General features: G+C 71.3%; 56 protein-coding genes (1 of these 56 only partly in view). 24 read left to right on the top strand and 32 right to left on the bottom strand.

Annotated elements, in window-relative coordinates:
* Window positions 1-253 carry the start of an AMP-dependent synthetase/ligase gene (locus tag AC0680_RS13405; protein WP_478628062.1) on the bottom strand. It extends 1652 nt beyond the left edge of the window, so 253 of the gene's 1905 nt are visible here — the first part of the coding sequence; it begins with the start codon at window positions 251-253; the stop codon falls past the left edge of the window.
* Window positions 254-737: 484 nt separating this feature from the next.
* Here AC0680_RS13405 and AC0680_RS13400 point away from each other — a divergent pair, with 484 nt between their 5' ends.
* Window positions 738-1274: a hypothetical protein gene (locus AC0680_RS13400; RefSeq protein WP_478627779.1), complete on the top strand. Its 537-nt coding sequence runs from the start codon at window positions 738-740 to the stop codon at window positions 1272-1274.
* On the opposite strand, the gene AC0680_RS13395 is transcribed toward AC0680_RS13400, so the two are convergent.
* Window positions 1271-2011 carry a TetR/AcrR family transcriptional regulator gene (locus tag AC0680_RS13395; RefSeq protein ID WP_478627777.1) on the bottom strand — a complete coding sequence of 247 codons (741 nt, stop codon included), beginning with the start codon at window positions 2009-2011 and terminating at the stop codon, window positions 1271-1273. The genes AC0680_RS13400 and AC0680_RS13395 overlap by 4 nt on opposite strands.
* A 142-nt stretch (window positions 2012-2153) precedes the next feature.
* Here AC0680_RS13395 and AC0680_RS13390 point away from each other — a divergent pair, with 142 nt between their 5' ends.
* Window positions 2154-3029 carry an alpha/beta fold hydrolase gene (locus AC0680_RS13390; RefSeq protein ID WP_478627774.1) on the top strand — a complete coding sequence of 292 codons (876 nt, stop codon included), beginning with the start codon at window positions 2154-2156 and terminating at the stop codon, window positions 3027-3029.
* A 91-nt stretch (window positions 3030-3120) separates the two neighbouring features.
* Here the strand turns inward: AC0680_RS13390 and AC0680_RS13385 are convergent, their stop codons facing one another.
* The 5 genes from AC0680_RS13385 to AC0680_RS13365 all read right to left on the bottom strand — a co-directional run bounded on the left by AC0680_RS13385 (window position 3121) and on the right by AC0680_RS13365 (window position 7776).
* Entirely contained in the window at window positions 3121-4497 is a 1377-nt protein-coding gene (locus AC0680_RS13385; protein WP_478627772.1) for a dicarboxylate/amino acid:cation symporter, read from the bottom strand.
* A 515-nt stretch (window positions 4498-5012) separates the two neighbouring features.
* A complete protein-coding gene (locus AC0680_RS13380; RefSeq protein ID WP_478627770.1) occupies window positions 5013-5303 on the bottom strand; it encodes a DUF4229 domain-containing protein in 291 nt (96 codons plus the stop codon).
* A 122-nt stretch (window positions 5304-5425) separates the two neighbouring features.
* Entirely contained in the window at window positions 5426-5950 is a 525-nt protein-coding gene (locus AC0680_RS13375) for an N-acetyltransferase family protein (protein WP_478627768.1), read from the bottom strand.
* 45 nt (window positions 5951-5995) lie between these two features.
* Window positions 5996-7159 (bottom strand): aminofutalosine synthase MqnE, encoded by a 1164-nt coding sequence (gene mqnE / locus AC0680_RS13370; protein ID WP_430980441.1) that lies wholly within the window; start codon window positions 7157-7159, stop codon window positions 5996-5998.
* A 158-nt stretch (window positions 7160-7317) separates the two neighbouring features.
* Complete coding sequence (locus AC0680_RS13365; protein WP_384441617.1) at window positions 7318-7776, bottom strand: Lrp/AsnC family transcriptional regulator; 459 nt, start codon at window positions 7774-7776, stop codon at window positions 7318-7320.
* Window positions 7777-7897: 121 nt separating this feature from the next.
* On the opposite strand from AC0680_RS13365, the gene AC0680_RS13360 reads away from it, so the two are divergent.
* Window positions 7898-8032, top strand: a complete 135-nt coding sequence (locus AC0680_RS13360; RefSeq protein WP_384441639.1) for a hypothetical protein — start codon at window positions 7898-7900, stop codon at window positions 8030-8032.
* Window positions 8033-8063: 31 nt separating this feature from the next.
* On the opposite strand, the gene AC0680_RS13355 is transcribed toward AC0680_RS13360, so the two are convergent.
* A complete protein-coding gene (locus AC0680_RS13355) occupies window positions 8064-8792 on the bottom strand; it encodes a UbiX family flavin prenyltransferase (RefSeq protein WP_384441614.1) in 729 nt (242 codons plus the stop codon).
* A 142-nt stretch (window positions 8793-8934) separates the two neighbouring features.
* Here AC0680_RS13355 and AC0680_RS13350 point away from each other — a divergent pair, with 142 nt between their 5' ends.
* Window positions 8935-9528 carry a rhomboid family intramembrane serine protease gene (locus AC0680_RS13350; RefSeq protein ID WP_478627765.1) on the top strand — a complete coding sequence of 198 codons (594 nt, stop codon included), beginning with the start codon at window positions 8935-8937 and terminating at the stop codon, window positions 9526-9528.
* A gap of 88 nt (window positions 9529-9616) precedes the next feature.
* Window positions 9617-10273: a DUF4870 domain-containing protein gene (locus AC0680_RS13345; protein ID WP_478627763.1), complete on the top strand. Its 657-nt coding sequence runs from the start codon at window positions 9617-9619 to the stop codon at window positions 10271-10273.
* Window positions 10274-10326: 53 nt separating this feature from the next.
* On the opposite strand, the gene mqnP is transcribed toward AC0680_RS13345, so the two are convergent.
* The gene (gene mqnP, locus AC0680_RS13340) at window positions 10327-11229 is read right to left on the bottom strand and encodes a menaquinone biosynthesis prenyltransferase MqnP (RefSeq protein ID WP_478627760.1); all 903 of its coding nucleotides are present in this window, start codon (window positions 11227-11229) and stop codon (window positions 10327-10329) included.
* A complete protein-coding gene (locus AC0680_RS13335) occupies window positions 11226-12683 on the bottom strand; it encodes a menaquinone biosynthesis decarboxylase (RefSeq protein ID WP_478627757.1) in 1458 nt (485 codons plus the stop codon). The genes mqnP and AC0680_RS13335 overlap by 4 nt, the downstream gene beginning before the upstream one ends.
* An 88-nt stretch (window positions 12684-12771) precedes the next feature.
* Between AC0680_RS13335 and AC0680_RS13330 the strand changes: the two genes are divergently transcribed.
* The 3 genes from AC0680_RS13330 to AC0680_RS13320 all read left to right on the top strand — a co-directional run bounded on the left by AC0680_RS13330 (window position 12772) and on the right by AC0680_RS13320 (window position 14602).
* Window positions 12772-13188 carry a PLD nuclease N-terminal domain-containing protein gene (locus tag AC0680_RS13330; protein ID WP_478627755.1) on the top strand — a complete coding sequence of 139 codons (417 nt, stop codon included), beginning with the start codon at window positions 12772-12774 and terminating at the stop codon, window positions 13186-13188.
* A 99-nt stretch (window positions 13189-13287) separates the two neighbouring features.
* On the top strand, window positions 13288-13833 hold the full coding sequence (locus AC0680_RS13325) for a nucleoside deaminase (RefSeq protein ID WP_384441596.1): 546 nt from the start codon (window positions 13288-13290) through the stop codon (window positions 13831-13833).
* Window positions 13834-13900: 67 nt separating this feature from the next.
* On the top strand, window positions 13901-14602 hold the full coding sequence (locus AC0680_RS13320) for a DUF4291 domain-containing protein (RefSeq protein WP_478627752.1): 702 nt from the start codon (window positions 13901-13903) through the stop codon (window positions 14600-14602).
* Here AC0680_RS13320 and ccsB read toward each other — a convergent pair.
* From ccsB to hemL, 7 genes are all read right to left on the bottom strand, one after another.
* Window positions 14587-15675 carry a c-type cytochrome biogenesis protein CcsB gene (gene ccsB / locus AC0680_RS13315; protein WP_478627750.1) on the bottom strand — a complete coding sequence of 363 codons (1089 nt, stop codon included), beginning with the start codon at window positions 15673-15675 and terminating at the stop codon, window positions 14587-14589. The two genes, AC0680_RS13320 and ccsB, sit on opposite strands and share 16 nt — an antisense overlap.
* Complete coding sequence (gene resB / locus AC0680_RS13310; RefSeq protein WP_478627747.1) at window positions 15672-17462, bottom strand: cytochrome c biogenesis protein ResB; 1791 nt, start codon at window positions 17460-17462, stop codon at window positions 15672-15674. Before resB ends, ccsB begins: the two co-directional genes overlap by 4 nt.
* A 3-nt stretch (window positions 17463-17465) precedes the next feature.
* The gene (locus tag AC0680_RS13305; protein ID WP_478627745.1) at window positions 17466-18224 is read right to left on the bottom strand and encodes a cytochrome c biogenesis CcdA family protein; all 759 of its coding nucleotides are present in this window, start codon (window positions 18222-18224) and stop codon (window positions 17466-17468) included.
* Between the two features lie 4 nt (window positions 18225-18228).
* Complete coding sequence (locus AC0680_RS13300; protein ID WP_478627743.1) at window positions 18229-18843, bottom strand: TlpA family protein disulfide reductase; 615 nt, start codon at window positions 18841-18843, stop codon at window positions 18229-18231.
* Window positions 18844-18921: 78 nt separating this feature from the next.
* The gene (locus AC0680_RS13295) at window positions 18922-20139 is read right to left on the bottom strand and encodes a polysaccharide deacetylase family protein (RefSeq protein WP_478627741.1); all 1218 of its coding nucleotides are present in this window, start codon (window positions 20137-20139) and stop codon (window positions 18922-18924) included.
* A 146-nt stretch (window positions 20140-20285) separates the two neighbouring features.
* Window positions 20286-20966, bottom strand: coding sequence for a histidine phosphatase family protein (locus AC0680_RS13290; protein WP_478627740.1), 681 nt, complete (start codon window positions 20964-20966; stop codon window positions 20286-20288).
* A gap of 8 nt (window positions 20967-20974) precedes the next feature.
* Window positions 20975-22282, bottom strand: a complete 1308-nt coding sequence (gene hemL, locus AC0680_RS13285) for a glutamate-1-semialdehyde 2,1-aminomutase (protein WP_384441575.1) — start codon at window positions 22280-22282, stop codon at window positions 20975-20977.
* 322 nt (window positions 22283-22604) lie between these two features.
* Between hemL and AC0680_RS13280 the strand changes: the two genes are divergently transcribed.
* Window positions 22605-23165, top strand: a complete 561-nt coding sequence (locus AC0680_RS13280) for a hypothetical protein (protein WP_384441633.1) — start codon at window positions 22605-22607, stop codon at window positions 23163-23165.
* 77 nt (window positions 23166-23242) lie between these two features.
* Here the strand turns inward: AC0680_RS13280 and AC0680_RS13275 are convergent, their stop codons facing one another.
* The 3 genes from AC0680_RS13275 to AC0680_RS13265 form a co-directional block, all read right to left on the bottom strand.
* A complete protein-coding gene (locus tag AC0680_RS13275; protein ID WP_478627735.1) occupies window positions 23243-24079 on the bottom strand; it encodes an SDR family NAD(P)-dependent oxidoreductase in 837 nt (278 codons plus the stop codon).
* Entirely contained in the window at window positions 24076-24681 is a 606-nt protein-coding gene (locus tag AC0680_RS13270; protein ID WP_478627734.1) for a cupin domain-containing protein, read from the bottom strand. Before AC0680_RS13270 ends, AC0680_RS13275 begins: the two co-directional genes overlap by 4 nt.
* A 115-nt stretch (window positions 24682-24796) precedes the next feature.
* Complete coding sequence (locus AC0680_RS13265; RefSeq protein WP_478627732.1) at window positions 24797-25453, bottom strand: TIGR03086 family metal-binding protein; 657 nt, start codon at window positions 25451-25453, stop codon at window positions 24797-24799.
* Between the two features lie 95 nt (window positions 25454-25548).
* Here AC0680_RS13265 and AC0680_RS13260 point away from each other — a divergent pair, with 95 nt between their 5' ends.
* Complete coding sequence (locus AC0680_RS13260) at window positions 25549-26430, top strand: DUF6597 domain-containing transcriptional factor (RefSeq protein ID WP_478627729.1); 882 nt, start codon at window positions 25549-25551, stop codon at window positions 26428-26430.
* 19 nt (window positions 26431-26449) lie between these two features.
* Here the strand turns inward: AC0680_RS13260 and AC0680_RS13255 are convergent, their stop codons facing one another.
* The gene (locus tag AC0680_RS13255; protein WP_478627728.1) at window positions 26450-27061 is read right to left on the bottom strand and encodes a TetR/AcrR family transcriptional regulator; all 612 of its coding nucleotides are present in this window, start codon (window positions 27059-27061) and stop codon (window positions 26450-26452) included.
* Window positions 27062-27221: 160 nt separating this feature from the next.
* On the opposite strand from AC0680_RS13255, the gene AC0680_RS13250 reads away from it, so the two are divergent.
* On the top strand, window positions 27222-28895 hold the full coding sequence (locus AC0680_RS13250; protein WP_478627727.1) for an FAD-dependent monooxygenase: 1674 nt from the start codon (window positions 27222-27224) through the stop codon (window positions 28893-28895).
* Here AC0680_RS13250 and AC0680_RS13245 read toward each other — a convergent pair.
* Entirely contained in the window at window positions 28849-29592 is a 744-nt protein-coding gene (locus AC0680_RS13245) for an AAA family ATPase (RefSeq protein WP_478627726.1), read from the bottom strand. The two genes, AC0680_RS13250 and AC0680_RS13245, sit on opposite strands and share 47 nt — an antisense overlap.
* Before the next feature lie 103 nt (window positions 29593-29695).
* Here AC0680_RS13245 and AC0680_RS13240 point away from each other — a divergent pair, with 103 nt between their 5' ends.
* Both AC0680_RS13240 and AC0680_RS13235 read left to right on the top strand, forming a co-directional pair.
* Window positions 29696-30031: a YnfA family protein gene (locus AC0680_RS13240; protein WP_399146442.1), complete on the top strand. Its 336-nt coding sequence runs from the start codon at window positions 29696-29698 to the stop codon at window positions 30029-30031.
* 81 nt (window positions 30032-30112) lie between these two features.
* A complete protein-coding gene (locus tag AC0680_RS13235; protein ID WP_478627724.1) occupies window positions 30113-30871 on the top strand; it encodes an SDR family NAD(P)-dependent oxidoreductase in 759 nt (252 codons plus the stop codon).
* 341 nt (window positions 30872-31212) lie between these two features.
* Here AC0680_RS13235 and AC0680_RS13230 read toward each other — a convergent pair whose 3' ends face one another.
* A complete protein-coding gene (locus AC0680_RS13230) occupies window positions 31213-32406 on the bottom strand; it encodes an RtcB family protein (RefSeq protein WP_478627723.1) in 1194 nt (397 codons plus the stop codon).
* Between the two features lie 162 nt (window positions 32407-32568).
* Between AC0680_RS13230 and AC0680_RS13225 the strand changes: the two genes are divergently transcribed.
* The 3 genes from AC0680_RS13225 (at window position 32569) to AC0680_RS13215 (ending at window position 35858) form a co-directional block, all read left to right on the top strand.
* Window positions 32569-33447, top strand: a complete 879-nt coding sequence (locus tag AC0680_RS13225) for a hypothetical protein (RefSeq protein WP_478627722.1) — start codon at window positions 32569-32571, stop codon at window positions 33445-33447.
* A gap of 210 nt (window positions 33448-33657) precedes the next feature.
* Window positions 33658-34371, top strand: coding sequence for a DUF3558 family protein (locus AC0680_RS13220; RefSeq protein WP_478627720.1), 714 nt, complete (start codon window positions 33658-33660; stop codon window positions 34369-34371).
* Window positions 34372-34634: 263 nt separating this feature from the next.
* Entirely contained in the window at window positions 34635-35858 is a 1224-nt protein-coding gene (locus AC0680_RS13215; protein ID WP_478627717.1) for a DUF2637 domain-containing protein, read from the top strand.
* A gap of 36 nt (window positions 35859-35894) precedes the next feature.
* On the opposite strand, the gene AC0680_RS13210 is transcribed toward AC0680_RS13215, so the two are convergent.
* Entirely contained in the window at window positions 35895-36110 is a 216-nt protein-coding gene (locus tag AC0680_RS13210) for a hypothetical protein (protein WP_478627715.1), read from the bottom strand.
* A 124-nt stretch (window positions 36111-36234) separates the two neighbouring features.
* Window positions 36235-38007: a lysine--tRNA ligase gene (gene lysS, locus AC0680_RS13205; RefSeq protein ID WP_478627713.1), complete on the bottom strand. Its 1773-nt coding sequence runs from the start codon at window positions 38005-38007 to the stop codon at window positions 36235-36237.
* A gap of 187 nt (window positions 38008-38194) precedes the next feature.
* Here lysS and argS point away from each other — a divergent pair, with 187 nt between their 5' ends.
* Window positions 38195-39961 (top strand): arginine--tRNA ligase, encoded by a 1767-nt coding sequence (argS, locus tag AC0680_RS13200; RefSeq protein WP_478627710.1) that lies wholly within the window; start codon window positions 38195-38197, stop codon window positions 39959-39961.
* Window positions 39962-40059: 98 nt separating this feature from the next.
* On the top strand, window positions 40060-40983 hold the full coding sequence (bla, locus tag AC0680_RS13195; protein WP_478627708.1) for a class A beta-lactamase: 924 nt from the start codon (window positions 40060-40062) through the stop codon (window positions 40981-40983).
* A gap of 10 nt (window positions 40984-40993) precedes the next feature.
* Here bla and AC0680_RS13190 read toward each other — a convergent pair whose 3' ends face one another.
* From AC0680_RS13190 to AC0680_RS13180, 3 genes are all read right to left on the bottom strand, one after another.
* Complete coding sequence (locus AC0680_RS13190) at window positions 40994-42622, bottom strand: CocE/NonD family hydrolase (protein ID WP_478627707.1); 1629 nt, start codon at window positions 42620-42622, stop codon at window positions 40994-40996.
* Between the two features lie 163 nt (window positions 42623-42785).
* Window positions 42786-43775: a porphobilinogen synthase gene (gene hemB / locus AC0680_RS13185; RefSeq protein ID WP_384442150.1), complete on the bottom strand. Its 990-nt coding sequence runs from the start codon at window positions 43773-43775 to the stop codon at window positions 42786-42788.
* Between the two features lie 105 nt (window positions 43776-43880).
* A complete protein-coding gene (locus AC0680_RS13180) occupies window positions 43881-44339 on the bottom strand; it encodes an ATP-binding protein (protein WP_478627704.1) in 459 nt (152 codons plus the stop codon).
* A gap of 146 nt (window positions 44340-44485) precedes the next feature.
* Between AC0680_RS13180 and AC0680_RS13175 the strand changes: the two genes are divergently transcribed.
* Together AC0680_RS13175 and AC0680_RS13170 are read left to right on the top strand one after the other, a co-directional pair.
* Window positions 44486-45298, top strand: coding sequence for a helix-turn-helix domain-containing protein (locus AC0680_RS13175; RefSeq protein WP_478627701.1), 813 nt, complete (start codon window positions 44486-44488; stop codon window positions 45296-45298).
* The gene (locus AC0680_RS13170) at window positions 45295-45555 is read left to right on the top strand and encodes a DUF397 domain-containing protein (RefSeq protein WP_478627700.1); all 261 of its coding nucleotides are present in this window, start codon (window positions 45295-45297) and stop codon (window positions 45553-45555) included. The genes AC0680_RS13175 and AC0680_RS13170 overlap by 4 nt, the downstream gene beginning before the upstream one ends.
* A gap of 76 nt (window positions 45556-45631) precedes the next feature.
* On the opposite strand, the gene AC0680_RS13165 is transcribed toward AC0680_RS13170, so the two are convergent.
* From AC0680_RS13165 to AC0680_RS13150, 4 genes are all read right to left on the bottom strand, one after another.
* Window positions 45632-47281, bottom strand: a complete 1650-nt coding sequence (locus tag AC0680_RS13165) for a bifunctional uroporphyrinogen-III C-methyltransferase/uroporphyrinogen-III synthase (protein WP_478627698.1) — start codon at window positions 47279-47281, stop codon at window positions 45632-45634.
* Window positions 47278-48285 (bottom strand): hydroxymethylbilane synthase, encoded by a 1008-nt coding sequence (gene hemC / locus AC0680_RS13160; RefSeq protein ID WP_478627695.1) that lies wholly within the window; start codon window positions 48283-48285, stop codon window positions 47278-47280. Before hemC ends, AC0680_RS13165 begins: the two co-directional genes overlap by 4 nt.
* Window positions 48282-49649 carry a glutamyl-tRNA reductase gene (locus tag AC0680_RS13155; protein ID WP_478627692.1) on the bottom strand — a complete coding sequence of 456 codons (1368 nt, stop codon included), beginning with the start codon at window positions 49647-49649 and terminating at the stop codon, window positions 48282-48284. The genes hemC and AC0680_RS13155 overlap by 4 nt, the downstream gene beginning before the upstream one ends.
* 73 nt (window positions 49650-49722) lie before the next feature.
* Window positions 49723-50517: a redox-sensing transcriptional repressor Rex gene (locus AC0680_RS13150; RefSeq protein WP_468983016.1), complete on the bottom strand. Its 795-nt coding sequence runs from the start codon at window positions 50515-50517 to the stop codon at window positions 49723-49725.
* 334 nt (window positions 50518-50851) lie between these two features.
* Here AC0680_RS13150 and AC0680_RS13145 point away from each other — a divergent pair, with 334 nt between their 5' ends.
* From AC0680_RS13145 to AC0680_RS13130, 4 genes are all read left to right on the top strand, one after another.
* Window positions 50852-51130 (top strand): glutaredoxin family protein, encoded by a 279-nt coding sequence (locus tag AC0680_RS13145; RefSeq protein WP_478627690.1) that lies wholly within the window; start codon window positions 50852-50854, stop codon window positions 51128-51130.
* A 121-nt stretch (window positions 51131-51251) separates the two neighbouring features.
* Window positions 51252-52289 carry an HAD family hydrolase gene (locus AC0680_RS13140; protein WP_478627688.1) on the top strand — a complete coding sequence of 346 codons (1038 nt, stop codon included), beginning with the start codon at window positions 51252-51254 and terminating at the stop codon, window positions 52287-52289.
* A gap of 330 nt (window positions 52290-52619) precedes the next feature.
* The gene (locus tag AC0680_RS13135) at window positions 52620-53408 is read left to right on the top strand and encodes an ECF subfamily RNA polymerase sigma factor, BldN family (RefSeq protein ID WP_384442130.1); all 789 of its coding nucleotides are present in this window, start codon (window positions 52620-52622) and stop codon (window positions 53406-53408) included.
* Between the two features lie 293 nt (window positions 53409-53701).
* A complete protein-coding gene (locus tag AC0680_RS13130; RefSeq protein WP_478627686.1) occupies window positions 53702-54910 on the top strand; it encodes a DUF5667 domain-containing protein in 1209 nt (402 codons plus the stop codon).
* The last annotated feature ends 127 nt before the right edge of the window (window positions 54911-55037 follow it).

Raw genomic sequence — 55037 nt, 5'->3', positions numbered from 1 at the left:
CCATGATCGCCAGGCGGTCGCCGGGGCGGAGGCCGTAGGCGATCAGGCCCTTGGCGACGGCGTGCACCTCGGCGGCGAAGTCGGCGGTGGTGATGTCGCGCCAGGTGCCACTGGGCTGCTTGCGGGCGAGGGCGATGTCGGTGGGGGCCTCGGCGGCGTTGGCGAAGGGCAGGTCGCCGAGCGAGCCGCGGTCCACGGGCGGGACGAGCGGGGGTACGTAGACCTCGCGGACCTCGCCGTCGTGGAGGGTCATCCGGGGTTCGGCAGGGGTGGGGACGGGGGTCTTTCCCGGGTTGTTCCGGGGGTGGGTTCCGGGGGCGTGCCGGGGGGTCTCGGCCGTTCCGGCGGGTGCACTTTCCTGGTGGGACACGAGCGGCTCCTCGGTTCTCGCGCGGAGTGCGGTGTGGATCCTGCGGAGTGCGGTGAGAGGGGCGCGCCGACTGCCCGGGGAGGCGGCGGGTGCGACCCAACTCCCTGACGGCGTCGCGGAGTTGCCCCCCGAACTCTTGACGCGCCAGTAACCTTACTTCGCAGTAAATTTACGCGAGGAGCGGGAGCCGGCCAATGCCCCGGGCGCAAAGTCCGGGACTTGTGTCCCGGCCCGAGGGGGCGTGACCTGGTCCTTCCGGCCAGGTGGGCCGGGCGGACGCTGCCCGTTCTTCCGATGTGTCCGCCATGGACCCGGAAATAGCGTTGCGGGCAGGAAGTTGACGCACCACGAGAAGGGTCACGAGCCGATGCGCGACATCACCCGCAGCAACACCCGCGCCCCCCGCAGCAACACCCCCGCCCCCCGCACCGCACACGACGACGCCCCCACCACCCGCGCCGCCCACAGGGGCCGCACCGCCCGCAACGCCCTGCGTACCGCCGTCGTCACGGTGGTCCTCGCCGGGGCCGCGGTCGTCCCGGTCGGTGCGTTCGCCGTCGGATCGCCCGTGCACCCCAAGAGCGTGCGGGCCCAGCTCTCCCACCTCGGCAAGCAGCCGGAAGAGGAGCGCAAGCCGCCGGAGGTGGAGGAGGAGCCGGAGGAGAAGGGGGCCGAGCGCCCGGCGAAGCGGGGCGGCGGGCGGCGGGCGGTCGCGGACGCCACACACCGCAAGCCCACCGCCCCCGGACCCGCCTGCGGCGCGACCGCCGCCCGCGGGGCCGCCGTCGACAGCGCCACGCAGATGGGGGCCGACGCGGCCCTGATAGTCGGCGGCGGCGGGGCGGCCGCCGCGCTGGCCGGTGGCGGACTGCTCACCACCGGCCAGCGGGGCGATCGGCGCTAGGGCGCGCCCTCCCCCTCGCCCCCAGGCGCCGGGTGGCCCTCGCGACCGGCGAGTCCGCCCGGCGTCCAGCGCTGCCCGCCCATCAGGCGACCGAGGCCCGCCCAGGCGAAATTCATCATCGTGGCCGCGGCGTCCTTCGCCGTGGGGTGCTCCCGCTCCCCCGAAGGCCCCTCGTCCGTACGGACGTTGGCCCATTCGGCGAGCGACTCGGCCGCGCCCACCAGGGCGTGCGCCAGGCCCGCCACCTCGCGGTCGGCCAGTTCGCCGACACAGCCCGCCTCCTTGGCGGCCATGCCGATGACCTCCGTGACGAAGGCGACGATGTCCGCCCGCAGCGCGGCGACTTCGCGGGCGAACGGCTCGCCGTGCGTCCGGGCCTGGTGGTGCAGTACGGCCCAGCCGTCCGGGTTCTCGGCGGTGTGCGCGAAGAAGCCCTGCAGACCGCTCCACAGTTGGCGGTCGGCCGTCGCCGCCGGCTCGACGGCCGCCGTCACGGCCGCCACCAGCGCCGCGGCCTCCCGCCGGATCACCGCGCTGAACAGCTCTTCCTTCGAATTCAGGTAGAGATAGACCAACGGCTTGGAGACTCCGGCCATCTCTGCGATCTCGTCCATCGAAGCAGTCCGGTAACCGCGCCGCGCGAACGTCAGCACCGCGGCGTCGAGCATCTGCTGCTCCCGGATCGCCCGTGGCACCCGCTTGCTCTTCACAGCTCCCACCCCTGGAAGTCCCTCCATCCCACCCCGTTACTGACGAGTAATTTTACGATCTTCGCCTCCCACCCCTGGTTTCTTGACAGAATCTCCGCCGCAACGAGACGATACGTCTCGTCATGTTGCTGATGGGCATGTGCCCTACCTCTCCTCTGGAGGACAGACCGTGCAGCAGTTCATCGACGCCGCCCCCGGCGTCCGGCTGTGGACCGAGCAGCGCGGCACCGCCGACGCTCCCCCGTTGCTGCTGATCATGGGTGCCCAGGCCACCGGGATCGGCTGGCCGGATCCGCTGGTCGACGCCCTGGCCGCGCACCACCGGGTCATCCGTTACGACCACCGCGACACCGGCCGCTCCAGCCGGCCGTTCGAGGAGCAGCCCTACCGGATCGCGGACCTCGCCACTGACGCGATCGCGGTCCTGGACGGGTTGGGCATCGAGCGGGCGCACATCGTCGGCATGTCATTGGGCGGCATGCTGGCCCAGATGCTGCTCGCCGACCACCCCGACCGAGTACTCAGCGCCACTCTCTTGGGCACGTGTGCCCTCAGCACCACCGCCTACACCCGCCCCGACGGCGGCACCGTACCGGTCGGCGAACTCCCTGGTATCGCGCCCGAGGTGCTGGAGTTGTGGGCCCGCCCGGTGGAGGATCACGGCCCGGAGGCGGAGGTGCGGCGCCGGCTCGAACACTGGCGGGTACTCGCCGGTGACCAACTCCCCTTCGACGCGGACTTCTTCCGCTCCCTGGAAAAAGGTGTCATCGCGCACACGGGCCACCACCGGGTGAGTACCGCACACGCCCGCGCCGACGACTCCGGGATGCTCCGTACGGAACGACTCGCCGGCAACCGCGTACCGGTCCTCGTGGTCTCCGCGCCCGCCGAACCGGTCTTCCCGCTGCCGCACCCCCAGCACCTGGCGCAGTGCGTCAACGGCGCGTACGTGGTCGAGATCCCGGGGATGGGGCACGCGCTGCCGCCGGCCGTACACGGCCCGCTGGCCGACGCGATCCTGGCGCACACGACGGCGGCCCGCTGACCCGCCCCACGCCGGCGTCCGGCCGTACGAACGGCGCCCCCGCAGCCGGTGTGCACTGGCTGCGGGGGCGCCGTTCGGCGTGCGAGGGGGGTCAGCCCGCGGCGGCCGCGGCGGGGACGGCCGTGGGCTCCGGCTCGGCGGCCGCGGTCGCACCGCTGTCGCCGTCGCCGATGCGGATGCTGGTGGCGGCCGCGTACGCCTCGCGGTCCAGGATCTTCTCCTTGGCGGCGACCAGGATCGGGACCAGCGCCTGACCGGCCACGTTGGTGGCCGTACGCATCATGTCCAGGATCGGGTCGATGGCCATCAGCAGGCCGACGCCCTCCAGGGGCAGGCCCAGGGTGGAGAGGGTCAGGGTCAGCATGACCGTGGCGCCGGTCAGACCCGCGGTGGCGGCGGAACCGATGACCGAGACGAACGCGATCAGGAGGTAGTCGCCGATGCCGAGGGGGATGTCGAAGATCTGCGCGATGAAGATCGCGGCGATCGCCGGGTAGATCGAGGCGCAGCCGTCCATCTTGGTCGTCGAGCCGAACGGCACCGCGAAGGAGGCGTACTCACGCGGCACACCGAGGCGCTCGGTGACCTTCTGGGTGACCGGCATGGTGCCGACCGACGAGCGGGAGACGAAGGCCAGCTGGATGGCGGGCCAGGCACCGCGGAAGAACTGCAGCGGGTTGACCTTGGCGACGGTCGACAGCAGCAGCGGGTAGACACCGAAGAGCACCAGGGCGCAGCCGACGTAGATGTCGACGGTGAAGGTCGCGTACTTGCCGATCAGGTTCCAGCCGTACGTCGCGATGGCGTTGCCGATCAGGCCGACGGTGCCGAGCGGGGCGAGCCGGATGACCCACCACAGGGCCTTCTGGAGCAGCTCCAGGACCGAGCGGCTGACCTTGAGGACCGGCTCGGCCTTCTCGCCGAGCTGCAGCGCCGCGATACCGGCGACGGCTGCCATGAAGACGATCTGCAGGACGTTGAGCTCGGTGAACGGCGTGATGATGTCGGTGGGGACGATGCCGGTCAGGAAATCGATCCAGGAGCCGGCGTGCTCGGGGAGCTTGCCGTCCTTGGGGGTCAGGCCGGTGCCCGCGCCGGGGTTGGTGAGCAGGCCGATCGCCAGGCCGATCGCGACGGCGATCAGCGAGGTGGCCATGAACCACAGCAGGGTGCGGGAGGCGAGCCGGGCGGCGTTGTTGACCTGCCGCAGGTTGGTGATCGACACCAGGATGGCGAAGAAGACCAGCGGGGCGACGGCCAGCTTCAGCAGCTGGACGAAGAGGTCGCCGATGTGCGCCAGCGTGGAGGTGAGCCAGCCGATGTCACCGCTCTTGGCTACCCCGCCGAGCAGCACGCCCAGGGCGAGGCCGGCGAGGATCTGGGCCCAGAACGGGACCTTGGGTATTCGGGAGGCCTTGGGGGCCTTGGGGGTCTGTGCGGACTGGGAGGTCTCGGCAGACGTGGACAACGGACACACTCCGGGGACAGATAAGGCGTGGGGAAACGGCAGAAAGGAGCGCCAGGAGGTCCGTGCTTCAGACAGGATCTCCGGCCGCTGGACGAGGTCGGTCAGCGGCGGCAACAGGCCGCGGACATACAGCGGCAAAGATCGACGTGCAGGCGCGCCACGAGCGGAACGCTCATGGGGGACGGGGGCGCGGCTGCGGTCTTCATGGCAAGTACGTTAACACTTGAACTTTGAGGAACCCAAAGAAAATCTTTGAGGTCCGGCCGGGGTGGCGGGCGGGGACACCGTGGACGCGAGGACGGCGAAGCCGCCCGCCGACGAGCACGGCAGCCCCCGGATCCGGTCAACAACGCGACAGGCGCCCGGCCGTGGAGCGATGCCCACGGCGACGGGCGCCTGAAAGATGTCGTACTGCCGCGCCGGCGGGGTGCCCGCCGGCTGTGAGGCGTCTTACAGAAAGGTCTGTACCAGCGAAGGGTGTGTACCGCGCGGCGTGTGCCGGGCAGGGGCGGCCGCTAGTGCAGGCCGTCCTCCTGGCCGGCGTTGGCCGCGAGCCGCTCGCGCTGCCGGTCGACCTTGGCGACGATCTGCTCGGACATCGCATCCCGCTGCTTGCGCAGCAGCACGAAGCTGAGGGGCGCGGAGATCACGATGGCGAGCAGCAGCATCCACACGGTGTTGGACGCGCCCACGGCGAGCGGGATGACGTGGAAGTAGGCCAGCGCCCACACCACCGCGAAGCAGGCGACGAACAGGCCGATGCGAAGGGCGGTGTAGCGGAGCGTGGCGAACTTGTGGCTACTCACGGACGGGACCTTCTTCTCAACGGCAACCGAAAGGTTCTTCTTCCAGTCAAGCACAGCGCCACCGGCGATCTTCCGGGCCCCCGCCACGGGCCGCCGCGCCTCGGACCGGCCCTGCGCCCGGCTCAGCCCAGCTCCAGCCACATCGTGACGTCGTCGCGGAAGTCGCCGTCGGCGACCTTGATGGCACCGGGGACCCGGCCGACCTCCTTGTAGCCGCAGGACCCGTAGAAGCGGCTCAGGCCCGTGCCGCCGCGGCAGGTGAGCCGGATGCCGGATATGCCGTCGATGCCGCGGGCGGTCTCGGCGACGGCCTCCATCAGCCGGCGGCCCGCGCCGCGGCCCTGGAGGGAGGGGTGGAGCATGACGGTGTAGACCCACAGCCAGTGCCGCATCAGGCGGTGCGTGTTGAGGGTGAGGAACGCCGTCGCCACGACCCGGTCGTCCGCGTCCCGCCCGACCAGCAGGCGCGCCCGGCCCTCGGCCATGGCCGTCAGATGCTTGAGCAGCTCGGGGCGGACGTCCTGCTCCGTCACCGGCGGGACGAAGCCGACGGCACCGTCGGCGTTGGAGACCTCGGCCCACAACGCGCAGATCCCGTCGCGGAGTTCGGGGGTGACGGGGGGATCCGGGTCGAAACGCACGCTCATACCCCGGACCCTAACCCCGCCCTCCGACAATGGGCTCCGACCAGCTCAGACGCGCATCGGCTGCGGCGATTCGCGGCGCTCGGGATCCGGGCCCGGGTACTCGCGGATGGCCTCGTAGCGGGTGTTGCGCTCGACGGGGCGGAAGCCGGCGTCGCGGATCAGCTCCAGCAGGTCCTCACGGGTCAGCTTGTTGGGCGTGCCGTAGTTGTCCGCGTCGTGGGTGATCTTGTACTCGACGACCGAGCCGTCCATGTCGTCGGCGCCGTGCTGCAGGGCGAGCTGGGTCGTCTGCAGACCGTGCATCACCCAGAAGCACTTGATGTGCGGGACGTTGTCGAACAGCAGGCGGGAGACGGCGAAGACCTTCAGCGCCTCGGCGCCGGTGGCCATCGTCGTACGGGCCTGGAGGCGGTTGCGGACCTTGCCGTCCTTCATGTCCACGAAGTCGTGCTGGTAGCGCAGCGGGATGAAGACCTGGAAGCCGCCGGTCTCGTCCTGGAGTTCACGCAGCCGCAGCACGTGGTCGACGCGGTGGCGGGGCTCCTCGATGTGCCCGTAGAGCATGGTCGAGGGGGTCTTGAGGCCCTTCTCGTGCGCGAGGCGGTGGATGCGCGACCAGTCCTCCCAGTGGGTGCGGTGGTCGACGATGTGCTGCCGGATCTCCCAGTCGAAGATCTCCGCGCCGCCGCCGGTGAGCGACTCCAGACCGGCGTCGATCAGCTCGTCGAGGATCTCGGAGGCGGACAGGCCCGAGATGGTCTCGAAGTGGTGGATCTCGGTGGCGGTGAAGGCCTTCAACGAGACGTTCGGCAGGGCCTTCTTGAGCTCGCTCAGCGAGCGCGGGTAGTACCGCCACGGCAGATTGGGGTGCAGCCCGTTGACGATGTGCAGCTCGGTGAGGTTGTCGTTCTCCATCGCCTTGGCGAGGCGGACGGCCTCCTCGATGCGCATCGTGTACGCGTCCTTCTCGCCCGGCTTGCGCTGGAAGGAGCAGTAGGCGCACGACGCGGTGCACACGTTGGTCATGTTGAGGTGGCGGTTGACGTTGAAGTGGACGACGTCGCCGTTCTTGCGCGTGCGCACCTCGTGGGCCAGGCCGCCCAGCCACGCCAGGTCGTCGGACTCGTACAGGGCGATGCCGTCCTCGCGGGTCAGCCGCTCCCCGGCGTGGACCTTCGCCTCCAGCTCGCGCTTGAGGCCCGCATCCATCGACGCAGCCATCCGGTCGCCTCCCAGTCTCTGCCGTATTCTGTGCCGCTTCCGTGCAGCAAACAGGCTTCGTCGAGCGTACTCCCCCGTAATGACAGCGGACGGGGCCCCCTTGGTGCACCCGTCCGCCCTGCAGTGTCCCGCCTGGATCCGGTGGCCTACTCGACCTCTTCGGGCAGCTCGCCGACGCGGTTCTCCCACTTGGTGGAGAGCACGATCGTGGTGCGCGTACGGGAGACGCCCTTGGTGCCGGACAGTCGCCGGATGGTGCGCTCCAAGCCGTCCACGTCGCCCACCCGCACCTTGAGCATGTACGAGTCGTCGCCGGCGATGAACCAGCAGTCCTCGATCTCGGCGAGGTCGCGCAGCCGGCGGGCGACGTCCTCGTGGTCGGCGGCGTCCGACAGCGAGATGCCGACCAGCGCGGTGACGCCGAGGCCGAGCGAGGCGGCGTCGACCGTGGCCCGGTAGCCGGTGATCACACCGGCCGCTTCGAGGCGGTTGATCCGGTCCGTGACGCTGGGCCCGGAGAGGCCGACGAGGCGCCCGAGCTCCGCGTACGAGGCCCGGCCGTTCTCGCGAAGTGCCTGGATGAGCTGCCTATCCACCGCGTCCATGCCCTCAAGCCTTCCAATCTTTACGCATTTTCGAGTTCTGCATGTAGAATCTAAGGCACACAGGGCCTAGACCCTGCGAATCTTCCAAACGATCAAAGACGATCTCACAGGAGCTGTCACCGTGTACTCGATCGAGATGGCCTACGCCCGCATGCGCGAGCTGCAGGACCAGGCCAATCGTTCACGTGCCCACAAGCCCGCGGAGCCGCGGGCCCGTCGCCGCTTCGGCCGCGCCGCCGCGGCGAAGAAGAGCTGACCGACCGAAGAAGCGCCGACTCAGGCGCTGACTAAGGAGCGTCCGGGGCCTCCTCCTCTTCCTTGGAGCCACCCCGAAGCTCCCCCTCCCAACGCCGGTACAACCCGTGCGGCACCTCCGCCGCATCGAGCACCCGGCCCGCGACGAAGTCCACCAGATCCTGGATGTGCGTCGCTCCCGCGTAGAACGCCGGCGAGGCGGGCAGCACCACGGCGCCCGCCTCGTCCAGCGTCACCAGATGCTTCAGCGTCGGCCCGTTCAGCGGGGTCTCCCGCACCGCCACCACCAGCCGCCGCCGCTCCTTGAGCGTCACGCTCGCCACCCGCTGCAGCAGGTCCTTCGACAGCCCGAGCGCCACACCGGCCACACACGCCGTGCTCGCCGGGACGATCAGCATCCCCTTCACCGGATACGAACCCGACGACGGCCCGGCCGCCAGATCCCCGGCCGCCCAGTAGCGCACATCCGCCAGGTCCGCCTCCGTCACCGGAAACGTCGCCGGTTTGCCGTCCGCCCCGCGCGCCAGCCATTCCCGCAGGTCAGCGCGCCAATGAGCATCCCGGAACGCGATCCCGGTCTCATCCAGCAGCGTCAGCCGCGACGCCCGGCTGACGACCAGGTCCACCGCCTCCCCCGCGGCGAGCAGCCCGCGCAGCACGGAAGCCGCGTACGGCGTCCCGGACGCGCCGGAGATCCCCACGACCCACGGACGGCGTCGCCCGGGGTCCTGCTTGCTGGTGTCGTTGTGCGGCGGCTCCACGCATCGAGCCTATCCGGCGGAACCACAGACCCCGTCACGGCCGTTGTTACCTGTGCGCCCCTCACGCGCGGACCCGCCGGGGGCCGACCGGGGAGGCCGCCCGCGGGGCCACCCGCCGGGGGAGGAGAAGGGAGGGCCGGGAATGACCGCACGAGCCAAGCCGGCGATCTGTCTGATGCTGGGCTGGGTCGCGCTGCTGTGGCTGCTGGAGGGCGTCGACTTCGTCACCGCCGGCGCGCTGGACACCTTCGGCATACAGCCGCGCGAGCCCGCCGAGCTGGTCGACGTGGTGCCCGCGGCCTTCCTGCACTTCGGCTTCGGCCATCTGGCGGCCAACACCCTGCCGTTGCTGCTGCTGGGCTTCATCGCCGCGCTGCGCAGCGGGGTGCGGCGCTTCCTCGCCGTCGTCGCGCTGATCATCCTCACCAGCGGGCTGGGGGTCTGGCTGACGGCCGCCCCGTACAGCAACACCGCGGGCGCCTCCGGCGTCGTCTTCGGACTCTTCGGCTACCTCCTGGTGCGCGGCTTCATCGAGCGCAAACCGCTCGACATCGGCATCGGCCTGGTCGTCGGCGCGGTGTACGGCTCGATCCTGTGGGGCGCGCTGCCGACCGACAGCGGCATCAGCTGGCAGGGCCACCTCTTCGGCCTGATCGGCGGAGTGCTGGCGGCCTTCGCCTTCCGGGAGCGCGCCCGCAACACCACCGCCGGAGCCACTGTCGGACCGGTCCCGTAGCCTCGGAACGAACGGGAGCCGCCGAGGCGTTACGCGACACCACGCACCGCGCGGGCGAAGCACGCAGCACACACGGGGTGAGCAGACCATGTCCGACTACCACCAGCCGGGTTACGGACCGCACAGCGGCGGTCCCCAGCAGCCGTACGGGACGCCTCAGTCCCCGTGGCCCAACGGCGCGGCGCCCGACGGCGGTTACGGCTACCCCGGCGCCCCCGGGTACCAGCAGCCGGGCCCCGGCTACCAGACCCCCGGCCCGGCCTACGGCCCGACTCCCGGCTACGGCACCCAGCCCCCGCCCAGCCCCTCCACGAGCCCCGCGATGTGGTCCCATCTGGGCGCGCTGCTGACCGTCACGGCCGGCTCCATGGTGTGCTGCGGCCTGGGCGCCTTCCTCGGCTGGATCTTCCCGATGTCCATCCGCGGCAACGAGCGCCACAAGCACGACCCCTACGTCCGCCACCACGCCACCCAGGCGCTGAACTTCGGCATCACCCAGGCCGTCATGGCGGCCCTCGGCGTGATCCTCTACTTCGCCAGCGCCTTCATCTTCGCGGCGGCCGCCCACACCGAAGCCCAGCGCAACAGCTCCGGACTCGCGGTGCCGCTGCTGACCGTGATCGGCATCATGGCCGCCTACGGCATATCCGGCATGGTCTGCGCCATCATCGCCACGGTCAAGGCCACCCGCGGCGAACTGTGGACCTACCCGCGCCTGATCGCCTGGCCGGTCAGCAAGGGCTGACACCCCCGACCGATCCGGACGCCGGCCCGACACCGCATCAGCCCGACACCACGTCAGACCGACAGCCCGCGCACCACCAGATCCAGCAGCGCGCAGACGAACAGCGCGATGCCGATGAAGCTGTTGACCTGGAAGAAGGCCCGGTTCAGCCGGGAGGTGTCGTGCGGGCGGACGATCGCGTGCTCGTAGCAGAAGGCCGCGACGACGATCACCATCCCGAGCCAGAAGAAGACACCGGCGCCGATGACGAGGGCGTACCAGACCAGCAGCGCGGTCGTCGCGACATGGCACCAGCGCGCGCCCCACAGCGCGCCCGGCACACCGAAGCGGGCCGGTACGGACATCACGCCGTTGGCGCGGTCCGCCTCGACGTCCTGGCAGGCGTAGATCAGGTCGAAGCCGCCGATCCAGATGCCGACCGCGAGGCCGAGGACCACCGCCTCCCAGGACCACTCGCCGGTGATCGCGATCCACGCGCCGACCGGCGCCATCGCCTGGGCCAGGCCGAGGATCGCGTGCGGGAAGTTCGTGAACCGCTTGCCGTACGGATAGACCACCATCGGGACCACGGCGACCGGGGCCAGCGCCAGGCACAGCGGGTTGAGCAGGGCCGCCGCGCCCAGGAAGACGACGACGGCGACCAGCGCGCCGGTCCAGGCGGACTTGACCGAGACCGCGCCGGTGACGAGTTCGCGCCCGGCCGTACGCGGGTTACGGGCGTCGATCTCGCGGTCGATGATGCGGTTGACGGCCATCGCGAAGGTGCGCAGACCCACCATCGCGACGGTCACCAGCAGCAGCGGGACCCAGTGGATGCGCTTGTCGAGCTGGTACATGGCGGTGAACGCCGCGATGTAGGCGAAGGGCAGCGCGAAGACGGAGTGCTCGATGACGACCAGGCGCAGGAACGCCTTGGTCCTGCCCGGCTGCGGTACCGCGGCGGCGGAGGCGCTCACAGGCCGTACTCCTTCCAGCGACGGTCGACCAGGGCCGCCGTCGGCGGGTCGGACTCGACCATGTCCGGCCAGCCGTCGTCCCTGGTGTAGCCCTCCTCGGGCCACTTCTTCGTGGCGTCGATGCCCGCCTTGCCTCCCCAGAACTGCTGGTAGGAGGCGTGGTCGAGGTGGTCGACGGGGCCTTCGACGACGGTCAGGTCGCGGGCGTAGTCGGTGTTGCCGAGGGCGCGCCAGGAGACCTCGTGGAGGTTGTGGACATCGCAGTCCGCGTCCACGACCACGATCAGCTTGGTCAGCGACATCATGTGCGCGCCCCAGATGGCGTGCATGACCTTCTGCGCGTGCTTGGGGTACTTCTTGTCGATCGAGACGATCGCGCAGTTGTGGAAGCCGCCGGACTCGGGGAGGTGGTAGTCCACGATGTCCGGGACGATGATCTTGAGGAGGGGCAGGAAGAAGCGCTCGGTGGCGCGGCCCAGGGGGCCGTCCTCCGTGGGCGGCCGGCCGACGACGATCGACTGGAGCAGCGGGCGCCTGCGCATCGTCACGCAGTCGATGGTCAGCGCCGGGAACGGCTCCTGCGGCGTGTAGAAACCGGTGTGGTCGCCGAACGGGCCCTCCGGGAGCATCTCGCCGGGCTCCAGCCAGCCCTCGATGACGACCTCGGCATTGGCCGGCACCTGCAGCGGGACGGTCTTGCAGTCGACCATCTCGATCCGCTTGCCCTGGAGGAAGCCGGCGAAGAGGTACTCGTCGATGTCGCCGGGGAGCGGGGCGGTGGAGGCGTAGGTGACGGCCGGGGGGCAGCCGAAGGCGATGGCGACGGGCAGCTTCTCACCGCGCTTGGCCGCGACCTGGTAGTGGTTGCGGCTGTCCTTGTGGATCTGCCAGTGCATGCCGATGGTGCGCTTGTCGTGGCGCTGCAGCCGGTAGAGGCCGAGGTTGCGTACGCCGGTCTCCGGGTGCTTGGTGTGCGTCAGCCCCAGGTTGAAGAAGGAGCCGCCGTCCTTGGGCCAGGTGAACAGGGCGGGCAGCCGGTCGAGGTCGACGTCGTCGCCGGTGAGCACGACCTCCTGCACCGGGGCGCTGACACCCTTGACCTTCTTCGGCGGGACGTGCGTCATGCCCGCGAGCTTGCCGAACGCCTCGCGCACCCCGACGAAGCCCTGCGGCAGTTCCGGCTTGAGCAGGCCGGCGATCTTGCCGCTGATGTCCTCGTACGCCTTCAGGCCCAGCGCCTTCAGCAGCCGGCGGTCGGTGCCGTAGACGTTCATGGCGAGCGGCATCGCCGAGCCCTTGACGTTCTCGAAGAGCAGCGCCGGGCCACCGGACTTCTGCACCCGGTCCACGATCTCGCCGACTTCCAGATACGGGTCGACCTCGGCCTTGATGCGCTTGAGGTCGCCTTCGCGCTCAAGTGCGCGCAGGAACGAGCGGAGATCGTCGTAAGCCATGCGTTCCAGTATCGGGTACGCACTACCCTGGGCGGGTCACCGGGCCCCGTCGAGGGCCCGCCGTCGCGCGCAGGGGGCTCGTTCCGCAATGCTCAGGTATCTGCCGTTCCTACTGGTGCTGGCGCTGTGGATCTACGCGTTCATCGACTGCCTCAACACCCCCGAATCGCAGGTGCGCGGGCTGCCCAAGGTGATCTGGGTGATCATCATCCTGCTCTTCGGCGAGGTGCTGATCGGACCGATCGCGTGGCTGGTGGCGGGCAAGCAGCGGCAGCCGGTGACGGGCGGCAGCACCCCCTCCGAGTGGCACCGCAACCACCGCACGAAGTTCCTCGCCCCCGACGACAACCCCGAGTTCCTCAGGTCCCTCAAGGACGAGAACAAGAAGGACGAGGCCCTGCTCAAGGACTGGGAGGCCGATCTGCGCCGCCGCGAGGAGGAGCTGCGGCGCAAGAGCGGCGAGGCGGCGGACGGCCCCGAGGACACCCCGCCGGCCAAGGGTTAGCGGCCACCGGCCGAGGGCTTGAGGCGCCCGGCCGGGGGTCGGTGCGGGTCGGGGCGTTCGGTGCCGCCAAGGCGGCCCGGCGCGGCGTACGGTGAGCTCATGGACCGTACGCAGGACTGGGGTCAGGACCGCGACGAGTTCCGGCTGCGCGGCGGCGTCGACGGCCACAGCGACCCGTCCGGGCACCCCGACCATCTGCAGGAGCAGGCCCGCGCCATGCTGGCGACGGCGCTGGAGGAGGCGCGCGCCGGGCTGGCCGAGGGCGGCATCCCGATCGGCGCGGCGCTGTACGGGCCGGACGGCGCGCTGCTGGGCCGCGGCCGCAACCGCCGGGTCCAGGACGGTGATCCCTCACTGCACGCGGAGACGGCGGCCTTCCGCGCGGCCGGCCGGCAGCGCGGCTACCGCGGTACGACGATGGTCACCACCCTCTCCCCCTGCTGGTACTGCAGCGGCCTGGTCCGCCAGTTCGGGATCTCGCGGGTGGTGATCGGCGAGGCCCGGACGTTCCACGGCGGGCATGACTGGCTCGCCCGGCACGGTGTGCGGATCGTCGTGCTGGACGACCCCGAGTGCGCGCGGATGATGCGCGACTTCATCGAGGCGCGGCCGGCGCTGTGGCGTGAGGACATCGGGGGCGGGTGAGCGCCAGGCCCGGCGGGCCCGGGAATTGGGTGGCCGCGGGGCCGGGCGTCCGCCAGGATGGCGCGCCATGAGCAGCACCGGTTCCGACGTCCCCGTACGGGTTTCCCCGCACTCCACCGCACCGCACCACCCGGCCGCGCCGGACCCGGACGCGCCGCACGGCGAGCCGTACCGCCGGATCCGCGCCCGGTACACCGAACGGACCGTCACGGTCTATCAGGCATACGCTCCCGCGCTGGGCCTCCCGGCGGCGCGCGACGGCCGGTTTCCCGCGGCGTGGAAGCGGGAGCGGATGACGTGGATCAAGCCGTCGTTCCTGTGGATGATGTACCGCTGCGGATGGGGCACCAAGGCCGACCAGGAGACCGTGCTGGCCGTCGAGATCGACCGGGCCGGCTTCGACTGGGCGCTGCGCAACGCCTGTCTGTCGCACTACGACCCCGGCGAGCACGCCGACCGCGACGACTTCGGACAGCGGCTGAAGGGCTCACCGGCACGGGTGCAGTGGGATCCGGAGCGCGATCTGCGGCTGCGGCCGCTGCCGTACCGTTCGCTGCAGCTGGGGCTGGCCGGTGAGGCGTCGCGGCGGTACGCGGACGAGTGGACGGTGGCGATCACGGATGTCACGGCGCTCGCCCGCGAGGTCCATGCCCGGGTGCGCTCGGGGGACCTGGCGGCGGCCGCCGCGCTGCTGCCCGAGGAGCGCCCGTACCCGGCGCCCGAGGGGACGCCGGGTACGGGTGCGGCCGCGGATCAGACTCCCGCGTAGGAGTGCAGGCCCGTCACGAAGATGTTCACGCCGTAGTAGTTGAACAGGTAGCAGACGAAGGCGATCAGGCCCAGCCAGGCGGCCTTGCGGCCCTTCCAGCCGGCGGTGGCCCGGGCGTGCAGGTAGCAGGCGTAGGCGACCCAGGTGATGAAGGACCAGACCTCCTTGGGGTCCCAGCCCCAGTAGCGGCCCCAGGCGGCCTCGGCCCAGATGGCGCCCGCGATGATCGTGAACGTCCACAGCGGGAAGACGGTGGCGTTGATGCGGTAGGCGAACTTGTCCAGCGAGGCGGCCGCGGGCAGCCGCTCCAGGACGGACGCGGCGAAGGCGCCGGGCTGCTTGCCGTCCGGGTCGGCGAGCCTGGCCTCGTAGCGGTCCCGGAAGAGGAACAGCAGGGTGGCGACGGCGCCGAGGTAGAGGGCCGCACCCGAGATGATCGCGCAGCTGACGTGGATCCACAGCCAGTACGAGTGCAGGGCCGGGACGAGCTGGTCGCTGGCGGTGTAGAGCACCGAGACGGCCAGTCCCAGGTCGAGCAGGACGGTGGTGACCAGGGGCAGGCCGATCCAGCGGACGTTCTTCTTGAGCGCGAGCAGCAGCAGGTAGAGCCCGACCGCGACCGCGGCGAAGGTCGTGGAGAACTCGTACATGTTGCCCCAGGGGGCGCGCTCCACGGACAGGGCGCGGGTGACGACGCCGCCCACGTGCAGGGCCCAGGCCAGGACGGTCAGCGAGACGGCGATCCGCCCGTAGAGGTCGCCCTTCTCCGTGCCGCCGGCGGCGCCGGGGCCGTCGGGGACGTCGCGGCTGCCGGCGGCGGCCTTGGTGATGACCTTGGGCCGCTCCAGTACGGCCGTGCCGCCGCGCTGCTGCGCCGCCCGGGCTGCGGGGGCGGCGGGCGCCGCGGCCGGTGCGGTCAGGGCGGCGGCGGTGCGGCCGACCTTGCTGCGGCTGCCGAACACCCACTCGGCCATGTGCGCGAGGAAGGCGAGCGTGTAGATCGCCATCGCGGAATAGACCAGCAGGTTGCTGTTGTGCGCCATTGTCTCGTTGGCTGCGGCAGCGATGTTCACGCGCGCGCTCCTTCGGAGGGGTCAGCAGGACCGTCAGAGTCAGTGGGCTCCGCGGGGTCTGGGGAGGAGGTGTCGGTCGTGGCGGCGGAGCCCGCGTCGGTGCCGGGGTCCGTATCGCCGCCGGGGACGGCTTCCGGGGCGAGCGGGGCGTCGGGTTCCAGTGCCGCCGCGAGCTCGGCGAGCTCCTCGGGCAGCCGGGCGGACTCGCTGCGGCCGAGGCCGGCCAGCTCGACGACGGTGGTGCCGTCCGCACCCTGTTCGGCCCGCACCCACACCCGGCGCCGCTGGATGAACAGCGAGCCGGCCAGGCCCAGCAGGGCGGCCACCGCGCCGGTCAGCGCGAGGCCGTTGCCCGGCTGGTGGGAGATCTTGAAGCTGGCCCAGCTCTTGACGCCGGTGAACTGGATGCTGCCGTCGCCGTCGGGCAGCTTCATGGTCTCGCCGGGCAGCATCATCTGGGCCAGCGGGCGGCCCTTGGTCTTGTACTGCTTGAGGCCCTTCTTCTCCAGCTGGTAGACGTTCTGCGGCACTCCGGAGGAGACGCCCAGATCGCCGTGGTAGGCGGTCAGCGTCAGCACCGGATAGTCCAGCGCGGGGAACTGGGAGAACATCGAGCCGGAGCCCTTGCCGCCGAACGTCGGCACGAAGAAGCCCTGGAAGCCGAGCTGGTTGCGCTTGCCGTCCTTGGTCTGCGCGCCGGGGACCTTGACCACACCGGTCGAGGTGAAGTTCTTGCTGTCCTGCGGGAGGAAGGGCACCGCGCCCTTGTAGACGACCTTGCCGCGGCCGTCCTTGACGGTGACCTCCGGCGAGTAGCCGTGGGAGAGCAGGTAGACCTTGGAGCCGGCGATGTCGAGGGGGGTGTTCACCTCGATCGCGGTCTTGTGCTCCTTGCCGTCGGCGCCGGAGAAGTACCTGATGTGGGCGCGGAAGACGCGCGGGGTGCCCTTCTGCGGTCCGGTGCGCTCGTAGGTCGCCTCGAACTTGTCGAGGGTGAAGCCGAAGGGCTCCAGGGTGTCGGTGTCGAAGAAGGGGCCCGACTTGAAGTCGTCGTACTGGGTGAGGTTGTTGGCGAAGCCGTCGCCCTCGGTGACCAGCTTGCCGCCCTCGGACTTCCACAGGCTGCCGACGGCGAACGCCACCAGCATCACGATCAGCGCGACGTGGAAGACGAGGTTGCCGACCTCCCGCAGATAGCCCTTCTCGGCGGCGACGGCGGTGCCGGCCCGGTGGGCGCGGAAGCGCCGCTTCTTCAGCATCCGCTGGGCCGCGGCGAGGACCTCGTCGGGGTCCGCGGCGGTGCGCCAGGTGGTGTAGGCGGGCAGCCGGGTCAGCCGGCGCGGGGCGGCCGGCGGGCGGCCGCGGAGCTGTCCGACGAACTGCCAGCTGCGCGGCACGATGCAGCCGATCAGCGAGATGAACAGCAGCAGGTAGATCGCGGAGAACCACACCGAGCTGTAGACGTGGAACATCCCGAGCTTGTCGTAGATGTCGCCGAGGGTGGCGTGGTCGGCCTTGAACTGGTCGACCTTGACGGGGTCGATGCTGGTCTGCGGGATCAGCGAGCCGGGGATGGCGCCGATCGACAGCAGGAAGAGCAGCAGCAGCGCCACCCGCATCGAGGTCAGCTGCCGCCAGAACCAGCGCGCCCAGCCGAAGGGGCCGAGGGAGGGGAGGGTGACGTCCTCCCTGGGCGCGGTGGACAGCTGGGATCCGGCGGCGCCCAGGTCGCCGCCCGGCTCGGGGGTGGAACCGGGCTCGCGGGGGGTGTCGGTCTTGGTGGACATCAGTCAGATCCCAACGGTGGAGCTTTGCGTCCAGCTCTGCAGCTCGGACATCAGGCTGTCCCAGAGGCCGGTGACGAGGAGGATGCCGAGCGCGACCATCATGCCGCCGCCGAGCCGCATCACCCATTGGTAGTGCCGTTTGACCCAGCCGAACGCGCCGAGCATCCGGCGGAAGGCGAGGGCGACGGCGAGGAACGGCACGCCCAGGCCCAGGCAGTACGCCACGGTGAGCAGGGCGCCGCGGCCGGCGCTGGCGTCGGAGAAGGCGAGCGCGCTGACGGCGGCGAAGGTCGGGCCCAGGCACGGCGTCCAGCCGATGCCGAAGAGCACTCCGAGCACGGGCGCGCCGGCCAGTCCCATGGCGGGCTTCATGTGGAAGCGCAGTTCGCGCTGGCCGAAGCGTTGCAGCACTCCGGCGAAGGCCAGCCCGAGCAGGATCATCAGCACGCCCAGGACCTTCGACAGGACGCCCTTGTACGTCTGCAGGGTCTGGCCGAAGAACCCGAAGAGCGCGCCGCCGGAGACGAAGACGGCGGTGAACCCGAGGACGAAGAGGGAGGCGCCGGCCAGCATCCGTCCGCGGCGGGCCTCGGCGAGGTCGGTGCCGGTGACGCCGGTGACGTAGGACAGGTAGCCGGGGACCAGCGGCAGGACGCAGGGCGAGAAGAAGGAGACGAGCCCGGCGAGGAGGGCGATGGGGACGGCGGCGAGCAGAGTGCCGTTGAGGACGGTCTGGTTCTCCGCGACGGCGAGCTGGATCACGTGATCACTTCTCGGCGATCAGCGGGGTGACCATCTTGCGCAGCGCGTCCTCGGTGAGCGGGCCGAGCGAGCGCGCGGCGATCCTGCCGTGCCGGTCGACGGCGATCGTGGAGGGGATGGCCTGCGGGTTGAGGCTGCCCTTGGGGAAGCGCAGCATCAGCTTGCCGGTCGGGTCGTACAGGCTGGGGTAGGGGACCTTGTGCTCGTCCTCGAAGGTGGTGGCCAGCGACTTGTCGGTGTCGCGGGTGTTGATCCCGACGAACTGCACGCCCTTGCTCTTCGTCTCCTTGAAGACCTTGGCGAAGTTCGGCGCCTCGGCGATGCAGGGGCCGCAGTACGACCCCCAGACGTTGAGGATGACGACCTTGCCCTTGTAGTCGGCGACGTCGAGGTTCTTGCCGGTGGTCGTCTCGCCGGACAGTGCGGGCGCCGGTTGCCGGTCGCCGGGCTTGACGGTGTCGATGCCGTCCTTGCCCTGGACGAACCGGGTCTGCGCGGAGCCGCCGGAGGCGCCGTCGCCGCAGGCGCTCAGTGCCAGTGCGGCGGCCGCGGCGCCCGCGGCGAGCAGGGTGGTACGGCGTCGGCGCGCAAGGCGGCGTGGGGCGCGGCTAGCACTCATGTGAAAAGTTTCGCATGGGCCTTTTCCGGATCTTCCGCACCCCCCTCGCCGGGCCGGCCACCGCATCACAGGTGCATGTCAGGCCGTCGAGAGGTAGGCCTTCCAGCCCTCCTTGGGGCGCTGGCCGACGGGGATCTGCTGCAGCTTGTACAGCACCTCGGGGTCCTGGGCGTCGATCCAGTCGGTGAACTGCCGGAACGACACGAGATGGACATCCCGGTTCTGCTCGTTGGCGATGTGTTTGAGCGCCGCCTCGACGGCGTCCATATAGATGCCGCCGTTCCACTGCTCGAAGTGGTTGCCGATGAAGAACGGCGCGCGATTGGTCTCGTAGGCGCGGCGGAATCCGGAGATATATGCGTCGGTGGCCTGCTGCCGCCAGCCCGGGTAGTTGGCGGGCGGGGCCTTGGTGGACCTCCTGGACTGATTGGCGAGCATGTTGTAGTCCATGGAGAGCACCTCGAAAGGGTGACCGGGGAAGGGAATCTGCTGGAGCGGGAAGTCCCAGATTCCCATCCTTTTCTTCGGCCACATCTGCCGGCCGCCGGGCGAGCTGGCGTCATAGCGCCAGCCGAGTTCCTTGGCGATGGGCAGCAGATTGTCCTGGCCGAGCAGGCATGGCGTACGGCCGCCGACGAGTTCCCGGCGGTAGTCGAAGGGCAGCGGTTCGAGATCCTTGAAGCCGGTGTTCGTGCGCCATCTGGTGACGAAGTCCATCACCTGGTCGATCTCCGACTGCCATTCCTCGGGGGTCCAGTGCCTGACGGCGCCCGAGCCGCTGCAGAAGTGGCCGTTGAAGTGGGTGCCGACCTCGTGGCCGTCCAGCCAGGCCTGGCGGACGTGCTTCAGCGTCTCCTTGATGTGCTCGTCGCTGAGGTAGCCGATGTCGGAGGCGCCGCGCCGGTTGCCCGGGGGCTCGTAGAGGTGTTTTTGGGATTCCGGCAGGAGATAGAGCCCGGACAGGAAGAAGGTCATGGCCGCGCCGTGGTCCTTGGCGAGTTTGAGAAAGCGGGGAAAGAGGCCGTTGCCGACCTCTCCCGCACCGTCCCAGGAGAAGACCACGAACTGCGGAGGGGTCTGTCCGGGTTCCAGCCGTTCGGGTGTTTTCGGTTGATGGGGCTGTGGCCCATATATCGCTGTCGAGCCGTCACCGATGAGCTGGGGGCGGGCCTGGACGGAGTTCTTCGCCTTCTGCCTGTCCGCGCCCGAGCCCGACGAGGTGCAGCCGGCGACGCCCAGCGCCGCGGCCGCACCAACTCCCATACTCAACAGGTTTCGTCGACTGATCGCGCGCATACCCTCGACCCCATCCGTGCTCGCCGAACTCAATATCCATATAAACGGACAACTGAGTGAAGGGCATGTCGAGCATCGGGGAACCGAGTTAATCGCTCAGATATTTCATTTTGCCGGCCTCCGGCATTCCGCCAAGTGATGCAGCGTCAGGCCCCGAAAGCCTTGGCCTTTCCCTTGACGGGTTTGGCGCCCGCCAGGAGATGGGAGGGAACCAGGTCGCGCGCCGGCTCGCTGTACCCCACCGAAACGATCTTGTCGCCGTGGAACGTGAACGACGTCAGCGAGGCCAGCGTGCACTGCCGCTTGCGCGGGTCGTGCCACAGCCGCCGCCGCTCCGCGAAGCTGCGGACGATCCAGATCGGCAGCTGATGGCTGACCGCCACCGCCTCGTGCCCGCGCGCCGCGTCCCGCGCCGCACCGAGCGCCGCCATCATCCGTACGACCTGCTCGATGTACGGCTCGCCCCACGAGGGGCGGAACGGGTTGGTCAGGTACTTCCAGTTCCCCGGCTTCTTCAGCGCGCCGTCGCCGACGCCGAAGGTCTTGCCCTCGAAGACGTTGCCCGCCTCGATCAGCCGCTCGTCGGTGGCCAGGTCCAGACCGTGCGCACCGGCGATCGGCGTCGCGGTCTCCTGCGCGCGCTCCAGCGGCGAGGCGACGACATGCGTGATGTCCCGCCCCGCAAGGTGCTCCGCGACCCGGTCGGCCATCTTCCGTCCCAGATCGGACAGGTGGTAGCCGGGCCGGCGCCCGTAGAGCACACCCTCGGGGTTGTGCACCTCGCCGTGCCGCATCAGATGGACAACGGTGATGTCTTCGTGGCTCATGTCGCCCCTCACTCGGTCGCTTCGGCGGCGGCCCGGGCGGCGGCCGGCAGCGCCGCCGCGATCCGCTCCACGGCCTGCGTGTCGTGCGCGGTCGAGACGAACCACGACTCGAAGGCGGACGGCGGGAGGTAGACGCCCTGCGCCAGCATCGAGTGGAAGAAGGCGGTGAAGCGGAAGGACTCCTGCGCCTTGGCCTCGTCGTAGTTCGTGACGTCCCGGCCGGTGAAGAAGACCGAGAACATGTTGCCCGCGACCTGGAGGCGGTGCGCGACGCCCTCCTTGGCCAGCGCGCCGGTCACCAGCGAGCGCAGCTCGGCGGAGACCGCGTCGACCTTCTCGTACGCGGCGTCGTCCAGCAGCCGCAGCTGCGCGACGCCGGCCGCGGTGGCGATCGGGTTCCCCGACAGGGTGCCCGCCTGGTAGACCGGGCCGGCCGGGGCGAGGTGCGCCATGACGTCCGCGCGGCCGCCGAAGGCCGCGGCCGGGAAGCCGCCGCCCATCACCTTCCCGAAGGTCATCAGATCGGGACGCACGCCGTCGATCCCGTACCAGCCGGCCTTGCTGACGCGGAAGCCGGTCATCACCTCGTCGGAGATGTACAGCGCGCCGTCGCCGGCGCAGATGTCCTTGAGCCCCTGGTTGAAGCCGGGCAGCGGAGGCACCACGCCCATGTTGCCGGGCGACGCCTCGGTGATCACACAGGCGATCTCGCCCGGGTGCGCGGCGAACGCCGCCCGCACCGCTTCCAGGTCGTTGTACGGCAGCACGATCGTGTCGCCGGCCTGCGCGCCCGTGACACCCGGCGTGTCGGGCAGACCGAAGGTCGCCACGCCCGAGCCGGCCGCGGCCAGCAGCGCGTCCACGTGCCCGTGGTAGCAGCCGGCGAACTTGATCACCTTGGGGCGGCCGGTGAAACCACGCGCCAGACGGATCGCCGACATCGTCGCCTCGGTGCCGCTGGAGACCAGCCGCACCTGCTCGACCGGCTCGATCCGGGCCACGATCTCCTCGGCCAGCTCGACCTCGCCCGCGCCGGGCGTGCCGAAGGACGTACCGCGGGCGACCGCCTCCTGGACCGCGGCGATCACCTCGGGGTGCGAGTGACCGAGGATCATCGGCCCCCAGGAGCACACGAGGTCGACATACTCACGACCGTCGGCATCGGTGAGGTACGGACCGGTACCGGACACCATGAACCGGGGCGTACCGCCCACGGCCCGGAACGCCCGAACCGGAGAGTTGACGCCGCCCGGCGTCACCGCGGACGCGCGCTCGAACAGCGACTGCGAAACAGGGGCTTCATACGGAAAAGACACTGGGATCCTGACCTGCATAAACGGGGAGGGCGGCGACGCACGGACACGGCCCGGCTGACAACGGTGCGGGAATCCCCGCTTGGACCACCCAAGGTGCCGCGCGGTTCCCGTTCGATCCTTTTTTGATTCCTCTCGCTTCCGACCGGGCGTCAGCCCCCAGTCGTCTGCGAAACTGGGGCGACGTACGAGTAAGTCACGCAAGCAATGGTCTCAGAGGCGCACGGGGGCGTGCGGCCGGGCGTTTCACGCGCCTGCGACGGGGGAGGTCTCTGAGACGATGATCGGGTTGCGCGGCTGGGGCTGCGAGTGGTCGGGTGGAGATATGCATCGCGGTGGCGAACTGGGCGAGGGAACCAATGACCGGGGTCCCGAGCGCGCCCAGCGCGGCCGTCACCGGCGCGAGGAAACCGACGAGAACAAGGGCGGGGACATCAGAGGCGGCCGCATGGGGGTGACGTACAAATACTTCGGCGCGCCCAACGGCGCGACCGCGGCCCGCGTTCCGATCTCCATGCGCCCCGAGGAACTCGGCGGTGACGAGCTCGGTATGGGCGGTATGTTCACCAAGATCAAGCCGGAGACGATGGCCGCCATGGTCCTCACCGGTATAGAGGGCATACCGCTCCATAAGGTTCCGCCGCTCGAACTCGTCGTCCTCCACCCCGACTACGCCGTCGTCAAGCTCCCCATGACCGTGGTCGACCCGCTGCGCGGCGTCGGCGAGGAGTCGGTCGGCGCGGCCGCCTTCATCTGGTCCACCGTCCCCGACCGTGGTGGCCCGCGCGACGCCTTCACCGTCTACCAGCTGCTGCACGAGTGGCAGGACTTCAGCCACCGGCTGCACGAGGCGGGGCATCAGGCGTACTGCCTGGTGTGGCCGTAACGGTTCGGCAGGGCGCGGCGGGCCACGCCCCCTCGCCCCACCGGCCACGGATTCGGCGGGACCGGGTGTGTCTGCGGTCACCATGTGGGGCGCGCCGAGATGCCGCCGTCGACGACGAGATCGTGTCCGGTGATCCACGACGCCATCGGTGAGGCGAGGAACACACATGCGTCGCCGACGTCCTCCGGGCGGCCCAACCGCCCGGTGGGCGCCGCCGCTTCCCAGCGCCGCACCCCCTCCGGCCAGTCCTCCGCCAGGCCGGGGCGCGCGATCAGTCCCGGCGAGACGCTGTTGACGCGGATCCCGTACGGCCCGTACTCCAGCGCCGCCGAGCGCGCGTGCATCACCACCGCCGCCTTGGACGCGCAGTAGTGGGCGTGCCGCGGCGCCGGGCGGTCCGCCTCGATCGAGGCGATATGGGTCACCGAACCGGCCCCCTGCGCGCGCATCACGGCCGCCGCGGCCTGGGTGCAGGCGAAGACACTGTGCACGTTCACATCCGCCACCGCCCGCCAGTCGGCCAGCGACATCCCCGCCAGCTCCTGGGTCGGCTGCACCGCCGCGTTGTTCACCAGCGCGGTCAGCCGCCCGCGCCAGTCGGCCGCCCGTGCCACCAGCCGGTGGCACTCCTCCTCGTCGGACAGATCGGCGCGCAGCGCCAGCGCGCGCCCGCCGCCCTCCTCGATCCGTGCGACCAGTGCGCGGGCCGCGTCGGCGCCCGTACGGTAATGCGCCACGACCTCGGCACCCGCGGCGGCGAACCGCAGCGCGACACCGTGGCCGATTCCGCCCGCGGCGCCGGTGACGAGGGCCACCTGCCCGGTGAGGTCGGGCAGGGCGCGGCGGCCCGGGTCGTCGCGGTCGGTGGGCTCGTCAGGGGTCGACGGCTCCGCGGGGGTCGACGGCTGGGTCATGGTCGGCTCAGCGCGGCGATCCGCGCTGCCTCCTGGGGAAAGCGCGCGGCCAGTTCGGCGGCGTCCCCGTGCTCGTAGTCGGGGAAGGTGAATCCGGGCGCCATCGTGCAGCCGAAGAGCGTCCAGGCGCCGCCGTCGGCGACCTCGGCGGCCATCCACGTACCGGCGGGCACGGTGAACTGCACGTGCTGCCCGCCCAGGACGTCCGGCCCGAGGACGACCGTACGGGCCGAGCGCCCCTCGCCGCCGGAGGAGGGGCCGCCGCCCTCGGCGTGTCCGCCGTCGTCCGGGCGCCCACCGGTGTCGGGGCGTGTGCCGCCTTCGGGCAGTGCGCCGCCTTCGGACAGGAGGAGCAGGGTGAGCGGATCACCCGTATAGAAGTGCCAGATCTCGTCGGTCGGCAGCCGGTGCAGGGCACAGAAGTCACCCGGCCCGGCGGTGAGCAGCATCACGATCGCCGTGCCCTCGGGCCGTCCGTCGGGGCGCGGCGGGCCCGCCCAGGTCTGCCGGAACCGGCCGCCCTCGCGGGGCAGCGGCGCCAGCCCGTAGAACTCGATCAGTGCCTCGGGGAGCCGGTCGCGGGGCGTTCGGTGCGCGTTCATCCGGGCTGGGCCCCTCCCACTCGTCGCCGTCCTTCGGAGGTGATCCACCCTAGGGGCGAAGGCGGCGCCGCGGCGGGCGCAATCGGGCCATGTCCGAGCGCCCGCCGACGGCCCGTCAGCCGACGGGGTCGCGGCCCGTCTCCGCCAGCAGGGCGTCGAGTTCGATGGCGCCGGGCGGTACGGGGACCGGTTCGGCGAAGACGTTCATCTGCCGGGCCGTCGGGGCCATCCGCGCGACCAGCGTCCGCAGCTCGGCCACGCACCCCGCGGGTGCCTCGTACGGCCGTCCGGTCGCCCGCGCCACGTCCCAGGTGTGCACCACGAGGTCCAGCAGCACCATCGCACCGACGGTCCGCGCCGGCAGCCCCATCCCACCGGACACGCCGTCCTCCGCGCCCGGCGCCGCCCAGGCCTCGGCCAGCCGCACCGTCTCCTCGGCGAACCGGTCGGGCCACCGGACCCCGTACCGGCCGAGCCGGTCGGGGGTTCGCGTGAAGTCCGCTTCCTCCTTGGCGGCCAGCGCCTGGAAGGCGACCACGACGTGGAAGAGGTGGTTGAGCAGCGCCCGCAGGTCGTACTCGGCGCAGGGCGTGGGCAGCCCCAGTTGGTCGTCGCGCACCCCGCGCAGCACCGGGAGCGCGGCCCGGGCCGCGGCGTCCAGCAGCTCGCTGATCGGCGGTGCCGTCCGGGGCCCGTCCGCACCGCCCGACTCGGCCGGCGCATCCCGCCCACCCCTGGTGGATTTGTCTTGAATATCCCTGGTGTCCGTCATCTCGATGACGCTACGGGCCGCCGCCGGCCGCGGCTTGAAGAAATGCGACGGGCGGCGCGGTGGCGCTCGGCGCGCACCGCTCTAGGATCCGGGTCATGGCCGCTCCACGGCGCGACACCCGGGGCATCGTCGCCGCCCCGGACCTCCTGGCGCGGGTGCGGTTCCGGCGCCGCTCCCCCGCCGAACCGCTGCGCCCGTTCGTCGAGCACTACTGGCTGATCGACTGGGATCTGCCCGAGCCGTACACCAGCCAGGTCGTGCCGCACCCGTGTGTGAACGTCGTCTTCCAGCGGCACGCCGGCCGGCCCGCCTTCGGCGAGGTCGCGGGCGTCGGGCTGGAGCTGTTCTCCCAGACGCTGGTCGGACGGGGGCGGGTGTGCGGGGTGCAGTTCCGGCCCGGCGGGTTCCGGCCGTTCGCCCCGGAGCGGCCGGTCACCGACTGGACGGGGCGCAGGCTGCCGCTGACCGCGGTCTTCGCCGGGCCGCCGGGCCCGGACCCGCGTGCGCAGGACGCGGGCGCGGCCGATGCAACGCGAGGCGAAGTGCAGTCGACGGCCGCGGATGCCGCGCGGACCGTGGTGGAGCCGGCGGACGAGGACGCCCGGGTCGCCGCGCTCGACGCCTTCCTGGCGCCCCTGCTGGGGGCGGAGCCGCGGGTCCTGGACCACGCCGGCCTCGCGATGCGGCTGGCCGACCGGATCCGGACGGACCGCACGATCCGGCGGGTCGCGGACTTCGCGCGGGCCGAGGGGATGTCCGTACGGGCGCTGCAGCGGCTGTTCGCCGGGTATGTCGGGGTGAGCCCCAAGTGGGTCCTGCTGCGCTACCGCATCCATGAGGCCCTGGAGCGGGCCGCGGCGGACGCGGAGGTCGACTGGGCCGCGCTGGCCGCCGAGTTGGGCTACAGCGACCAGGCACACCTGGTCCGCGACGTCACGGCGACGGTCGGGGTGCCGCCGACCGCCTACCCGCGCTGAAGCGGCCCCGCCCGGGGCCTCAGGGCAGCTCGGCCGTCAGATAGCGCTGGATGGTGGGCGCCAGCCAGGCGACGATCTCGTCGTGGCCGAGGCCGACGGCCGGCGGGAGGTGCAGGACGTAGCGGCACAGGGCCAGCCCGAGCATCTGCGAGGCGAGCAGCGCGGAGCGGACCGCCGCCTCCTCGGGAGCGGGACAGACCGCGCTGACGACCGGGCCGATCTGCTCGGCGAACACGCGCCGCATCCGCTCCGCGCCGGCTTCGTTCGTGGCGCCGACGCGCAGCATGGCGGTCAGCGCCTCGTCGCTCTCCCAGCGCTCGAGGAAGTGGCGCACGAGGCGGGCGCCGAGCTCGTCGTGCGGTACGTGGGTGAGGTCCGGGGCGTGCAGCTCGATCTCGGAGGCGGCGGCGAACAGGCCCGCCTTGTTGCCGTAGTAGCGCATCACCATCGACGGGTCGATGCCCGCCTCCCTGGCGATGGAGCGGATCGTGGCGCGCTCGTAGCCCTCGGCGGCGAAGCGGTCGCGGGCGGCGGCCAGGATCGCGGCCCGGGTCACGGCTGAGCGGGGCTGGGGGCTCCGCTCGGCGCCGGCCGCGGCGTCGCTGCTGGTGAGAGGCGCATGGTCGACCATGCCCACGACTGTAGGCCAACACCCGTTGACATGCCAGCGCGAGGAGTCCTACGCTTGCCAACGAGCGTTGACCAACAAGTGTTGGCACACATGCGTTGACCCGCGTGCGCAGACCCGCACGCGTCGACGTGGTCAGGCAGAGGCGTAGGAGGCAGCAGCCATGAATGCCATCAACCGCAGGCCCGGCACCACTGACAGCAGCAGCACCGGCAGCACCACCGGCAGCGGAAGCGGCACCGACGGCACCGCGGCCCGGTCCGGGCACACGGCCCGCGACGCTGACGTCCTCGTCGTCGGTGCCGGCCCGACGGGACTGCTGCTCGCCGGAGACCTCGCCGAGGCCGGCCTCGCCGTCACCCTCGTCGAACGCCGCACCGAGACGACCAGCAACCTCACCCGCGCCCTGGCCGTCCACGCCCGCACCCTGGAGCAGCTCGACGCCCGCGGCCTCGCCGACGAGCTGGTCGCCGGCGGCCACCCGATCTCCCGTCTCCGCCTCTTCGGCACCGCCACCCTCGACCCCACCCGGCTCCCCTCCCGCTTCCCGTTCGTGCTGATCACGCCCCAGTTCGAGGTCGAGCGGCTGCTGGAGCGCCGGGCCCGGGAGGCCGGGGTGACGTTCCGGTACGACTCCGAGGTGACCGGCCTCGACCAGGACGCGGACGGGGTGACCGTGCGGCTGCGCGGCGCCGGGGGCGGTGGCAGCGCCCGCGCCGCCTACCTCGTCGGCACGGACGGCGTGCGCAGCGCGGTCCGCGAGGCCGTCGGTCTGCCCTTCCCCGGCAGGTCCGTGATCCGCTCGCTGGTCCTGGCCGATGTACGGCTGACCCAAGAACCCCGGTCCGCCTTCACCTTCAACGCCACCGGGGACGCCTTCGCCCTGGTGGCCTCGTTCGGCGACGGCTGGTACCGCGTCATCGGCTGGGACCGCCACCGCCAGGCCGATGACGACGCCCCCGCCGATCTCGCCGAGGTCCGCGAGGTCGCCCGGCTCGCCCTCGGCACGGACTACGGCATGCACGACGCCCGCTGGGTCTCGCGCTTCCACAGCGACGAGCGGCAGGTCCCGCAGTACCGCGTGGGCCGTGTCTTCCTCGCCGGCGACGCCGCCCATGTCCACTCCCCCGCCGGCGGCCAGGGCATGAACACCGGCCTGCAAGACGCCGCCAACCTCAGCTGGAAGCTGGCAGCCGTGCTCCAGGGCCATGCCCCCGCCGCTCTCCTGGACAGCTATCAGACCGAGCGCCACCCCGTCGGAAAGATGGTGCTGCGCAGCAGCGGCGCCATCCTCCGGATCGCTCTGCTGCACTCCGCGCCGGGCAGGGCGGCCCGCGCCCTCGCCGCCCAGCTCCTGAGCCGTCTGCGGCCGCTGGCCCGCCGCGCGATCGGCACCGTCTCCGGCATCGGCATCGCCTATCCGGCCGGGCCGGGCGCCCACCGGCTCGCCGGGCACCGTGCCCCCGACGTCCGCCTCGCCGACGGCGACCGCCTCTACGCGCTGCTGCGCCAGGGCCGGTTCGTGCTCATCGCCCCCGCCGACGAGCCCACCGTCCCCCAGGAGCCGGCGGACGGCGGGGCCTGCCCGCACCCCGCCGACGGCCGCCTCATCCGTGCCACCTGGGCCGGCGATCGCCGTACGGCTCTCCTCATCCGCCCCGACGGCTATATCGCCTGGGCCACCGACGCCACCCACCCCGCCGAACGCGCCGCGGCCCTGCGCGCCGCCCTCGTGCGGTGGACCGGCACCGCACCCGAAGACGGCGGGCCGGGCCCGCGTCCCTCATCGGTCATCCCGACGCCAATACATGCCGCAGATACGCCCGCGGGTCGTTGAGGTAGCGCCGCCAGTGGTCGACGAGCCCCAGCTCCGCCCACTGCACCGACCGCATGCCGTGCTCACCGACCTCGACGATCTCCGCGCCGGGCAGCGCGGTCAGCAGCGGGGAGTGCGTGGCGCAGATGATCTGCGCGCCGCCGCTGCCCAGCTCACTCATCAGCCCGACCAGCTCCAGACAGGAGGAGAACGACAGCGCGGCCTCCGGCTCGTCCATCACATACAGCCCCGGCTGTGTGAACCGCTCCCGGAGAGCCAGCAAGAAGCCCTCGCCATGGCTCATCTCGTCCGGGTGCCGGGACAGCCGCAGCGAGCCGTGCTCCCCACCGAGCGCCTCCAGCGCGGTCTCGGCCCGCAGGAAGAACCCCTTCCGGCGGGTCCGCGGCCCGCGCACCATCCGGCGCCCCTCCCGGGTCGGATCGAACCGCATCAGCCCGCCCAGCAGCGACGCCTCCCGCGAGCTCGCGTACTTGTAGCCCGCCGAGCCGCCGTAGGAATCCAGTCCGAATCCCTCCGCCAACGCCTCGGCCAGCGTCGACTTCCCCGAACCGTTCTCGCCCACCAGAAACGTGACCGGAGCGCGGAAGGCCAGCCCCTCCTCGGCCAGCTGACGCACACACGGCACCGTCCAGGGCCAGCCGTCCTCAGCCGTCCCCTCCCCCTTGGGAACATCCACATAAGCCCGCTCGATCAGCATGCCTTCGAAGCTCTCACACCCCACTGTCAGCCGGCCCGCGCCGGCCCGCGCCCGGCCCCCACCCGTCCTCCTCAAGCTCCCCCATGCTCCTTAGGCTTCCCTCATGCTGATCGCCCGTTCCGCCGCCCTCTTCGCCGTCGCCGCGCTCTTCGAGATCGGCGGCGCCTGGCTGGTGTGGCAAGGCGTCCGTGAGCACCGGGGCTGGGCCTGGATCGGTGCCGGAGTCCTCGCCCTCGGGGTGTACGGCTTCGTCGCCACCCTCCAGCCGGACGCCGAATTCGGCCGCATCCTCGCCGCGTACGGCGGTGTCTTCGTCGCCGGATCACTGGCGTGGGGCATGGTCGCCGACGGCTACCGGCCCGATCGCTGGGACGTCATCGGCGCGCTGATCTGCCTGGCCGGCATGGCAGTGATCATGTACGCCCCCAGGAGCCGCTGACCGCGCCCGCATATCCTGGCCCCGCACGCCCCCGCAGCGGAGGGGGGCGGGCAGGAACCCCACCGCCCCAGGGAGAGCGCCATGACCGCCGAGGCCCGAACCGCCGTCGTCACCGGAGCGAGCAGCGGCATCGGCGCCGCGACCGCGCGGGCGCTGGCCGCCGCCGGCTACCACGTGGTCCTCACCGCGCGCCGCAAGGACCGTATCGAGGCGCTCGCCGCCGAACTCCCGCACGCCCGGGCCTATGCGCTCGACGTCACCGACCGCGCCGCCGTCGACGCCTTCGCCGCCGACCTCGGCGGTCTCCCCTCCGTCGACGTCCTGGTCAACATCGCCGGCGGCGCCCTCGGCGCGGAACCGGTCGCCACCGGCGACCCCGCCGACTGGCGTGCCATGTACGAGGTCAATGTGCTCGGCGTGCTCCATATGACCCAGGCGCTGCTGCCCGCGCTCACCGCCTCCGGCGAGGGCACCGTCGTCGTGCTGTCCTCCACCGCGGGCCACGGCACCTACGAGGGCGGCGGCGGCTATGTCGCCGCCAAGCACGGCGCGCACGTCATCGCCGAAACGCTCCGCCTGGAGCTGTGCGGCGAGCCCGTACGCGTCATCGAGGTCGCCCCCGGCATGGTCAAGACCGACGAGTTCGCCACCACCCGCTTCCGCGGCGACACCGCCAAGGCCGCCAAGGTCTACGAAGGCGTCGACCAGCCGCTCAGCGCGGAGGACGTCGCCGACACCGTCGCCTGGGCCATCACCCGTCCCGCCCACGTCAACATCGACCTGCTGGTGGTCCGGCCGCGCGCCCAGGCGTCCAACACCAAGGTCCACCGCACCTCTTAGGGGTTCTCCGCCCCTGGCGCATCGGGCACGCCCCAGGTGTGTCGTCCGGACGGGGCGAGGGCGTGCGCATATCCGCCGGCCGGAACGATCCGCCGGCAGGACCGGCTCCCCTTCGCCGCGCCCGAGCCGAGCGGCGGCGTGCCCGCCCGCGGCGGAGCGACGGCCGACGCCCTGCCCTGAGCCGGCGGTCCCGCCCGTCGGGTCCCACCGGCCGGCCCACCGGTCAGCCGGAGAAACGGTCAGCCGGAGAGCCGGTCAGCCGCAGCGCCGGTCAACCGGAGAGCCGGTCAGCCGCAGCGCCGCAGCGGCTCAGCGGCTCAGCGGCTCAGCGGCTCAGCGGCTCAGCCCTTCACACACACGACCTGCTTGAGGTGGGCGACCACCTCGACCAGGTCGCGCTGCTGATCGATGACCTTCTCGATCGGCTTGTAGGCGCCCGGGATCTCGTCGATCACTCCGGAGTCCTTGCGGCACTCCACCCCCCGCGTCTGCTCCTCCAGATCCCGCGTGGAGAACCGCTTCTTGGCGGCGTTCCGGCTCATCCGGCGGCCGGCGCCGTGCGAGGCGGAGTTGAAGGACGCGGCGTTCCCCAGGCCCCTGACGATGTAGGAGCCGGTGCCCATCGAACCCGGGATGATGCCGTAGTCGCCGCTGCCCGCCCGGATCGCGCCCTTACGGGTCACCAGCAGGTCCATGCCGTCGTACCGCTCCTCGGCCACGTAGTTGTGGTGGCAGGAGATCACCTCGTCGAAGGTCACCCTGGCCTTCTTGAACTCCCGGCGGACCACGTCCTGGGACAGCGCCATCATGATCTCGCGGTTGTGCTTGGCGTACTCCTGCGCCCAGAACAGGTCGTTGCGGTACGCCGCCATCTGCGGGGTGTCGGCGATGAAGACGGCGAGGTCGCGGTCGACCAGCCCCTGGTTCTGCGGCAGCTTCTGGGCCACGCCCATGTGGTACTCGGCCAGCTCCTTGCCGATGTTGCGCGATCCGGAGTGCAACATGATCCACACCGACTGATCAGAGTCGATACAGAATTCCCAGAAATGATTGCCCCCGCCGAGCGTTCCGATCTGCTTCGCGGCCCGCTCCTGACGGAATTTGACCGCATCGGCGACCCCGTCGAAGCGCGCCCAGAAGTCGCCCCACCCGGCCGTCGACACACCGTGCAGCCGCCCCGGGTCGACCGGATCGCCATGCATCCCCCGGCCCACCGGGATCGCCTGCTCGATCTTCGACCGGAGCCGGGAGAGGTCGCCGGGCAGGTCGTTGGCGGTGAGCGAGGTCCGCACCGCGCTCATCCCGCAGCCGATGTCGACACCGACCGCCGCGGGGCAGACCGCGCCGCGCATCGCGATCACCGAGCCGACCGTGGCGCCCTTGCCGTAGTGCACATCGGGCATCACGGCCAGGCCCTTGATCCACGGGAGCGTGGCGACATTGCGCAGCTGCTGCATCGCGACGTCCTCGACTGTGGCCGGGTCCGTCCACATCCGGATCGGTACCTGCGCACCGGGCACCTCGACGTACGACATAACTTCCTCATTCCCCCGAAAACATGAAAAACGCAAAAGCCGGACAAGATATACGATCTTGGACGCCGGACCGGCGTGCGCGGCAAAACGTGCGATAGACATTGTGTCCATCGGCCGCCGCCCGGCGGCAAGCGCATTTCACAGGGGAAGGAGCCGCGAACGATGCCACGGAAGCCGTTCGTACCCGGCGCCGCACTGGTGGCCGCCGCGGCGCTGGCCGCCGGCCTCACCGGCTGCACCGGCGGCTCCGGCACCGACGGTGGCGCCGCCGACGCGAAGAGCGGTGACGCCACCGCCTCCAGCCAGGCCGCCGAGCCGGGCCGCTACCAGACCCTCCCGGAGGCCTGCGGACTGCCCGCGCGCGGCACCCTGCGCGGCATGCTGCCCGGTGACGGCCAGCACGTCTCGGGCGCCGAGGCCGACAAGCTCTACGGCGGGCAGGCCGACATCACCTACGACACCGACCGCCGGGTCGGCTGCCACTGGACCCGCGAGACCACCGCCGGCACCCGCCATCTGACCCTCGACATCCAGCGCGTGGTCTCCTACGACTCCGCGGTCAGCGATGACGACAAGGCGCAGGAGACCTACGACACCAAGGAGCTGGCCGCACAGATCCCGGCCGGCGCCACCGGCTCGGCGTCGCCGGACACCCCGCCCCCCTCCACCGCGAAGGCGAAGGACGCCGAGGCGAACAAGGTCGGCAAGGCCGGCAAGGCAGGCAAGGTCGATAAGGGCGGAAAGACGGACAAGCAAGGCAAGGCGTCCGAGGCATCCGAGCCGAGCGCGGACCCGAGCGGCTCGACCGCCCCGCGCGTGCTGGACGACCTGGGGGACGCGGCGTTCCTCAATGACAAATTGGTCACGGCGGACTCCGGTGTGCACCGCGACGTCACTGTGGTCTTTCGCACGTCGAACGTCATCGTGACGATCGCGTACGACCAGTGGTCCACGGACAAGGCGATGTTGCCCGACAGCCAGGAACTGCAGGACAAGGCCCGTTCACTGGCCGGCGAGCTGGTCGAGAGCCTCAGCGAATAGTCCGCATTGGGCGAATCGAACCAATCGTCAACCAAAGCCCCCGAACGACCGATTCGCCCTTCCTTTTCATCGACACGAAACGGTCACACACCCCGCCGCGCCGCGTACCGTGCCGTCTAGCCCCGCCCCGTACGCGCGGCGGGGCGGACCGCACGGCCGACCCCACGGCCGGACCGGGCCGAACCGACGACGACGAACAGCGAAGGAACCATGCACCGTTCAGCCAAGCGCCTCGCCAGCCTCCTCACCTGCGCAGCAGTACCGGTGCTGCTCGTCGCCGGCTGCTCCGGCTCGGACAGCGACAGCTCCGGTGACGCCTCCTCCTCCGCGTCCGCCTCCGGCAAGACGAGCAAGCCGTCGCCGACCGTCGAGCCCGCGAAGTACAAGCAGCTGCCGAACCCGTGCGAGGCGTTCGCCAAGGGCACCATCAAGAAGATGCTGCCCAAGGTGAAGGACGCCTCCGGCGAGCAGGGCAAGTCCACGGACAACTCCGTGCACGGCACCTGCTCCTGGAACAGCTCCGACGAGCAGGGCGTCGACGGCACCCAGTTCCGCTGGCTGGACATCGGCTACCAGCGCTACGGCTCCGAGCCGGGCGTCGGCTCCGCCGAGAAGCGGGCCACGGAGTTCTACACCAAGCAGGTCTCCGCCGGCCAGGCCGTCAAGGGCGCCAAGAAGCTGAAGACGGTCAAGACGTCCGGCACCGGCGACGACTCCACCGCGATCACCTACGACGTGAAGAAGGAGGGCAACGACTTCAGGAACACGACGATCGTCGCCCGCCTGTCCAACATCGTCGTCACCATCAACTACAACGGCGCGGGCCTGGCCGGTGCGGACACCCCCAAGGCCGAGGACCTGCTCAAGAAGGCCCAGGCCGCCGCCAAGGAAGCGGTCACCGCCGCCGCCAAGGCGAACGCCTGACGCACCGCCCGGCCGCTCGGCCACCCAGGGCCCGCACCGATGCACGGTGCGGGCCCTGCGCGCATCCCGTCCGCGTGCGGGTCACCGTGTGCCGTCACCCACGTCGGCGGGTTCCTCACCGCGGCGCCGCAGGCGGGTGACCGCCCGGCCTGCCTGCCGCAAGAGCCCAATCGTGACCCGGCCCCCGCCATACCGCCACCCGCCCGCCCGTACGCGTGTGCCAGGCTGTCGCTCGCAAAAGACCGACGAGGAGGGGTTCTCGGGTGGCCGAGCCACTGAAGCTGACGCGCACGCACCGGATACTCATCGGGGTCGTCATCACCGGCGCGGTGGTCATCGCCGGCATCGGCTTCGCCGGCTCCTACGCGGCCGTACGCGAACTGGCCATCAAGAAGGGCTTCGGCGACTTCGCCTACTTCTTCCCCATCGGCATCGACGCGGGCATCTGCGTGCTGCTGGCGCTGGATCTGCTGCTGACCTGGATCCGCATGCCCTTCCCGCTGCTGCGGCAGGCGGCGTGGCTGCTGACGGTGGCGACCGTCGCGTTCAACGCCGCGGTGGCGACCGATCCGTTGGGCATGGGCATGCACGCCGTCATCCCGGTGCTGTTCGTCGTCACCGTCGAGGCCGCCCGGCACGCCGTCGGGCGGATCGCCGACATCACGGCCGACAAGCACATGGAGGGTGTGCGCCTCACGCGCTGGCTGCTGTCGCCCGTCCCGACGTTCCTGTTGTGGCGGCGGATGAAGCTGTGGGAGCTGCGGTCGTACGAAGCGGTGATCAAGCTGGAGCAGGAACGGCTCGTGTACCAGGCGCGGCTGCGTTCGCGGTTCGGGCGGGGCTGGCGGCGTAAGGCTCCCGTGGAGTCCCTGATGCCGCTGCGGCTCGCCCGGTACGGTGTGCCGCTGGCGGAGACCGCTCCCGCGGGGCTCGCCGCGGCGGGCATCAAACCGCAAGTACTGCCGACACCGGAGCAGTCCGTGGCGCCCGCTCTGGAGCCGAGGGCCCAGGAACCGGCCGAGGCGCTGCCCAGCCAGTGGTTCGCGGCGCCGCAGCAGGTGGCGTATCAGGGCGACTACGACCCGGACTACGTCCCGGAGCAGGAGCATCAGCCCGCGTACGACGAGCACCGGCAGGTGCCGCCGCGCGAGCAGGTCCCGGTGCCGGCGCCACGCGCTCCGGAGCCCGAGCCCGAGCCGCAGGTCCCGGTGCCGACCGGTGCGGGTGGGACGCGCCCGCTCGGCAAGGGCATCCCGGAGGCGGACCCGCAGCCCGCTCAGGCGCCGGCCGCGGCCCCGACCGATGAGGACCTGTACCAGGTGTTCCGGCGCTCGATAGAGGGCGAAGGCATGCCGACACCGGGCGCGTTCGCGGCGAACCTGGACGCGCAGTACGGGATCCGTATGCGGGCGCGGGAGCTGAACCGCTACATGGACCAGTTCAGCGACCGCCTCAACGCGGAGCTGATGGACGAGCACATCGCCTGACGCGCACGCCGAGTGCCGGACCGTTCCGGCCGGCCCTCAGGCCGCCCCCGGCTCCGCCCGCTTCTGCTTGCGCTTCTTGTCCAGGTCACCCCACACGGCCAGCGCCGCGCCGGCCGCGAAGACGCCCACATAGGCGATCGACGGCAGCTCGACCCAGTGGGGCAGCAGGCCCCAGGCGTGGTCGAAGAACATCTGCCCGATGAAGCCCACCACGCCCTGGATCATGACGATGGAGCCGATGAATCCCCTCATGGCTCCAGCGTGAAGGGTTCGGCCCCGGGGATCGTCCTCCCCGGGGCCGAACCCCTACTCACCCCTGAGTCGCACGCCCGCGCCGGCGTCTACGACTCAGCGGCAACGGCTCGTCGCCGCGGGCTCATCCGCCGAGCAGCTTGCGCACCCGGTCGGCGCCGACGGCCAGCAGCAGGGTGGGCAGCCGCGGCCCGGTGTCCCGGCCGACCAGCAGGTGGTAGAGCAGCGCGAAGAACGCGCGCTGGGCGGCCTTGAGCTCCGGAGTCGGCTTGGCGTCCGGCTCCAGACCCGCCTGGACCTTCGGCACGCCGTAGACCAGGGTGGTCAGACCGTCCAGCGACCAGTGCTCGTCGAGGCCGTCGAGCAGCAGCCGCAGCGAGCCGCGGGCCTGCTCGTCGAGGGTGGCCAGCAGCTCCTCGTCGGGCGCGTCGCGGACGACGGTGCGCTGGTCGGCCGGCACCTGGGTGGTGATCCAGTACTCGGCCCGGTCGAGCCGGGGCCGGGTGACGTCCAGCGAGGTGACCGGGTTGTCGGGGTCGAGGTCGCTGAGGATGCGCAGCGTCTGCTCGTCGTGCCCGGCGGTGATGTCCATGACCGAGGCCAGGGTGCGGTACGGCAGCGGGCGCGGGGTGGTCGGCAGCGGGCCGGCCGCGGTGCCGACGGCCCGCACGTACGCGGCCTCGTCGGCGGGCTGGGCGGCGCCGTCGGCGACCTTGCCGGCCAGCTTGTCCCACTCGTCGTAGAGCCGCTGGATCTCCTGGTCGAAGGCGATCTTGAAGGACTGGTTGGGCTTGCGGCGGGCGTAGAGCCAGCGCAGCAGCGGCGCCTCCATGATCTTCAGCGCGTCGCCCGGGGTGGGCACACCGCCCTTGGAGGAGGACATCTTGGCCATGCCGCTGATGCCGACGAAGGCGTACATGGGGCCGATGGGCTGGGCGCCGTCGAAGACCTCGCGGACGATCTGGCCGCCGACGACGAAGGAGGAACCGGGCGAGGAGTGGTCGACACCGGACGGCTCGAAGACCACGCCCTCGTACGCCCAGCGCATCGGCCAGTCGACCTTCCACACCAGCTTGCCGCGGTCGAACTCGCTGAGCCGGACCGTCTCGCCGAAGCCGCACGCCGTGCAGGTGTAGGACAGCTCGGTGGTCTCGTCGTCGTACGAGGTGACGGTGGTGAGGTCCTTCTCGCACTGCCCGCAGTAGGGCTTGTACGGGAAGTAGCCGGACGAGCCGCCGCTGCCGTCGTCCTCACTCGCCGCGCCGGAGCCCTCGGCGGCCTCCAGCTCGGCCTCGTCGACCGGCTTCTGGGACTTCTTCGCGGGGGACTTCTTCGTGCGGTACTGGCCGAGGATCGCGTCGATCTTCGCCCGGTGCTTCATCGCGTGCAGGATCTGCTCGCGGTAGGCACCGGAGGTGTACTGCTCGGTCTGGCTGATGCCGTCGTACTCCACGCCCAGCTCGGCCAGCGCCTCGATCATGGCGGCCTTGAAGTGCTCGGCCCAGTTCGGGTACGCCGAGCCGGCCGGGGCCGGGACCGACGTCAGCGGCTTGCCGATGTGCTCGGCCCAGGACTCGTCGATGCCCGCGACGCCCGCCGGGACCTTGCGGTAGCGGTCGTAGTCGTCCCAGGAGATGAGGTGGCGCACCGTGTAACCGCGGCGGCGGATCTCGTCGGCGACCAGGTGCGGGGTCATGACCTCGCGGAGGTTGCCCAGGTGGATCGGGCCGGAGGGGCTCAGGCCCGAGGCGCAGACGATCACCGGGGCGGAGGCACCCGATGCGCCCGGTGCGGAAGCACCCGACGTCATTTTGCCCGGGGCGCGGCGCTCCGCCTCGGCAATGACCTCGTCCGCGAACCTGGAGACCCAGTCGGTCTCGGTGCTCTGCTGAGCCACGATCGGCCCTTCCTCTTCCTGGTGGATTCCGGCTGCGCCCTCTTGCGCCGGATGACGCGCAAAAGCCTGACGGTGCCATTCTCCCAGACACCCGCCGTACGAAAATTCAGTGGTAGTGGCGTGGGATACTCCTTGGCAAACCCTTTCCACTCCAACGACACCTCCTCGTAGAAGAGAGTGCAGCTTCATGGCCTCGGTCCCTTCCCTCGCAGCCTCCGTCAACCAGCGTGTCGCGGACGCCCTCTCGGCAGCCCTGCCGGAGGCCGGTGCCGCCGACCCGCTGCTGCGACGAAGCGACCGGGCCGACTTCCAGGCCAACGGCATGCTGGCGCTGGCCAAGAAGCTCAAGGGCAACCCCCGGGAACTGGCGGGCAAGGTCGTCGACGGCATCGACGCCCCCGAGCTGATCAAGGAGATCGAGGTCTCCGGCCCCGGCTTCCTCAACATCACCGTCGCGGACGAGGCGATCGTGCGGACGCTGGCCGCGCGGGCCGCCGACGGCGACCGGCTCGGCGTGCCGCTGAAGGAGAACCCGGGCGTCACGGTCATCGACTACGCCCAGCCCAACGTGGCCAAGGAGATGCACGTCGGCCACCTGCGCTCGGCGGTCATCGGCGACGCGCTGCGCGGCATGCTCGACTTCACCGGCGAGAAGACGATCGGCCGGCACCACATCGGCGACTGGGGCACCCAGTTCGGCATGCTCATCCAGTACCTGATCGAGAATCCCGGCGAGCTGGCCCCGGCGGCCGACGTCGACGGCGAGCAGGCGATGAGCAACCTCAACCGGGTGTACAAGGCCTCGCGCGCGGTCTTCGACTCCGACGAGGGGTTCAAGGAGCGGGCGCGCAAGCGGGTCGTCGCCCTGCAGTCCGGCGACAAGGAGACCCTCGACCTGTGGCAGCGGTTCGTGGACGAGTCGAAGGTCTACTTCTACTCGGTCTTCGAGAAGCTGGACATGGAGATCCGCGACGAGGAGATCGTCGGCGAGTCCGCGTACAACGACATGATGGCGCAGACCGCCCGGCTCCTTGAGGAGTCCGGCGTCGCGGTGCGCTCCGAGGGCGCGCTCGTGGTCTTCTTCGACGAGATCCGCGGCAAGGACGACCAGCCGGTGCCGCTGATCGTGCAGAAGGCCGACGGCGGCTTCGGCTACGCCGCCTCCGACCTCTCCGCGATCCGCAACCGGGTCGTCGACCTGGACGCGACGACGCTGCTGTACGTGGTGGACGTCCGCCAGTCCCTGCACTTCCGGATGGTCTTCGAGACGGCCCGCCGGGCGGGCTGGCTCGGCGACGAGGTCACCGCGCACAACATGGGCTACGGCACGGTGCTCGGCGCGGACGGCAAGCCGTTCAAGACCCGTGAGGGCGAGACGGTCCGCCTGGAGGACCTGCTCGACGAGGCCGTCGAGCGGGCGACCGCGGTCGTGCGCGAGAAGGCCGACAAGGTGGGCCTGAGCGAGGCGGAGATCGTCGAGAACGGTCGGTACGTCGGCATCGGCGCGGTGAAGTACGCCGACCTGTCGACCTCCCCGTCCCGGGACTACAAGTTCGACCTGGACCAGATGGTGTCGCTCAACGGCGACACGTCGGTGTACCTCCAGTACGCCTACGCCCGGATCCAGTCGATCAAGCGCAAGGCCGGCGACACCCGCCCGGCCGCCCACCCCGAGCTGCCGCTGCACCCGGCGGAGCGGGCCCTGGGCCTCCACCTCGACCAGTTCGGCGAGGTGCTCGCCGAGGCCGCGGCGTCCTACGAGCCGCACCGCCTCGCCGCGTACCTGTACCAGCTCGCCTCGCACCTGACCGCGTTCTACGAGAAGTGCCAGGTCGTCAGCGCCGACAACCCCGTCGAGGTGGTCGAGAACCGCCTCTTCCTCGTCGACCTGACCGGCCGCACCCTCCACAAGGGCATGGCCCTGCTCGGAATCCGTACTCCCGAGCGCCTCTGAGGCATATCTCGCCTAGGCTCCGAGGGCGAACGGCCCCGTACAACCACGGTGTTGTACGGGGCCGCGGCGTTTTTTCTCCCGGGGAGGGGCATCCAGCGATGAACGAGCACAGCAGGCCCACGACGCACACCGCACCGAGCCGGCGCGCCGCACTGGGCGCCGGAGCCGGCCTCCTGGCGGCCGGATTCCTGGCCGCCGGCGCCGCACCCGCCACCGCGGCCACCCCCGCCGCCGGCCCGCACGCCGCGCTGCGCCGCCTGGAGCGCACGCACCGGGCACGCGTCGGGGCCTTCGCCCACAACACCGCCACCGGCGCCACCGTCGCCTACCGGGCACACACCCGCTTCGCGATGTGCTCGACCTTCAAGGCCCTGGCCGTCTCCGCCGTACTGCGCGACCTCGACCAGGACGGCGAGACGCTGGCGCGCCGCATCCACTACACCGCCGACGACGTGATCGACGGCTCACCGGTGACCAAGTACCACGTCGCGACGGGGATGACCGTCGCCGAGCTGTGCGACGCGACCCTGCGCACCAGCGACAACACGGCCGGCAACCTGCTGCTGCGCGAGCTCGGCGGCCCGACCGCGATCACCGCCTTCGCCCGCTCCCTCGGCGACCCGGTCACCCGCCTGGACCGCTGGGAGCCGGAGCTGAACACCGCCGAGCCCTGGCGCCGGACGGACACCACCACCCCGTACGCCATCGCCCGCACCTTCGCCCGCCTCCTGGTGGGCGACGCCCTGCCCACCACCGACCGCGACCGCCTGACGTCCTGGATGAAGGCCAACGAGACCAACATCGACCGCTTCCGCGCCGGTCTGCCCGAGGACTGGGCGATCGCCGACAAGACGGGCTCGGGCGCGTACGGCTCCGGCAACGACGTCGGCGTCGCCTGGACCGCGGACGGCACCCCGATCGTGCTGGCGGTGCTGACCCGCAAGGCGGACCGGTCCGCGACCTACGACAACCCGCTGATCGAGGACGTGGCGAGGGTGCTGGCCGAGGCGGTGGCGGGCTGAGGGCCCCGGGTCAGCCGGTCGGCACGTCCAGATAGGACGGCGCGGCCTGGGGCGAGCCGAAGGTGAGGGTGCCCCCGGCGCCGTTCGCGTCACCGTAGAGCGGGTCCTTGGTGTCGACGACCAGCATCAGCCGATGGCCCTGCGGGACGTCGTACGCGGCGGCCTGCAGGGCGATGTCGGCGGTGACGGCCCGGCCCGCGCTGCCCTCCGGCGCGGTGAACGGCGCATGGGTGATGATGTGCGCCTTGCCGCGGGCGTCGACGTCGAAGAGGTGGGCGATGATCGTCGACCGGGCGGTGGTGGGCGTGTAGGTCAGCCGCAGCTTGGGGGCGCCGCGCAGCCGGGTGGTGGCCTCAAGGGGCGCGCCGGTCCACACGGCCGCGTTCTCACGGGAGATGGAGTCGGTCCGGTAGGTCTTGGGCAGACCCGCCATCTCCGCGTAGCCCGCGGCGAAGACGACCTTCCCCGCGACGCTCGCGGTGGTGTCCTTGCCGGAGGTGATGGGCATCTGCCAGCCGGTGGACGGCGCGGCGCGCAGCACGCCGTCGGTGCGTTCGCGCCCCGGTGCGGCCAGGTTCAGGCGCTGGGTGCGCTCGGTGAACGCGCCCCAGGCGGGCCGGGTTTCGCGCAGCCACGGCCAGTACTTCCACATCACCTGGCTGTTGACCTGGCCCTCGGTGTCGATGCCGTTGCGCTCGCCCTTGAGGAAGCGGTCGAACCAGCGCTTGGCGTCGTTGGTGACGTGGTTGGGCAGGCCCCCCAGGCCGGTCATCTCCGGTCCTGCGTGGTCCCCGACGGACAGGTCGATCCGCTTGGGCCCGGTCAGGGCGTTGAACGTCTTCAGCGACTGGTTGGAGGGGAACAGCGTCTCGTGCCACGCCTGGGCGTAAAGGACCGGCACCTTGCGCTTGTTGAGCTGCTCGACGTACGTCTGCGGAGAGCGCTGCTTCGCCCAGGCCAGCGCCTGCGGGATGTTGCGGTTGGCGAGGAGGTCCGCGAATTCCCGGCGGGTGCTCGCGCTGAGACGGGCGTTGCCCGCGACGAGCTTCAGGGCCCGTACGGAGCCCAGGTGCCGGGTGCGGTTCTCGTAGAACGACTCGCCCAGGTCGCCCCAGGTGCTCAGCGCGGCGACCGCGTCCACCCGGGAGTCGTGGGCGGCGATCAGCTGGCTGAGGCCCGAGCCGTACGACAGTCCGGCGAAGCCGACCTTGGTGGTACGGCCCGGTGCGTGCGCGATGAGGTAGTCCAGCGCCTTGGAGCCGTCCTGGACGTCCAGCGGGCCGCCCGCGTCGACCTCGCCCTCCGAGGAGCCGAAGCCGCGCGCGGAGTAGGCCAGGACGTTGTAGCCGGACAGCGCGTACTTCGTCGCCATGACCGCGTAGGTGTGCCAGCCCACCTGCGTCCAGGGGGACGGCAGGACGATGGCGGGGCGGGGCGCGTCGTCCGGGTGGATCCAGGCGGCGCCGTCGAGCTTGTCGCCGTTGACGCCGGGGATCTTCACCAGCTGGAAGGGCGCCGCGGCCGCGGCCGGGGCGGCCGGAGCCGACGGCCGGGGCTCGGCGACGGCGGGGGTGGCCACGGAAATGGCGAGCGCGGTGGCCGGAACCACCGCGCATCTGACCAGGCGGGTACGTAACACGTCCGAAGTGCTCTTCTCTTCAGGGGAATCGAGGCGCAGAACCGCTGCGCACGATCATGAATGCGCGCACCTCGACTCCCCCAAACAGCACCGTCGGGCGAGATGGATCACAGCCGACGGATCACGGCCGACGGATCACCGGAGACGGATCACCGGAGATCACTCACAGCCCCCGCGCGACCTCCGTCGCCCAGTAGGTCAGGATCATGTTCGCCCCGGCCCGCTTGATGCCGGTCAGCGTCTCCAGGATGGCCTTGTCGCGGTCGATCCAGCCCTTCTCGGCGGCCGCCTCGACCATCGCGTACTCACCCGAGATCTGATACGCCGCCACCGGCACGTCCACCGCGTCCGCGATCTTCGCCAGCACGTCCAGGTACGGCAGCGCCGGCTTGACCATGACCATGTCGGCGCCCTCGTCGAGGTCGAGCGCCAGCTCGCGCAGCGACTCGCGGAGGTTGGCCGGGTCCTGCTGGTAGGTCTTGCGGTCGCCCTTCAGCGACGAGCCCACGGCCTCGCGGAAGGGGCCGTAGAACGCCGACGAGTACTTCGCGGTGTAGGCGAGGATCGAGACGTCCTCGTGGCCGGTCTGGTCCAGCGCATCGCGGACGACGCCGACCTGGCCGTCCATCATGCCGCTGGGCCCGACGGCGTGGACGCCGGCGTCGGCCTGGACCTGCGCCATCTCGGCGTACCGCTCCAGCGTCGCGTCGTTGTCGACCCGGCCCTGGGCGTCCAGCACACCGCAGTGGCCGTGATCGGTGTACTCGTCCAGGCACAGGTCCGACATGATCACGAGGTCGTCGCCGACCTCGGCCCGCACGTCCTGGATGGCGAGCTGGAGGATGCCGTCGGGGTCCGTACCGGCCGTCCCCGCGGCGTCCTTCTTCTCGTCGAGCGGGACGCCGAAGAGCATGATCCCCGAGACGCCGGCCGCGGCCGCCTCGACGGCCGCCTTGCGCAGCGTGTCACGGGTGTGCTGGACGACGCCCGGCATCGCGCTGATCGGCACCGGCTCGCTGACACCCTCCCGCACGAACGCCGGGAGGATCAGATCGGACGGGTGCAGGCGGTACTCCGCGACCATCCTTCGCATGGCCGGGGTGGTACGCAGCCGCCGCGGCCGCGCCCCCGGAAAGCTTCCGTACTTCGTCATACCGACCACGCTACGCCCGCCCCGCACCCACCCATGCCGACGCCGCGTCGGCCGTACGGGCCGCGGCAACGGCGTCTGCACGGTGCGGCGCTCCCTGCCCAGCACTCAGTGTCCGGGCCCGAGGTCGAGCTCGGCCCACACCGTCTTCAACGGAACCGGACCCTCCACCACACCCCATCGGTCCGCCAACCCCTCGACGAGCAGCAGCCCGTAGCCGGACTCGGCCAACGCGCCCCGCACGACGGGCCTGCGGACCGGGAGCCGCTCCCTGCGGGTGTCGGTCACCTCGATACGCAGCGTGGCGGGCGGGGTGAGCACGAGGGCCAGGCGGAAGCTCCGCCCCGGAACCCGGCCGTGCCGCACGGCGTTCGCGGCCAGCTCGGCGACGAGGAGCCGGGCCGGGTCGTACGCCATTCCCCACGACCGCAGCTGCTCGGTGGCCAGCAACCGGGCCAGCCGGGCGCCACGGCGGGTGGCGGACAGCGGTACGCAGAACCGCAACGGCGGGCCGCAGGGCGCGGAGCCGCAAACGGAACTGCTGGTTCGGGTGATGTGTCGATTCACGTCACACAGCGTGGTCGCGCGTATCTAGCCTGAGAAGGGTCGGCGCCCGTGCCGACGGTGACCGTCCGCCTGCGCTCCGGCCCTGTCCGGGACGTACGGCGTGACGAGGAAGGGCGGGTAGGGACGTGGGTGACTGGGACACGGGAATGGACGACGACGAGGCCGGGGCGGTGATGCGGGCCGTGGCACGGCAGTTGAAGCTGTGGCGCGAGGCGGCGGGCCTCACCCAGGCGGAGTTCGGCGCGGCGATCGGATACGGCGAGGAGCTGGTCTCGTCGGTGGAGCGGGGCCGCCGCATCCCCCGGCCGGAGTTCCTCGACCGGGCGGACGAGGTCCTGGGCGCGGGCGGCAAACTCGCGGCGCTGAAGGCGGATGTGGCGGAGGTCCGGTATCCGAAGAAGGTGCGGGACCTGAAGAAGCTGGAGGCGGAAGCGGTCGAGCTGTGCGCGTACAACAACTCGGTGATTCATGGGTTGTTGCAGACGGAGGAGTACGCGCGGGCGGTGATCGCAAACCGTCAACCGCCCTTCCCCACGGACGAGGTGGAGCGACGCGTTGCGGGTCGCATGTCCCGTCAGGAGATCGTCAACAAGTCAGCGGGACTACCCGTCTCTAACTTCGTACAGTGCGAGGCCACCTTGCGGCGCTGCATCGGGGGCACAATGGTGATGCGCACACAGCTCGAACGGCTGTTGGAGGTCGGGCAGTTGCCAAACGTTTCCATCCAGGTCCTGCCCTTACAACGGGAGGACAACGCAGGCCTCGAAGGGCCGTTCCGACTGCTCAAGCTCAAGGACGGCACCACGCTCGGACACCTTGAGGTCCAGCACATGAGCCGAGTGATCTCCAATCCGCGCGAGCTCCAACTCCTTGAAATGCGCTATGGCATGATCCGAGCGCAGGCGCTCACGCCACGGGAGTCGCTGGCCTTCATCGAGAAAGTGCGGGGAGAGACATGACCCTCAAGCCCTCTGCCGGAACCGGGTCGGCACTGGAGTGGATAAAAAGCAGCTACAGCACGGGCGACGGCCCCGACTGCGTCGAAGTCGCCTGGCGCAAGAGCAGCTACAGCACGGACGACGGGCCCGACTGCGTCGAAGTCGCCACCTGCCCCGACACCATCCACATCCGCGACTCCAAGAACCCCGACGGGCCCCAGCTCACCTTCGCCCCCACCACCTGGGCCGACTTCCTGCCGTACGCCACCAAGCCCTGACCGCGTCGGAACAAGCAGTCGGAACAACAAGAAGGGCGCCCCCACAACAGGGGCGCCCTTCTTCGTTCTTCCTCGCTCAGCTACGGGCCCGCCGGCGCGAGCCCGGCCGCCGCTCGCTCGGGCGGGTGACCGGGTCACCCGCCTCGACCGCGGCGTCGCGCCGCGCCGCGCCGAAGTCCGCGAGGGCCTCGGCCAGCTTGTGCACCGACGGCTCGGGCGACATGACGTCCACCCGCAGCCCGTGCTCCTCGGCCGTCTTGGCGGTGGCCGGGCCGATGCAGGCGATCACGGTCACGTTGTGCGGCTTGCCGGCGATGCCGACGAGGTTCCGCACGGTCGACGACGACGTGAACAGCACCGCGTCGAAGCCGCCGCCCTTGATCGCCTCGCGGGTCTCGGCCGGCGGCGGCGAGGCGCGCACGGTCCGGTAGGCGGTGACGTCGTCGACCTCCCAGCCCAGCTCGATCAGGCCCGCCACCAGCGTCTCGGTGGCGATGTCGGCGCGCGGCAGGAAGACCCGGTCGATCGGGTCGAAGACCGGGTCGTAGGGCGGCCAGTCCTCCAGCAGCCCGGCGGCGGACTGCTCACCGCTCGGCACCAGGTCGGGCTTCACGCCGAAGGCGACCAGCGCCTTGGCGGTCTGCTCGCCGACCGCGGCGACCTTGATCCCGGCGAAGGCGCGGGCGTCGAGCCCGTACTCCTCGAACTTCTCCCGCACCGCCTTGACGGCGTTGACCGAGGTGAAGGCGATCCACTCGTAGCGGCCGGTGACCAGGCCCTTGACCGCGCGCTCCATCTGCTGCGGGGTGCGCGGCGGTTCGACGGCGATGGTCGGGACCTCGTGCGGCACCGCGCCGTACGAGACGAGCTGGTCGGAGAGCGACGCGGCCTGCTCCTTCGTACGCGGCACGAGCACCCGCCAGCCGAACAGCGGCTTGGACTCGAACCACGAAAGGCGGTCGCGCTGCGCGGCGGCACTGCGCTCACCGACCACGGCTATGACCGGCTGGCCGCCATCCGCCGAGGGCAGCACCTTGGCGGCCTTGAGCACCTGGGCGATGGACCCGAGGGTGGCGGTCCAGGTGCGCTGGCGGGTGGTGGTGCCGGCGACCGTGACGGTCAGCGGGGTGTCCGGCTTGCGGCCCGCGGAGACCAGCTCACCGGCGGCCGCGGCGACCGCGTCGAGGGTGGTGGAGACCACGGCGGTGGCGTCGCTGGTGCCCAGCTCCGTCCAGCAGCGGTCGTCGGCGCAGCGGGCGTCGACGAAGCGCACGTCGGTGCCCTGGGCGTCGCGCAGCGGCACACCGGCGTACGCGGGCACGCCGACGGCCGCGGCGATGCCGGGCACCACCTCGAAGACGATGCCCTCGGCGGCGCAGGCCAGCATCTCCTCGGCGACGTTCCCGTCCAGGCCGGGGTCGCCGGTGACCGCACGCACGACCCGCTTGCCCGCGCGGGCGGCCGCCATGACAAGATTGGCGGTGTCCCTAAGGGTGGGGACGTCGGCGGGGATTGACGCCTCGTCAGCTGACCCCTGCAGTGGCGTGTCCACGTGTGCGCGCGCATGCGCACGCACGACGTCCAGCACCTGCGGGTCGGCGATCAGTACGTCCGCGGAGGCCAGCGCCTCCACGGCACGCAGCGTCAGCAGACCCGGGTCTCCCGGCCCGGCACCCAGGAAGGTGACCTGACCGGAGGCGGAGTGGTTTGGGGCGGTGGGGTTCAAAGTGCTCGCTCCCCCATAAGACCGGCCGCACCCTTCGCGAGCATCTCGGCGGCGAGTTCCCGGCCCATGTTCTGCGGGGTCGAGACATCGTCGGGAGAGGCGGGTACGTGCCCGGTGGTGGACATCTGCACCAGCGTGCTGCCGTCGGTCGAGCCGACGACACCGCGCAGGTGCAATTCGGTGACAACCTGCTCGTCGGCCGTGGGGCCTCCCCTTGGGGAAATCTCGGCCAGCGCCCCGACGGGTGCGGAACAGCCGGCCTCCAGGGCGGCGAGCAGGGAACGCTCGGCGGTCACGGCGGCCCGGGTGTCCGGGTCGTCGAGCTCGGCGAGCGTGGCGACGAGGTCTGCGTTCTCAGCAGCACACTCGATCGCCAGTGCCCCCTGGCCGGGGGCGGGCAGAACCACGTCGGGCGACAGCAGCTGCGTCGCCTCGTCGATGCGGCCGATGCGGGTGAGTCCGGCGGCGGCCAGTACGACCGCGTCCAGTTCGCCCTTCTCGACGAAACCGATGCGGGTGTCGATGTTCCCGCGTATCGGCACGGTCTCCACGCGCCGGCCCAGCGACCTGGCCCAGGCGTTGAGCTGCGCCATCCTCCGGGGGGAGCCGGTGCCTATGCGGGCGATCCGGTCCTGGTCGGCGGTCAGCTCCTCGAAGGTGAGCCCGTCCCGGGCGATCAGCGCGTCACGGGGGTCTTCCCGTACGGGGATCGCGGCCAGGGCGAGGCTCTCGGGCTGCGTGGTGGGCAGGTCCTTGAGCGAGTGGACGGCGAAGTCGATGTCCCCGGCGAGCAGCGCGTCGCGCAGCGCGGAGACGAAGACGCCGGTCCCGCCGATCTGCGCGAGGTGCTCGCGGGAGGTGTCGCCGTAGGTGGTGATCTCCACCAGCTCGACGGGGCGGCCGGTCAGCTCGCGCACCGCCTCGGCGATCTGTCCGGACTGGGCCAGGGCGAGCTTGCTGCGCCGTGTTCCCAGCCTGAGGGCTCTGTCAGTGCTGTCGTTCATGACCGCTCCCGTGCATCGTGGCTGCCGCCGCGCGTGTCGGCCCGGCTGACGGCGGCAACCGTCTGGGGGTCGAGGTCGAAGAGTTCGCGCAGCGCGTCGGCGTACCCGGCGCCGCCGGGCTCGCTGGCGAGCTGCTTGACCCGCACGGTGGGCGCGTGCAGGAGTTTGTCGACGACGCGGCGCACGGTCTGGGTGATCTCGGCGCGCTGCTTGTCGTCCAGGTCGGGCAGGCGGCCGTCGAGCCGGGCGATCTCACCGGCGACGACGTCCGCGGCCATGGTGCGCAGGGCGACCACGGTCGGGGTGATGTGCGCGGCGCGCTGGGCGGCGCCGAAGGCCGCGACCTCGTCGGAGACGATGCCGCGCACCTTGTCCACGTCGGCGGCCATCGGAGCGTCGGCGGAGGCGTCGGCCAGCGACTCGATGTCGACCAGGTGCGCGCCCTCGATGCGGTGCACCGCGGCGTCGATGTCGCGCGGCATGGCGAGGTCGAGCAGCGCCAGCGGCGCCTCGCGGCCCTCCAGCGCGGCCGCGACCAGGTCGCCGCCGAGGACCAGGCCGGTCGCGCCGGTGCAGGAGACCACGATGTCGGCGACCGCCAGCTCGTGGTCGACACAGCTCATCGCCGCGGCCCGGGCGCGCAGCCTGTTGGCGGCGCCGGGTCCGCCCGGCTCGGTGAGGATCGCGACGAGCCGCTCGGCGCGCGCCACCGTCCGGTTGGCGACCGCGAGCTCGTCGATACCGGCCCGCACCAGGGTGGTGGCGGCCAGCGACGACATCGAACCCGCGCCGATGACCAGCGCCCGCTTGCCGCGCGCCCAGGCCTCGACGTCCTGGCCGGCGGCCAGCTGCTCCAGGCCGAAGGTGACCAGCGACTGGCCGGCCTTGTCGATGCCGGTCTCGCTGTGGGCGCGCTTGCCGACCCGCAGGGCCTGCTGGAACAGGTCGTTCAGCAGTCGTCCGGCGGTGTGCTGCTCCTGGGCGACGGCCAGCGCGTCCTTGATCTGGCCGAGGATCTGGCCCTCGCCGATGACCATCGAGTCCAGGCCGCAGGCCACCGAGAACAGGTGGTGGACGGCGCGGTCCTCGTAGTGGACGTAGAGGTAGGGGGTGAGCTCCTCCAGGGCGGCACCGCCGTGGCGCGCCAGGAGGGTGGACAGCTCGGCGACACCGGCGTGGAACTTGTCCACGTCGGCGTAGACCTCGATGCGGTTGCAGGTGGACAGCACCGCGGACTCGGTGACCGGCTCGGCCGACACCGCGTCCTGCAGCAGCTTGCCGCGCGACTCCGGGGCGAGCGCGGCCCGCTCCAGCACGCTCACCGGCGCGCTGCGGTGGCTCAGTCCGACGACAAGGAGACTCATGCCCGCACCTCGCTCCGCGAGGCACAGCCTGCGCCTGTGACGCACCCTGCGATGATTCGCTCGCTGCGCTCGCTCATGCCGGCATCACGGCGGGGACGTCCCCGTCCGGTCCCTTGCGGTCGCCGGTGACGGCAGCGGCGGCGGCGTCGCCGACTGCGGCGGCACGGTCGGCCGGGCCCGTCGCGCCGCCCTCGGAGCCACCCTCCTCGCCCGCCTTGCGCTGCTCGTGGAAGGCGAGGATCTGCAGTTCTATCGACAGGTCGACCTTGCGCACGTCGACCCCGTCGGGGACGGTCAGCACGGTCGGCGCGAAGTTGAGGATCGAGGTGACGCCGGCGGCGACCAGGCGGTCGCAGACCTGCTGGGCGGCCCCGGCCGGCGTGGCGATCACGCCGATCGAGACGCCGTTGCTCTCGATGATGTGCTCCAGCTCGTCGGTGTGCTGGACCGCGATGCCGGCGACGGGCTTGCCGGCCATGGCCGGGTCGGCGTCGATCAGCGCGGCGACGCGGAAGCCCCTGGAGGCGAAGCCGCCGTAGTTGGCGAGGGCGGCGCCGAGGTTACCGATGCCGACGATCACGACCGGCCAGTCCTGGGTCAGGCCCAGTTCCCGCGAGATCTGGTAGACGAGGTACTCCACGTCGTAGCCGACGCCCCGGGTCCCGTAGGAGCCCAGGTAGGAGAAGTCCTTCCGCAGCTTGGCGGAGTTGACCCCCGCCGCGGCCGCGAGCTCCTCGGAGGAGACCGTGGGCACCGAGCGCTCGGAGAGCGCGGTCAGTGCGCGCAGATACAGCGGAAGCCTGGCGACGGTGGCCTCGGGAATCCCTCGGCTTCGGGTCGCCGGTCGGTGAGTTCGGCCAGTTGCCACGGTGCTCCTGCGGGTAGAGCGGGGCTGCGGGCGCCCGTACGGAACCCGACCGCCCTGTCCACTGCAGGCTATGTCTTTGTGAACGCGTGCACAAAGATGGTGTCCGTTTTGCCCGGCCAAAGTGATGGGGGTCACGCGGCTTTTACGGGCCTTCGCGGAACCAACTCCCACGTCACACCGTTCACTCGCGCCGCTCGTGAAACACGGCAGCACCGACGGGAGCACCGGCCCTCACTCCTCACCGCTATACCCCCACACACCTACAAATCGCCCACCGATGGTAGTCGACCCGCGCCCCCGGGAGCACCGCCCGCGACCCGGCACAATGGGCTTCATGGCCCCCTTGTTCAGCCGCAGCCCCCGCAAGAGCCCCGCCGACCGGATGGTCACCCTCATCGGCAAGCCGGGCTGCCACCTGTGCGACGACGCGCAGGCGGTGATCGAGCAGGTGTGCGCCGAGACGGGTGCGTCCTGGGAGAAGAAGGACATCACCGAGGACGCCGAGCTGCACCGCAAGTACTGGGAGCAGATTCCGGTCGTCCTGGTCGACGGCGCCCAGCACGACTTCTGGCGCGTCGACCCCAAGCGGCTGCGTACGGCCCTGGGCGCCTGAGCCCCCCGGACAGCGGCAGGGACCGCTCGCGGATGGCCGTAACGCAACCGTCCGCCGCCCCAGGCCTCGCGGACACGCGCCCGTAACCGGAACCTCCGAACAAACTGGCTACGCTAGCGCCATGTCCCTCCCGTCTCCCGACCAGCACCCCGGCAGGAGTCCCTACGGGACGCCCCCCGGCGCCTCTCCCGCCCGCCGGTCCGGCTGGAGGCCCTCCGGGGCGCTCTTCCCGCTGGGCTGGTTCCCGCGCCGCAGACAGCCCACCACGGCCCGCAGCGTGCTGGCCGGCGAGGCCGCGGCCGAGGCCGCCCGCAAGTCCTCACAGGAGGCCGAGGAGGCGCAGGCCGCCGAGGCGGCTCCCGCCGAGCCGGAGTTCCCGGTCGTCGGGGACACCGCCGCCGCCGCCTTCTTCGACCTCGACAACACGGTCATGCAGGGCGCCGCGCTCTTCCACTTCGGCCGCGGCCTGTACAAGCGGCACTTCTTCCACAAGCGCGACCTGGCCCGCTTCGCCTGGCAGCAGATCTACTTCCGGCTGGCCGGCTCGGAGAACCCCGAGCACATGGCGGACGTCCGCAACAGCGCGCTGTCCATCGTCCAGGGCCATCGCGTCGCCGAGTTGATGTCCATCGGCGAGGAGATCTACGACGAGTACATGGCCGAGCGCGTCTGGCCCGGCACCCGCGCGCTCGCCCAGGCCCACCTCGACGCCGGCCAGAAGGTCTGGCTGGTGACCGCGGCCCCGGTCGAGACCGCGACGATCATCGCCCGCCGGCTCGGCCTGACCGGCGCGCTGGGCACCGTCGCCGAGTCCGTCGGCGGTGTCTACACGGGCAAGTTGGTGGGCGAACCGCTGCACGGCCCGGCGAAGGCCGAAGCGGTGCGCGCACTGGCGGCGGCCGAGGGCCTGGACCTGTCGCACTGCGCCGCCTACAGCGACTCCGCCAACGACATCCCGATGCTCTCGCTCGTCGGACACCCCTACGCGATCAACCCCGACAGCCGGCTGCGCAAGCACGCCCGGGCGCACGGCTGGCGGCTGCGCGACTACCGCACCGGCCGCAAGGCGGCCAAGATCGGCATCCCGGCGGCGGCCGGAGTGGGCGCCCTCGCGGGCGGTGCCGCCGCCGCGGTCGCCCTGCAGCGCCGCCGCCGCTGACCAGGCGTGATCGCCGGGCGGCGGCGTGGGCCATCCACCCTCCCTACCCCCTCCGCCGCCCCGTCAGTCCCGTTGCTTGCAGTCAGCCACAACACGCCCTCCAACCAGGCAGATTGCACACCCTTCCGATCAAAAGTTGCTCAGTATTCGATACTTGATCTGCCACCAACCCGGCACGGACCGTAAGTAATCGATGATTTGAGCAACTGGGTGTAGCGCTGCCTGTACGAAGCGTTATTCTCCTCAGACGCAATCCGGAACCCACACGTCCCTACGACGAGTGAACGGTCCCGCACTGCACGTGATGGAAGCTCTGCCTCTGGGAGTCCCGTGTACCCACACGTCGGGGTTGACGCCTCGGGCCTGGCTACGCTGCGTACGACACTCGTCGACCACCTGCGCAGTTTCGTCCCCACCGCGTACGCCGTCCCCGCATTCGCCTCAGCCGTCCCCACCTCCGGACACTGCTACGCCCTGGCCGACGGCAGCGCCGCGGTCAGCAAGCCCGCCGCCGGCCGGACCCGCCGCTCCGGCGCCGGCACGACCACCGCCCGCCGCCCCGCCGACAGCGACAGCCGTCGCATGATGGACCTCGTCGAACGAGCCCAGGCCGGCGAGGCCGAGGCCTTCGGCCGCCTCTACGACCAGTACGCCGACACGGTCTACCGCTACATCTACTACCGCGTGGGCGGCCGCGCCACGGCCGAGGACCTCACCAGCGAGACCTTCCTGCGCGCCCTGCGCCGCATCGGCACCTTCACCTGGCAGGGCCGCGACTTCGGCGCCTGGCTGGTGACCATCGCCCGCAACCTCGTCGCCGACCACTTCAAGTCCTCGCGCTTCCGCCTGGAAGTCACCACCGGAGAGATGCTCGACGCCAACGAGGTCGAGCGCAGCCCCGAGGACTCGGTCCTCGAATCCCTCTCCAACGCCGCCCTGTTGGAGGCGGTACGCAAGCTCAACCCCCAGCAGCAGGAATGCGTCACGCTGCGCTTTCTGCAGGGCCTCTCGGTCGCCGAGACCGCCCGCGTCATGGGCAAGAACGAGGGCGCGATCAAGACCCTCCAGTACCGCGCCGTACGCACCCTGGCGCGCCTCCTTCCCGAAGACGCCCGCTGACCCGCCCCCCTCCGCCCCACCCCCCGTACGCCCCTTTTCCGACCCGCCCGCACGCCCCTCCTCGCTCACGTTTGGTGACCGGCCATGACCGGTCGGTCAGATCATCGTGAGTGCGTAACCCGAGTGCCGAGCCGCTCGTTGTGCGGGATGCAGGCTCCATGCGGTCACGCCATGCCCGCTGCCTCTCACTCGATCGAGTGGCCGTGGACAGTCGGCGTGCAACCGTCCGGTCCGTCTGGATAGTCAAAGCCAGTCCGGGGAGTCGAACGGGATGACGAGAGGAGGTGCCGCCCGTGATCGCGAATGTCTCGGTGCACCGGCGGGCCAACGCCTTCGCCCAGGCCCTGGAGGACCAGGTCCTCGAGGGCGCGGCGGCCGAGGAGCAGGTCGACAATCCGGCGCAGGCGCCGGGCGAAGCACGGCTGTTGGCGGTCGCCGACGGCCTCGGGAAACTTCCGAGGCCGGAGATGGCCACCGAGGTCAAGACTGTCCAGCGCGCACAGCTCCTCGCCGCGATGGAGACCGCCTTCGCCGAAGGCGCTGCTCCGTCCGACGGCGCCGGGGCACCCGAGCAGCGTGAACGCAGGGGCGCGCACCGCGCCACGAAATCGATCGGCCGGCTACGGCCGCGCTCCCGCCTCTCCAAGGGGCTGGCCGCGGGCGGTCTGACGGTCGGCGTCGCAGCCGGAGCCTTCAGCGGCGTCGCCGCCGCCAGCTCCGACGCCCTCCCGGGCGACTCCCTGTACGGCCTCAAGCGCGGCATGGAGGACCTCAAGCTCGGCATGGCCGACGACGACTCCGACCGCGGCCGGCTCTATCTGGACCAGGCCTCCACCCGCATGATGGAGGCCCGCCGGCTGATGGAGCGGGGCCGGGCCGCCGACCTCGACCACGAGTCCCTCGGCGAGGTCCGCAAGGCGCTCTCCGGCGTCAAACACGACGCGGGCGAGGGGCACCGCCTGCTGCACCAGGCGTACGAGCGCGACGGCTCGCTCGGTCCCATCCAGGCGCTGAACTCCTTCACCAAGTCCCATCGCAACACCTGGTCGCAGCTGCGCGACAGGCTCCCGCTGCAGCTCATGGACGTCCGCGACGAGGTCAGTTCGGTCTTCGACGCCATAGACCAAGAGGTCGGTCCGCTGCGTTCGCTGCTGCCCACCACCCCGGACGGCAAGAACCACCCGCACGACACGCCAGCCTCCGCGGGCGCCGGCTCCGGCTCCAACGACCGCCCGGCACCGTCCGGCAGCCAGGCCCGCTCCGGCCGGCACACGGGCGGCGCGCACGCCCCGCGCCCGTCGTCCTCACCGTCCCAGGAGAGCGGTCTGCTCGGCGGCGGTACGGGGGGTCTGCTCGACCCGCCGGCCAAGGGCAGCAGCCCGTCGCCGCACGACCGCGGCAAGGGCCACGAAGCTGACAGCCGGCCCGACGTCACCCTTCCGCCGCTGCTCCCGGGCCTGCTCCCCCGCCTGGGCATCGACGGCGAGGACCTCCCGAAGTAACTCGGTCGGCCCGCCGCGGCGGGGGGGGGGGGGGGGGGGGGGGGGGGGGGGGGGGGGAGGGGCGGGGGGGGGGGGGGGGGGGGGGGGGGGGGGGGGGGGGTGGATATGGTGTGTGGGGTGGGGGGTT

This window comes from Streptomyces sp. NPDC043738 (assembly GCF_056436545.1).
This window is presented reverse-complemented; position numbering and strand designations above follow the sequence as displayed.

Excerpts from the sequence above, each read along its gene's own strand:
- AC0680_RS13400 (WP_478627779.1), top strand. The coding sequence starts at position 738 with ATGCGCGACATCACCCGCAGCAACACCCGCGCCCCCCGCAGCAACACC.
- AC0680_RS13395 (WP_478627777.1), bottom strand. The coding sequence starts at position 2,011 with ATGGAGGGACTTCCAGGGGTGGGAGCTGTGAAGAGCAAGCGGGTGCCA.
- AC0680_RS13375 (WP_478627768.1), bottom strand. The coding sequence starts at position 5,950 with ATGAGCGTGCGTTTCGACCCGGATCCCCCCGTCACCCCCGAACTCCGC.
- mqnE (WP_430980441.1), bottom strand. The coding sequence starts at position 7,159 with ATGGATGCGGGCCTCAAGCGCGAGCTGGAGGCGAAGGTCCACGCCGGG.
- AC0680_RS13365 (WP_384441617.1), bottom strand. The coding sequence starts at position 7,776 with ATGGACGCGGTGGATAGGCAGCTCATCCAGGCACTTCGCGAGAACGGC.
- AC0680_RS13350 (WP_478627765.1), top strand. The coding sequence starts at position 8,935 with ATGACCGCACGAGCCAAGCCGGCGATCTGTCTGATGCTGGGCTGGGTC.
- AC0680_RS13345 (WP_478627763.1), top strand. The coding sequence starts at position 9,617 with ATGTCCGACTACCACCAGCCGGGTTACGGACCGCACAGCGGCGGTCCC.
- AC0680_RS13335 (WP_478627757.1), bottom strand. The coding sequence starts at position 12,683 with ATGGCTTACGACGATCTCCGCTCGTTCCTGCGCGCACTTGAGCGCGAA.
- AC0680_RS13330 (WP_478627755.1), top strand. The coding sequence starts at position 12,772 with ATGCTCAGGTATCTGCCGTTCCTACTGGTGCTGGCGCTGTGGATCTAC.
- AC0680_RS13325 (WP_384441596.1), top strand. The coding sequence starts at position 13,288 with ATGGACCGTACGCAGGACTGGGGTCAGGACCGCGACGAGTTCCGGCTG.
- AC0680_RS13320 (WP_478627752.1), top strand. The coding sequence starts at position 13,901 with ATGAGCAGCACCGGTTCCGACGTCCCCGTACGGGTTTCCCCGCACTCC.
- resB (WP_478627747.1), bottom strand. The coding sequence starts at position 17,462 with ATGTCCACCAAGACCGACACCCCCCGCGAGCCCGGTTCCACCCCCGAG.
- AC0680_RS13300 (WP_478627743.1), bottom strand. The coding sequence starts at position 18,843 with ATGAGTGCTAGCCGCGCCCCACGCCGCCTTGCGCGCCGACGCCGTACC.
- AC0680_RS13295 (WP_478627741.1), bottom strand. The coding sequence starts at position 20,139 with ATGCGCGCGATCAGTCGACGAAACCTGTTGAGTATGGGAGTTGGTGCG.
- AC0680_RS13290 (WP_478627740.1), bottom strand. The coding sequence starts at position 20,966 with ATGAGCCACGAAGACATCACCGTTGTCCATCTGATGCGGCACGGCGAG.
- AC0680_RS13280 (WP_384441633.1), top strand. The coding sequence starts at position 22,605 with ATGCATCGCGGTGGCGAACTGGGCGAGGGAACCAATGACCGGGGTCCC.
- AC0680_RS13275 (WP_478627735.1), bottom strand. The coding sequence starts at position 24,079 with ATGACCCAGCCGTCGACCCCCGCGGAGCCGTCGACCCCTGACGAGCCC.
- AC0680_RS13270 (WP_478627734.1), bottom strand. The coding sequence starts at position 24,681 with ATGAACGCGCACCGAACGCCCCGCGACCGGCTCCCCGAGGCACTGATC.
- AC0680_RS13265 (WP_478627732.1), bottom strand. The coding sequence starts at position 25,453 with ATGACGGACACCAGGGATATTCAAGACAAATCCACCAGGGGTGGGCGG.
- AC0680_RS13260 (WP_478627729.1), top strand. The coding sequence starts at position 25,549 with ATGGCCGCTCCACGGCGCGACACCCGGGGCATCGTCGCCGCCCCGGAC.
- AC0680_RS13255 (WP_478627728.1), bottom strand. The coding sequence starts at position 27,061 with ATGGTCGACCATGCGCCTCTCACCAGCAGCGACGCCGCGGCCGGCGCC.
- AC0680_RS13250 (WP_478627727.1), top strand. The coding sequence starts at position 27,222 with ATGAATGCCATCAACCGCAGGCCCGGCACCACTGACAGCAGCAGCACC.
- AC0680_RS13245 (WP_478627726.1), bottom strand. The coding sequence starts at position 29,592 with ATGCTGATCGAGCGGGCTTATGTGGATGTTCCCAAGGGGGAGGGGACG.
- AC0680_RS13240 (WP_399146442.1), top strand. The coding sequence starts at position 29,696 with ATGCTGATCGCCCGTTCCGCCGCCCTCTTCGCCGTCGCCGCGCTCTTC.
- AC0680_RS13235 (WP_478627724.1), top strand. The coding sequence starts at position 30,113 with ATGACCGCCGAGGCCCGAACCGCCGTCGTCACCGGAGCGAGCAGCGGC.
- AC0680_RS13230 (WP_478627723.1), bottom strand. The coding sequence starts at position 32,406 with ATGTCGTACGTCGAGGTGCCCGGTGCGCAGGTACCGATCCGGATGTGG.
- AC0680_RS13225 (WP_478627722.1), top strand. The coding sequence starts at position 32,569 with ATGCCACGGAAGCCGTTCGTACCCGGCGCCGCACTGGTGGCCGCCGCG.
- AC0680_RS13220 (WP_478627720.1), top strand. The coding sequence starts at position 33,658 with ATGCACCGTTCAGCCAAGCGCCTCGCCAGCCTCCTCACCTGCGCAGCA.
- AC0680_RS13210 (WP_478627715.1), bottom strand. The coding sequence starts at position 36,110 with ATGAGGGGATTCATCGGCTCCATCGTCATGATCCAGGGCGTGGTGGGC.
- argS (WP_478627710.1), top strand. The coding sequence starts at position 38,195 with ATGGCCTCGGTCCCTTCCCTCGCAGCCTCCGTCAACCAGCGTGTCGCG.
- bla (WP_478627708.1), top strand. The coding sequence starts at position 40,060 with ATGAACGAGCACAGCAGGCCCACGACGCACACCGCACCGAGCCGGCGC.
- hemB (WP_384442150.1), bottom strand. The coding sequence starts at position 43,775 with ATGACGAAGTACGGAAGCTTTCCGGGGGCGCGGCCGCGGCGGCTGCGT.
- AC0680_RS13175 (WP_478627701.1), top strand. The coding sequence starts at position 44,486 with ATGGACGACGACGAGGCCGGGGCGGTGATGCGGGCCGTGGCACGGCAG.
- AC0680_RS13170 (WP_478627700.1), top strand. The coding sequence starts at position 45,295 with ATGACCCTCAAGCCCTCTGCCGGAACCGGGTCGGCACTGGAGTGGATA.
- hemC (WP_478627695.1), bottom strand. The coding sequence starts at position 48,285 with ATGAACGACAGCACTGACAGAGCCCTCAGGCTGGGAACACGGCGCAGC.
- AC0680_RS13155 (WP_478627692.1), bottom strand. The coding sequence starts at position 49,649 with ATGAGTCTCCTTGTCGTCGGACTGAGCCACCGCAGCGCGCCGGTGAGC.
- AC0680_RS13145 (WP_478627690.1), top strand. The coding sequence starts at position 50,852 with ATGGCCCCCTTGTTCAGCCGCAGCCCCCGCAAGAGCCCCGCCGACCGG.
- AC0680_RS13140 (WP_478627688.1), top strand. The coding sequence starts at position 51,252 with ATGTCCCTCCCGTCTCCCGACCAGCACCCCGGCAGGAGTCCCTACGGG.